The sequence below is a fragment of the Streptomyces sp. NPDC001920 genome, assembly GCF_053594495.1.
This window is the reverse complement of record NZ_JBSFEP010000029.1, coordinates 55,495-99,564: the sequence shown is the minus strand read 5'-3', so window position 1 is coordinate 99,564 and position 44,070 is coordinate 55,495. Positions and strand designations below refer to the sequence as shown.

46 protein-coding genes, 2 tRNA genes and 2 pseudogenes (1 of these 50 only partly in view) are annotated in these 44,070 nt (G+C 69.4%); 26 read left to right on the top strand and 24 right to left on the bottom strand.

The features are described from left to right. Positions 1 to 582 (top strand): ABC transporter permease (locus tag ACWCPI_RS35760; protein ID WP_451042121.1); only part of this gene is annotated, 582 nt, incomplete at its 5' end. Positions 583 to 618: 36 nt separating this feature from the next. Here the strand turns inward: ACWCPI_RS35760 and glpK are convergent. Together glpK and ACWCPI_RS35750 are read right to left on the bottom strand one after the other, a co-directional pair. Further along, complete coding sequence (gene glpK / locus ACWCPI_RS35755) at positions 619 to 2,133, bottom strand: glycerol kinase GlpK (RefSeq protein ID WP_451042120.1); 1,515 nt, start codon at positions 2,131 to 2,133, stop codon at positions 619 to 621. Positions 2,134 to 2,174: 41 nt separating this feature from the next. Beyond that, a complete protein-coding gene (locus ACWCPI_RS35750) occupies positions 2,175 to 2,942 on the bottom strand; it encodes an IclR family transcriptional regulator (RefSeq protein ID WP_388806067.1) in 768 nt (255 codons plus the stop codon). A gap of 145 nt (positions 2,943 to 3,087) precedes the next feature. Between ACWCPI_RS35750 and ACWCPI_RS35745 the strand changes: the two genes are divergently transcribed. Beyond that, complete coding sequence (locus ACWCPI_RS35745; protein WP_451042119.1) at positions 3,088 to 3,510, top strand: ATP-binding protein; 423 nt, start codon at positions 3,088 to 3,090, stop codon at positions 3,508 to 3,510. 406 nt (positions 3,511 to 3,916) lie between these two features. Here ACWCPI_RS35745 and ACWCPI_RS35740 read toward each other — a convergent pair whose 3' ends face one another. From ACWCPI_RS35740 to ACWCPI_RS35730, 3 genes are all read right to left on the bottom strand, one after another. Further along, on the bottom strand, positions 3,917 to 4,612 hold the full coding sequence (locus tag ACWCPI_RS35740) for a hypothetical protein (RefSeq protein ID WP_451042118.1): 696 nt from the start codon (positions 4,610 to 4,612) through the stop codon (positions 3,917 to 3,919). A gap of 5 nt (positions 4,613 to 4,617) precedes the next feature. Further along, complete coding sequence (locus ACWCPI_RS35735; RefSeq protein WP_451042117.1) at positions 4,618 to 6,144, bottom strand: hypothetical protein; 1,527 nt, start codon at positions 6,142 to 6,144, stop codon at positions 4,618 to 4,620. A gap of 506 nt (positions 6,145 to 6,650) precedes the next feature. Next, the gene (locus ACWCPI_RS35730; RefSeq protein WP_451042116.1) at positions 6,651 to 7,448 is read right to left on the bottom strand and encodes a transposase; all 798 of its coding nucleotides are present in this window, start codon (positions 7,446 to 7,448) and stop codon (positions 6,651 to 6,653) included. A gap of 178 nt (positions 7,449 to 7,626) precedes the next feature. Between ACWCPI_RS35730 and ACWCPI_RS35725 the strand changes: the two genes are divergently transcribed. The 3 genes and pseudogenes from ACWCPI_RS35725 to ACWCPI_RS35715 all read left to right on the top strand — a co-directional run. Then, positions 7,627 to 8,115, top strand: a complete 489-nt coding sequence (locus tag ACWCPI_RS35725) for a GNAT family N-acetyltransferase (protein WP_451042128.1) — start codon at positions 7,627 to 7,629, stop codon at positions 8,113 to 8,115. Between the two features lie 164 nt (positions 8,116 to 8,279). Beyond that, positions 8,280 to 8,768, top strand: coding sequence for a hypothetical protein (locus ACWCPI_RS35720; protein ID WP_240501441.1), 489 nt, complete (start codon positions 8,280 to 8,282; stop codon positions 8,766 to 8,768). Between the two features lie 37 nt (positions 8,769 to 8,805). Beyond that, positions 8,806 to 9,078: pseudogene (locus tag ACWCPI_RS35715) on the top strand (transposase family protein); the annotation flags it as partial. 49 nt (positions 9,079 to 9,127) lie between these two features. On the opposite strand, the gene ACWCPI_RS35710 reads toward ACWCPI_RS35715, so the two are convergent. Beyond that, a protein-coding gene (locus tag ACWCPI_RS35710; RefSeq protein ID WP_451042115.1) for an IS5 family transposase occupies positions 9,128 to 9,936 on the bottom strand; the annotation gives its coding sequence in 2 pieces (ribosomal slippage) (positions 9,128 to 9,586 and positions 9,589 to 9,936; 807 coding nt in all). Between the two features lie 95 nt (positions 9,937 to 10,031). Here ACWCPI_RS35710 and ACWCPI_RS35705 point away from each other — a divergent pair. After that, positions 10,032 to 11,282: pseudogene (locus ACWCPI_RS35705) on the top strand (IS701 family transposase). Between the two features lie 215 nt (positions 11,283 to 11,497). On the opposite strand, the gene ACWCPI_RS35700 reads toward ACWCPI_RS35705, so the two are convergent. Next, positions 11,498 to 11,571 (bottom strand) — tRNA-Pro (locus tag ACWCPI_RS35700). 81 nt (positions 11,572 to 11,652) lie between these two features. Beyond that, positions 11,653 to 11,931 (bottom strand): hypothetical protein, encoded by a 279-nt coding sequence (locus ACWCPI_RS35695; protein ID WP_451042114.1) that lies wholly within the window; start codon positions 11,929 to 11,931, stop codon positions 11,653 to 11,655. Positions 11,932 to 12,343: 412 nt separating this feature from the next. Between ACWCPI_RS35695 and ACWCPI_RS35690 the strand changes: the two genes are divergently transcribed. Beyond that, positions 12,344 to 12,688: a cupin domain-containing protein gene (locus ACWCPI_RS35690; RefSeq protein WP_451042113.1), complete on the top strand. Its 345-nt coding sequence runs from the start codon at positions 12,344 to 12,346 to the stop codon at positions 12,686 to 12,688. Here ACWCPI_RS35690 and ACWCPI_RS35685 read toward each other — a convergent pair. After that, a complete protein-coding gene (locus ACWCPI_RS35685; RefSeq protein WP_451042112.1) occupies positions 12,678 to 13,682 on the bottom strand; it encodes a LacI family DNA-binding transcriptional regulator in 1,005 nt (334 codons plus the stop codon). The genes ACWCPI_RS35690 and ACWCPI_RS35685 overlap by 11 nt on opposite strands. A gap of 111 nt (positions 13,683 to 13,793) precedes the next feature. Here ACWCPI_RS35685 and ACWCPI_RS35680 point away from each other — a divergent pair, with 111 nt between their 5' ends. Beyond that, the gene (locus ACWCPI_RS35680; protein ID WP_451042111.1) at positions 13,794 to 14,957 is read left to right on the top strand and encodes a Gfo/Idh/MocA family protein; all 1,164 of its coding nucleotides are present in this window, start codon (positions 13,794 to 13,796) and stop codon (positions 14,955 to 14,957) included. A 9-nt stretch (positions 14,958 to 14,966) separates the two neighbouring features. Here ACWCPI_RS35680 and ACWCPI_RS35675 read toward each other — a convergent pair whose 3' ends face one another. Continuing rightward, the gene (locus ACWCPI_RS35675) at positions 14,967 to 15,578 is read right to left on the bottom strand and encodes a TMEM175 family protein (RefSeq protein WP_451042110.1); all 612 of its coding nucleotides are present in this window, start codon (positions 15,576 to 15,578) and stop codon (positions 14,967 to 14,969) included. Between the two features lie 65 nt (positions 15,579 to 15,643). Beyond that, positions 15,644 to 16,672, bottom strand: a complete 1,029-nt coding sequence (locus ACWCPI_RS35670) for a LacI family DNA-binding transcriptional regulator (protein WP_451042109.1) — start codon at positions 16,670 to 16,672, stop codon at positions 15,644 to 15,646. A 117-nt stretch (positions 16,673 to 16,789) separates the two neighbouring features. On the opposite strand from ACWCPI_RS35670, the gene ACWCPI_RS35665 reads away from it, so the two are divergent. The 4 genes from ACWCPI_RS35665 (at position 16,790) to ACWCPI_RS35650 (ending at position 20,918) form a co-directional block, all read left to right on the top strand. After that, entirely contained in the window at positions 16,790 to 17,953 is a 1,164-nt protein-coding gene (locus ACWCPI_RS35665) for a phytanoyl-CoA dioxygenase family protein (protein ID WP_451042108.1), read from the top strand. A gap of 16 nt (positions 17,954 to 17,969) precedes the next feature. Next, entirely contained in the window at positions 17,970 to 18,746 is a 777-nt protein-coding gene (locus tag ACWCPI_RS35660; protein WP_451042107.1) for an SDR family oxidoreductase, read from the top strand. 109 nt (positions 18,747 to 18,855) lie between these two features. After that, complete coding sequence (locus ACWCPI_RS35655; RefSeq protein WP_451042106.1) at positions 18,856 to 19,860, top strand: Gfo/Idh/MocA family protein; 1,005 nt, start codon at positions 18,856 to 18,858, stop codon at positions 19,858 to 19,860. After that, complete coding sequence (locus ACWCPI_RS35650; protein ID WP_451042105.1) at positions 19,857 to 20,918, top strand: Gfo/Idh/MocA family protein; 1,062 nt, start codon at positions 19,857 to 19,859, stop codon at positions 20,916 to 20,918. The genes ACWCPI_RS35655 and ACWCPI_RS35650 overlap by 4 nt, the downstream gene beginning before the upstream one ends. A gap of 105 nt (positions 20,919 to 21,023) precedes the next feature. Here the strand turns inward: ACWCPI_RS35650 and ACWCPI_RS35645 are convergent, their stop codons facing one another. Genes ACWCPI_RS35645 through ACWCPI_RS35625 form a run of 5 tightly spaced genes read right to left on the bottom strand, consistent with a single transcriptional unit; the run spans position 21,024 to position 25,994 of the window. Next, on the bottom strand, positions 21,024 to 22,049 hold the full coding sequence (locus ACWCPI_RS35645; RefSeq protein WP_451042104.1) for a Gfo/Idh/MocA family protein: 1,026 nt from the start codon (positions 22,047 to 22,049) through the stop codon (positions 21,024 to 21,026). Positions 22,050 to 22,074: 25 nt separating this feature from the next. Next, positions 22,075 to 22,977 (bottom strand): sugar phosphate isomerase/epimerase family protein, encoded by a 903-nt coding sequence (locus ACWCPI_RS35640; protein WP_451042103.1) that lies wholly within the window; start codon positions 22,975 to 22,977, stop codon positions 22,075 to 22,077. A 1-nt stretch (position 22,978) separates the two neighbouring features. Then, on the bottom strand, positions 22,979 to 23,893 hold the full coding sequence (locus ACWCPI_RS35635) for an ATP-binding cassette domain-containing protein (protein WP_451042102.1): 915 nt from the start codon (positions 23,891 to 23,893) through the stop codon (positions 22,979 to 22,981). A gap of 5 nt (positions 23,894 to 23,898) precedes the next feature. After that, the gene (locus ACWCPI_RS35630; protein WP_451042101.1) at positions 23,899 to 24,978 is read right to left on the bottom strand and encodes an ABC transporter permease; all 1,080 of its coding nucleotides are present in this window, start codon (positions 24,976 to 24,978) and stop codon (positions 23,899 to 23,901) included. Next, positions 24,978 to 25,994, bottom strand: coding sequence for a sugar ABC transporter substrate-binding protein (locus ACWCPI_RS35625; protein ID WP_451042100.1), 1,017 nt, complete (start codon positions 25,992 to 25,994; stop codon positions 24,978 to 24,980). Before ACWCPI_RS35625 ends, ACWCPI_RS35630 begins: the two co-directional genes overlap by 1 nt. Positions 25,995 to 26,290: 296 nt before the next feature. On the opposite strand from ACWCPI_RS35625, the gene iolC reads away from it, so the two are divergent. From iolC to ACWCPI_RS35595, 6 genes are read left to right on the top strand one after another with little or no spacing between them, the layout of a single operon-like run. Then, a complete protein-coding gene (iolC, locus tag ACWCPI_RS35620; RefSeq protein WP_451042099.1) occupies positions 26,291 to 27,250 on the top strand; it encodes a 5-dehydro-2-deoxygluconokinase in 960 nt (319 codons plus the stop codon). A gap of 35 nt (positions 27,251 to 27,285) precedes the next feature. After that, entirely contained in the window at positions 27,286 to 28,173 is an 888-nt protein-coding gene (locus ACWCPI_RS35615) for a Cgl0159 family (beta/alpha)8-fold protein (protein WP_451042098.1), read from the top strand. A gap of 26 nt (positions 28,174 to 28,199) precedes the next feature. Beyond that, entirely contained in the window at positions 28,200 to 29,087 is an 888-nt protein-coding gene (iolB, locus tag ACWCPI_RS35610; RefSeq protein WP_451042097.1) for a 5-deoxy-glucuronate isomerase, read from the top strand. A gap of 8 nt (positions 29,088 to 29,095) precedes the next feature. Next, positions 29,096 to 30,973 (top strand): 3D-(3,5/4)-trihydroxycyclohexane-1,2-dione acylhydrolase (decyclizing), encoded by a 1,878-nt coding sequence (gene iolD, locus ACWCPI_RS35605; RefSeq protein ID WP_451042096.1) that lies wholly within the window; start codon positions 29,096 to 29,098, stop codon positions 30,971 to 30,973. A gap of 32 nt (positions 30,974 to 31,005) precedes the next feature. Beyond that, positions 31,006 to 32,499: a CoA-acylating methylmalonate-semialdehyde dehydrogenase gene (locus ACWCPI_RS35600; protein WP_451042095.1), complete on the top strand. Its 1,494-nt coding sequence runs from the start codon at positions 31,006 to 31,008 to the stop codon at positions 32,497 to 32,499. Positions 32,500 to 32,534: 35 nt separating this feature from the next. Beyond that, complete coding sequence (locus ACWCPI_RS35595) at positions 32,535 to 33,320, top strand: GntR family transcriptional regulator (protein WP_451042094.1); 786 nt, start codon at positions 32,535 to 32,537, stop codon at positions 33,318 to 33,320. Here the strand turns inward: ACWCPI_RS35595 and ACWCPI_RS35590 are convergent. The 5 genes from ACWCPI_RS35590 to ACWCPI_RS35570 all read right to left on the bottom strand — a co-directional run bounded on the left by ACWCPI_RS35590 (position 33,310) and on the right by ACWCPI_RS35570 (position 36,847). Beyond that, the gene (locus tag ACWCPI_RS35590) at positions 33,310 to 34,113 is read right to left on the bottom strand and encodes a DUF427 domain-containing protein (protein ID WP_451042093.1); all 804 of its coding nucleotides are present in this window, start codon (positions 34,111 to 34,113) and stop codon (positions 33,310 to 33,312) included. The two genes, ACWCPI_RS35595 and ACWCPI_RS35590, sit on opposite strands and share 11 nt — an antisense overlap. Before the next feature lie 46 nt (positions 34,114 to 34,159). Then, positions 34,160 to 35,143 (bottom strand): aldo/keto reductase, encoded by a 984-nt coding sequence (locus tag ACWCPI_RS35585; protein WP_451042092.1) that lies wholly within the window; start codon positions 35,141 to 35,143, stop codon positions 34,160 to 34,162. A 97-nt stretch (positions 35,144 to 35,240) separates the two neighbouring features. Beyond that, positions 35,241 to 35,909: an NUDIX domain-containing protein gene (locus tag ACWCPI_RS35580; protein ID WP_451042091.1), complete on the bottom strand. Its 669-nt coding sequence runs from the start codon at positions 35,907 to 35,909 to the stop codon at positions 35,241 to 35,243. Between the two features lie 234 nt (positions 35,910 to 36,143). Beyond that, positions 36,144 to 36,443 (bottom strand): hypothetical protein, encoded by a 300-nt coding sequence (locus ACWCPI_RS35575; protein WP_451042090.1) that lies wholly within the window; start codon positions 36,441 to 36,443, stop codon positions 36,144 to 36,146. A gap of 330 nt (positions 36,444 to 36,773) precedes the next feature. After that, positions 36,774 to 36,847, bottom strand: a tRNA-Pro gene (locus ACWCPI_RS35570). Between the two features lie 128 nt (positions 36,848 to 36,975). Between ACWCPI_RS35570 and ACWCPI_RS35565 the strand changes: the two genes are divergently transcribed. From ACWCPI_RS35565 to ACWCPI_RS35555, 3 genes are read left to right on the top strand one after another with little or no spacing between them, the layout of a single operon-like run. After that, positions 36,976 to 37,500: a DUF309 domain-containing protein gene (locus ACWCPI_RS35565; protein ID WP_451042089.1), complete on the top strand. Its 525-nt coding sequence runs from the start codon at positions 36,976 to 36,978 to the stop codon at positions 37,498 to 37,500. Positions 37,501 to 37,537: 37 nt separating this feature from the next. Further along, positions 37,538 to 38,311 carry a precorrin-6A synthase (deacetylating) gene (gene cobF / locus ACWCPI_RS35560; protein WP_451042088.1) on the top strand — a complete coding sequence of 258 codons (774 nt, stop codon included), beginning with the start codon at positions 37,538 to 37,540 and terminating at the stop codon, positions 38,309 to 38,311. A gap of 11 nt (positions 38,312 to 38,322) precedes the next feature. Beyond that, complete coding sequence (locus ACWCPI_RS35555; protein WP_451042087.1) at positions 38,323 to 38,451, top strand: HAD hydrolase-like protein; 129 nt, start codon at positions 38,323 to 38,325, stop codon at positions 38,449 to 38,451. A 92-nt stretch (positions 38,452 to 38,543) separates the two neighbouring features. On the opposite strand, the gene ACWCPI_RS35550 is transcribed toward ACWCPI_RS35555, so the two are convergent. Both ACWCPI_RS35550 and ACWCPI_RS35545 read right to left on the bottom strand, forming a co-directional pair. Then, the gene (locus tag ACWCPI_RS35550; RefSeq protein ID WP_451042086.1) at positions 38,544 to 39,314 is read right to left on the bottom strand and encodes a sulfite exporter TauE/SafE family protein; all 771 of its coding nucleotides are present in this window, start codon (positions 39,312 to 39,314) and stop codon (positions 38,544 to 38,546) included. A gap of 76 nt (positions 39,315 to 39,390) precedes the next feature. After that, on the bottom strand, positions 39,391 to 40,578 hold the full coding sequence (locus ACWCPI_RS35545; protein ID WP_451042085.1) for a thiolase family protein: 1,188 nt from the start codon (positions 40,576 to 40,578) through the stop codon (positions 39,391 to 39,393). Positions 40,579 to 40,718: 140 nt separating this feature from the next. Here ACWCPI_RS35545 and ACWCPI_RS35540 point away from each other — a divergent pair, with 140 nt between their 5' ends. The 5 genes from ACWCPI_RS35540 (at position 40,719) to ACWCPI_RS35520 (ending at position 44,000) form a co-directional block, all read left to right on the top strand. Beyond that, entirely contained in the window at positions 40,719 to 41,537 is an 819-nt protein-coding gene (locus ACWCPI_RS35540) for an alpha/beta hydrolase (RefSeq protein ID WP_451042084.1), read from the top strand. 65 nt (positions 41,538 to 41,602) lie between these two features. Next, positions 41,603 to 42,085 (top strand): Dps family protein, encoded by a 483-nt coding sequence (locus tag ACWCPI_RS35535; protein ID WP_451042083.1) that lies wholly within the window; start codon positions 41,603 to 41,605, stop codon positions 42,083 to 42,085. Positions 42,086 to 42,152: 67 nt separating this feature from the next. Further along, a complete protein-coding gene (locus ACWCPI_RS35530) occupies positions 42,153 to 42,485 on the top strand; it encodes a DUF3140 domain-containing protein (protein WP_451042082.1) in 333 nt (110 codons plus the stop codon). Beyond that, a complete protein-coding gene (locus tag ACWCPI_RS35525; protein WP_451042081.1) occupies positions 42,482 to 43,129 on the top strand; it encodes an endonuclease in 648 nt (215 codons plus the stop codon). Before ACWCPI_RS35530 ends, ACWCPI_RS35525 begins: the two co-directional genes overlap by 4 nt. A 49-nt stretch (positions 43,130 to 43,178) precedes the next feature. Continuing rightward, entirely contained in the window at positions 43,179 to 44,000 is an 822-nt protein-coding gene (locus ACWCPI_RS35520; protein ID WP_451042080.1) for an SAM-dependent methyltransferase, read from the top strand. 19 nt (positions 44,001 to 44,019) lie between these two features. On the opposite strand, the gene ACWCPI_RS35515 is transcribed toward ACWCPI_RS35520, so the two are convergent. After that, positions 44,020 to 44,070 carry the 3' portion of an SDR family oxidoreductase gene (locus tag ACWCPI_RS35515; RefSeq protein ID WP_451042079.1) on the bottom strand. Its footprint extends 642 nt past the window's final position, so 51 of the gene's 693 nt are visible here — the last part of the coding sequence; its start codon lies off the right edge, out of view — the gene reads right to left on this strand; its stop codon occupies positions 44,020 to 44,022.

The following is a 44,070-nucleotide window of genomic DNA, read 5'->3' as shown; positions in this document are numbered from 1 at the left end:
GGCTTCCTCATGGCCCTCGCCATCGGTACGCCGCTCGGACTGCTGGTCGCCCGGGTGAGGTTCGTCCGGGCAGCGCTCGGCCCCATCCTCTCCGGCCTGCAGTCGCTGCCGTCGGTGGCCTGGGTGCCGCCCGCCGTGCTCTGGCTGGGTCTGAACAACTCGATGATGTACGCCGTGATCCTGCTCGGCGCCGTCCCGTCCATCGCCAACGGCCTGGTCGCGGGCATCGACCAGATCCCCCCGCTCTTCCTGCGGGCCGGACGCACCCTCGGCGCCACCGGACTGCGCGAGGCCCGGCACATCGTGATGCCGGGAGCCCTCCCGGGGTACCTCGCGGGCCTGAAGCAGGGGTGGGCCTTCTCCTGGCGCTCGCTGATGGCGGCCGAGATCATCGCCTCCTCGCCCGATCTCGGCGTCGGACTCGGCCAGTTGCTGGAGAACGGCCGCAACAACAGCAGCATGCCGCAGGTCTTCCTGGCCATCTTCCTCATCCTGCTCGTCGGCATCGCCATCGACCTGCTGGTCTTCAGCCCGCTGGAACGGCGAGTGCTGCGCGGGCGGGGGCTGCTGGTCACCCGCTGAACTGCGGGACCGTGAGGGGCGGTTCGCGAGGGGTGGTCACTGGCGGCCCGGCGACTGGATCCACCCCAGGGACCGCTCGACGGCTCGCTTCCAGGAGGCGTACTCCCACTCCCGCCGTTCGGGGTCCATGTCCGGGAGCCACTGGGCGGCCATGTGCCAGTTGCGCCGCAGGACCTGCAGATCCGGCCAGTAACCGGCCGCGAGTCCGGCCGCGTACGCCGCGCCCAGTGACACCGTCTCGTGGACGAGCGGCCGTACCACGGGCACGTCGAGGACGTCGGCCAGGATCTGCATGAGGAGGTGGTCCGAGGTCATGCCGCCGTCCACCTTGAGCTGCTTCAGGGCGAGCGCGGAGTCGGCGTTCATGGCGTCGACGACCTCCCGGGTCTGCCAGCCGGTGGCCTCCAGGACGGCCCGGGCCAGGTGCCCCTTGGTGATGTACGAGGTGAGGCCGACGATGACGCCGCGGGCGTCACTGCGCCAGTGCGGGGCGAACAGCCCGGAGAACGCGGGGACGATGTAGCAGCCACCGTTGTCCTCGACGGTACGCGCGAGCGTCTCGATCTCGGGAGCGCTGTGGATCAGGCCGAGCCGGTCGCGGAACCACTGCACCAGCGAGCCGGTGACGGCGATCGGGCCTTCCAGGGCGTAGACGGTCGGCTGACCCGCGATCTTGTACGCGACCGTGGTGAGGAGCCCGTGCTCGGAGCGTACGAGGTCGTTTCCGGTGTTCATCACCAGGAAGCTGCCGGTGCCGTAGGTGCACTTCGCTTCGCCCGGCGAGAAGCACGTCTGACCGAACAGGGCCGCCTGCTGATCACCGAGGGCGGCCGTGATGGGCACGCCGTGCAGCAGTGCGCGGGCCTCGCCGTAGCTCTCCACGGAGGGGCGGATCTCCGGCAGCATCGAGCGCGGCACCCCGAAGAAGTCCATCAGCGCCTCGTCCCAGGTCAGCGTACGGATGTCCATCAGCATGGTGCGGCTGGCGTTGGTGGCGTCGGTGATGTGCAGGCCGCCGTCCGTACCTCCGGTGAGGTTCCAGATCAGCCAGCTCTCGATGGTGCCGAACAGCAGCTCACCGTCGCGGGCGCGGCGTTCGAGGCCGTCGACATGGTCGAACAGCCAGCGGATCCGCGGCGCGGAGAAGTAGGTCGACGGCGGCAGGCAGCAGTGGTCGAGGAAGAACGCGTCCCCCGGTTCCGTCCTCAGCTCGTCGACGAGCTGGGCGGTGCGCGTGTCCTGCCAGACGATCGCATGCCCGAGGGGGACCCCGGTCCGCGGGTCCCAGAGCACCGACGTCTCCCGCTGGTTGGCGATCCCGATGGCGGAGATCTGCCCGGCGTCGATCCCTGCGTTGGACAGCGCCTCGGGTACGACGCGCTGGAGGTTGCGCCAGATCTCGACGGCGTCGTGCTCGACCCAGCCCGGCCGGGGGAAGTACTGCTGGTGCTCGCGCTGGGCGACCGCCGCCAGTCGTCCGCCGTGGTCGAACAGGATGCATCGGGTGGAGGTGGTGCCCTGGTCGATGGACATCACATACCGCTCAACCATGATCGACCTGCCTTCCGATGTGTCGCGGAGGTCCCGGTGCCCTACCAGCGGGCCGCGCCCAGGTCTCTGGAGATCGCGCGTGCCGCCTCGCGCAGCACGGTGATCAGGGCCGGCAGGGGCCGGCCTTTGGTGTCGCAGATCCGTTCGACGGCGCCGGACACCCCGATCGAGCCGACCACCAGGCCGCCCTGTCCCCGGATCGGCGCGGCGATCCCCGCTTCGCCCATGCTCATCTCCTGCACCTCGGCGCCCCAGCCGAGGTCCCGTATCTCGCCGAGCGCCCGGGTGAGCTGCTCCGGGTGGACCAGGGTGTGCCGGGTGTACGCCTCCGGTTCGCCCTCCAGGAGGGGGTCGAGGGGGGTGGCTCCGTAGGCCAGCAGGACCTTGCCGAGCGAGGAGGCGTGCAGCGGCAGCAGCGCGCCGACGTCCAGGGTCTGGAGGGTGTCGTCCGGCCGGAAGACATGGTGGATGACGAGCACCTTGCCCTCCAGGGGCGTGCCCAGGCGGACCGCCTCCCCGCTGCGGGCGGCCAGGGCGTCGGCCCAGTTGATCGAGCGCGAACGCAGTTCGTTGACGTCCAGGTAGCTGGTACCGAGGTGCAGCAGAGCCGCCCCGAGCTGGTACTTTCCGGTCGTGGGGTCCTGCTCGACGAAGTCCACGTGCTGAAGCGTGCGCAGGATTCCGTGGGCGGTGCCCTTGGCGAGGCCCAGCGAGGAGGCCACCTCTCCCAGCCCGAGCCGACGGGATCCACCGGCGAGCAGGCGCAGGATCGCCGCCGCCCGCTCTATCGACTGGACTGGGCCGGCCATGAGGCGATGGTAGTCCGGGATCTTCCGGTTCGGGACTGTCGTTCGGTAATGCCGACCTATGTTCGTTGACCGCCCGCATTTTCGTCTTTAGCGTTCCTTGACGGCCCGGTCGGTGGCCGACAGGGCTTCCCCAGGAGGAGGAAACATGACAACTGCGCAGCTCGCCGCCGCGCCTCGCGGGGAAGCCGAGCACGTCTTTTCGCTGCCGCACGCACCGGGTGCCGTCTCGGGCGTACGTCGGCGTATACGTGCGGTCCTCGCCGACTGGAACCTCGCGGCGGACTTCGCCGACGACGTCCTGCTGGTGGTCTCGGAGCTGCTCACGAACGCGATCGTCCATGCCCTTCCCCCGGCGACGCTGAGGCTCTCGCGCGGCCCGCTCGACCTGGGCAGGGCGGTACGGGTCGAGGTGACCGACATGGGCCCCGCGGCCTCGACCGCGCTGTGCACTCCCGACCCCGACGAGCACGGCCGCGGCCTCGACATCGTCACCGCGCTGGCCGCCCGCTGCGGTGTGCATGTGCACTCCGGCAGGACCAGCCGGTGGGCGGAGCTGCGGTTCGGCTGAGCCGGTCACCGTACGGACGGCTGCTCACGGACGGCTGCGGCAGGCCTCCCCCGCCGCCGGCCCTGCGGGTGGTCGCACCGGATCACTCGCTCCCGGCACGAACGTCCCACCGGTACGCTCCAGCACCGGCTGCCTGCCGTGCGCCGGGACACCGCGCGGGCCAAGGCCCGGTCAGCCTCGCGGTCGTGTACGCGGCGCTCAGAGCGCCCAGGCCGGCGCACGACGCCGAAGCGGAACAGCGACGGCGTCTCGGCGACGCCTCAGTGATCGCCCGCCCGGATGATCACCCGCACCACGGCCACCGCGCGCCCGGCGTGACTCGGCATCGAGTATCTCGGCACGCCGGGCAGGGGGTTCCGGCTCTTTTGGCATCTCGTCGGCACACGCGAGGGCTGGAATACCTTTATCAACGAAGCGGCGGCAACATGATTGTTGCGCAACCAAGCTTGTCTGTTGCCTCACTTGGTTGACAGTCTGCGCCGTCGATCCCCTCGTGATCGGGACGCACCCGAATAGTGAGACGGTTTTCTTTTTCCCTGCGCTTATAAATGAAGTGCACTTTCTGGTTAACCTCTCCTGTATCGTCAGGCCGTAGCAGTGCGCGGTACTGCGGATCGACTCCGATGGGTTTCTTGTCTTCGAAACCTTCAACCTGGGCAATAATCATGTCTTTCTTTTTTACACCTACTGCATGGACTGTAAAAGACACTTCGACCATAGAATTGGGCTTGACGGAAAGGTCAGTAATGCTTGGGCGGCCATTACCTGTAGCTGTTGACGCCACTCCACAAATTGCGAGAAGTAGCGCAATGAGATACGCGATAAAGCCGACACTCAAGAGCCACGCCTGCTTCCGGTTTCCTTTCTTGTCACTGTTCTGAAACAACGACACGATACTGAGGGCGACCGCGAGGGTCGCGAATACCGCAATCCATACGTAGAGCCATCGGTGATTGTTTACTGCTGCGAGGAGTGCATCTTGCGATAGGCCTACCGACGTGCCGAGGCCAGCCACCGCTACGTAAGCACCAGCCAAGATTTTTGCTACGGTTGATAGGTCCCTGTCAACGCGTCGATCCTTTTGATCCGGAGTCTCAGCCATGGCATTCACCTCGTGGCGGTTGACGTAACTGATGGGCTTTGTGTGATGTGGTCAGGTAGCACCGGCGGCGATAGACCCCAGTCAATTTTGTTAAACGCGTACATTGTTAGCGTGAAAAACCAGAGACCTACTAGAATGAGAGACGTTACATAGTAAATCTCTTTATTAATTTCGGCACCAAGAGTCGACGACTCTCGCACAAGAAGTAGAGAAGCCGCGATAGCTGAGGGTACAAGAATGACTGCGACGTCTTGTCCTGTCATTTTGCTGTCTTCTGCCATGTCGAACCAGTGGTACACGAAGAAGATGAATGCTAGTAGCGCGCTTGCAGAGAGAACCACAACAACCCATCTTGTGATTGCAGCATGCCCACTGGGTCGCAGGGGGATATCCACCCAGATTCGATGCTTGCGACCCTCATCAGCGCTGTAAAAAGAGAGCAACTCTGGGCTGCTTTGTTGAAAGTCAGGCTCCTCTCCTACGGGCTCGTATCGTTCGTTAAGAACTCTGACTTTGTCAGGTACTAGCTCAACGTTCGTGTCATTTACGCGGACGTTAAGATGATTCGTCATAGCGTCATTAAATACAACAAGCTGGCTTGATGTTTTTTGTAGACTCAACTGAGACGGCTTGCTGTGGCTGTTTGCAACCTTGCCAGGCTCGCCGAGATGCAATCCTCGCTTTTCAGCCGTTTTAATCATGAAAGGCTCGTCTAGCGGAATAGTGCATTCTACGAACATATCCCAGTAGCGTCCATAGGCAGCATAGGCTTTGAGGAGTCTTCTAGTCTGGGCGACTTGCTGGTTGCGTGCCCACGAGAGAAGGCTATTCAGATCGCCTAGCAGGCTTGCGACTTGCAACTCATTCGCGAACATTTGCCCGATATCCGGCAACGCGAGAACTGGGTTTTCCGAGGCGCTGTCAATACTTGATGGGACACTCTTGCTCACCCATTTATGGATGGGATCAATGATGCTGAGCCAATCTTGGACCATCTCCTGCGATACTTGGAAGTTCCACGATGATGAGCTCATCAGGTATTGCCAGACCAGAAGCTCTAGTGTCGCTCGCTCGTACTGTTCGTACTCTTCATGCATGGATTGGTGTACGTTTTGCCATGGTCCAGCAGGGAAAGCAAAAATTGCTGTTAGCAATGAAGTGATACTCGAATCGATCGCCACGCCGACCTGAGAGGCCAAGAATGAAATATACCAAGTATGCAGCTTCGACTGTTCTTCTCTAGGCAACACGAAAGCTGGCTCTCCTGCGACCGTTACATCGAAGTCAAGCAGTGGGCTTTTGGGAAAGTTTCCGACGGGGAGATACAAAGTCACATGCGTATGCCATGGTTTAATTGAGGCATTATTCGACACCAGGTCCTTCAACTCAGTTGCCTGGGTCGACCTTCGCCGGTCTGACCAGCTTGCGCTTGTCACCTCAATACGTTCAACCGCACGTACACGCCATTCTCTACTTTCATAGAGAAGAGCTACTGCGATCTCCTTTTTTTCCGTTTCACTTGGATTTGCCACCCGTCGACACATGAACACCTCCGCAAGGTTCCCTTCTGATTGAAATATCCCCCCAAGTCTTAGTCTTTTCACGCTAGTTAGCCCCATTGGACTCCGCGGTTCCCCCAGGTGACCGAATGTCCCATTTGCCACCTTGCGTCATGTTATGGCATGGTTTATAATAGTGGCCTTAAAACAGGGCAGTCATATGCGAAGAGACGGGGGAATCCACATGAGCGGGAATCAGGAAATAGAGAGCGCCTCGCCTTGGAGGGTGCCGCCGTAGTGGTGGTGGTTTATATGGGGAAGAAATTCCGGAAGGTGAAAGAGCTGCGTTCGGAACAAGACGCTGCAGCTCAACGGGACATGCGCACATCCAATGCACCGGATCCTACCCTCGGACCTTATGGGGATGTCATGGAAGGATTTGATCCCCAAAAGATCAGGGCAATAACCGAGAAAAAAGTGTCGGGTGTCTGGGGGCGGAAGCCTGTGCAATCACATCGCAAGATAGACAATGGCGGCAATTACCTCAGGGGAATGCCCCATATACGATAAGCTAAGGCTTGTCCCGTAACTGATCTTCGAATGGGTATGGGGGGAGGTCGCTCGACACCGTCGCCCTTGAGGCGGCAGTCGCGCAGGATCTTCCAGGTCTTCATCCGGGCGAAGACGTGCTCGCCCCGAGCACGGACCTGCTTGTGGGACTTGTTGTGCGCCTGCTTCCAGTCGGGGAGGTCTTCGCCTTTGCGGCGTCGATGGGGCATCACGAGGCCGGTGCCCGGGTAGCCGCCGTCGGCGATCGTCATGGTGTTGCCGACGGCGGCCTTGGCCCCGGATTCCACCCATGCCTTGCAGTCGTTGCGGTTGCCGGGCACCGGTCGGCCGACCACGACGACCAGGCGGCTGTCGGCGTCGATGACGACCTGGTGGTTGGTGGAGTACCGGTAGTTTTTCGACTGCTCGGCGACCGTGTGGTCACGGGTGGGAACCAAGGTGCCGTCCACGATCAGCACGGTCTCCCTGCGGAATCGCTTGCGCTGCCGCAGTGCCAGTAACGGCCCGAGCTGATCGACGATCCGGTCCGCAGCCGACTTGGACACCCCGAACAGCGGAGCGAGTTGCCGCAGCGTCAGGTTCGTTCGCCAGTACGCGGTGACCAGCAGGACCCGGTCCTGCAGCGGCAGGCTCCACGGCCGACCCTTGCGGACCGGGTCCGCACCTTCGCGCCGCAGTGCGGTGACCAGCTTGCCGAACTGCCGCGGGCTCAGCCCAGTGAACGGGGCTATCCAGGACGGCTCGGACGCCGTGATCACACCAGACACAGCAAGATCATCTCAACTGCCGGCCATTCGCGGTGGCCTCTCCGGCTGGCTTCGTGCGCTATCAGTAGCAGCGTTCGTCTGCTTGCTTGAGCAGCGGTGGCCCGAGGAGTGGGGCCGAGGAAACGGCTTTGCGCCCTGTGTGATCGGCGTGGATGCTGGCTCGCCGGAGGTACTGAAGATGATCAACGTTGTGTTGAAGCTGTCAGCCCGTGATTTGGTGCGTGCGGACCTGGCGTCGTGCGGGTGGGCAGGGTCTGACCACCACCTGGCCAGCGTCGCCAAGCAGTTGGAACGTGTCCGGATCGGCGAGGTCGACTACCTTGCGGTCTGTTCTGCAACGGACATCCCTGTGGCGAAGGGCGGCGTCGACTACCAGATCAAGGAGGGTGTCGGCACTTTGTGGCAGCTGGCAGTCCACCCCGCATTGCAGTCGTGCGGGATCGGCACGTTCCTTGTTGAAGCGGCAGAACAGCGGATCAGGAACCGCGGTCTGCGGCAGGCCGAGCTTGGTGTGGAGGAAAGCAACCCCCGGGCACGCGCGCTATACGAAAGGCTGGGTTATGCGGCGTACGACCGTCAGCCGGACTCGTGGGACGTGCAAGCCCCTGATGGATCGTTGCGCCGCTACGAAACGATGTGCACGTTGATGCGGAAGGAACTCACGTAGGCTCATGTCACCTTCGCGGGATCTGTCAGCGGACGCGTCGTTCTTCGCCCTGCCCGCGCATGCCGCGGGCGCGTGCGTACTCGATGGAACGCAACCGGACGCTGTGGGGCGGCTTGCGCATAGGTAGCTCGGCTCTCTCCGCAGCGAGTTGAGAAACTCACGTCATGGGATCTTGGGGAACCTTGGGGCCGGCGCTGTTGTCTCTGGCCGGTGTTGCGCTCGGCGCTGGCGGGTCGTTGTTCGGCCAGTACCTGGTGTCACGGGCGAGCACCCGGCAGTTGGAGATACAGGAGTCAGCCGCGCACCGTGCGGAGCTGAAGAACGTGATCCTGAAGTTCCTGAGCATTGCGTCGCAGGTGGAGAAGGCGGTGCTCACGTCCCCACATGTCGGCGTCAGCGCGGCCGATCCGGTGATCGACCGACTCGTCGACGACTTGTGGCTCGCGCACGCGGAGATCGACCTTTCGGCCAGAAGCGAGCCCCTGCGGGGTGCTGCCTACCGCTATGCCGCCCGCCTTGCAGAGGTGGCCCGAGGAGAGCTGGCCGACGCGTCCGCGCTGCGCGGGCCGCAGGTGCAGTTCTTTGACGCCGCGTATGACGACATGTGGCCCGGTCAGCGACGGGCAGCCGGGGATTCCCTCACGCCCCGGTGAGACGTGACAGGGATGAGACGATCTTGCCGCGGTTGGTGTGATCACGGCGCCGGAGTCCTCCTGGATAATCCCGTTCCCCGGGCTGAGTCCACGCTGCTTCCGCAAGCTGATCGCCGCGCTACGCCACGGCGGCGCGGATCCGGTACGCAAGGGCCGTCCCTGGAGCCTGGCACTGGAGGACCGCGTGCTGCTGCTGATCGCCTACTGGCGCACGAACTTTACGCTGCGTGCCCCGCTGTTCGGCATCTCGAAATCCTCGGCCGACCGCAGCATCGACCACCTCGGGCTCTCGCTCGCCCTCCGGCCCCGCATCAGCCCGACCCAGAGATCAATTGCGGGACAGCGCTTAAGACGTCATTTCACTTGGCCAGTCGGCGGTGACATATGAGGGTTGCGGCGATGGCTGTGAAGGCAAGGAAGTGTTCCGGCTTGCGCTCGTAGCGGCGGTGCAGGCGGCGGCAGCCAGACAGCCAGGACACGGTCCGCTCGACCACCCAGCGGTGCCGGCCCAGCCGCTGGGACGACTCGATGCCCTTGCGGGCAAGGCGGTGCCGGATGCCGCGGGAAGCGAGCCATCGCCGCAGGTGGTGGTAGTCGTATCCCTTGTCACCGTGCAGCTTGGCGGGCCGTCGGCGTCGCGGGCCGCGACGCGAGCGGATGGGTGGGATGCCGCGGACCAGCGGGATGAGGGCCTGGCTGTCGTGGAGGTTGGCGGCGGAGATGCCGACAGACAGGGGAAGGCCCTGGCGGTCGACGATCAGGTGGATATTCGATCCGTTCTTGCCGCGGTCGGTCGGATTCGGTCCCGTCAGCTGCCCCCTTTGAGGGCACGGACGCTGACGGAGTCGATCGCGCACCGCGACCAGTCCAGATCGCCGCGGGCACCAAGTTCGTCGAGGACCAGGCGGTGAAGCTTGGCCCACACCTGGGCCTCCGTCCACTCGGTGAACCGGCGGAAGGCCGTCACGCCCGACAGTCCGAAGCCTGGTGGCAGTTGGTTCCAGGTGCAGACTGAGGTGGCCACGAAGATGATGGCAGCCAGCACCTCGCGGTCCCCTCGCCGCCGGTGCCCTCCACCCTGGGGGCGGATCGGCGCCGGCGGGACCACTCGCTGGAACAACGTCCACAGCTCTTCCGGCGCCATCCGCTCGACAAGCGCAGCAGTCATCACCCCAGACTGCCGCAAGATCACACCAACTGAAATGGCGTCTAATACTCCAGTGAGATTTCGTGTCCTGAGCTGCTGGTTGTCGTTGTCCGTGTATGGAGGCGATAGCGGAAGTCGACCAGTGGCAGGGTGAGTTGGAGTCGGTGTTCGCTCGGGTGGCAGGTCGGTTCGCCCGGGCGGATTTACGGCGGCGGATACGGGACTACGTGCTGGTCTGCTGGCGCCGGTCGAGCGAAAGAACGGCTGGCAGCTGGCAGAATGGGCCGGCCACCGCGACCCGGCGGGCCTGCAGCACCTGCTCAACGGCGCCCGGTGGGACGCCGACGCGGTCCGGGATGATGTGCGCAACTACGTCGCCGAACAGCTTGGCCCCGGCGGGGTGCTGATCATCGACGACACCGGGTTCATCAAGAAGGGCACCACCTCGGCCGGGGTCGGCCGGCAGTACACCGGCACCTCAGGAAAGATCGACAACTGCCAGATCGGGGTGTTCGCCGCCTACGCCACCAGCTCCGGCCGAGCCCTGGTGGACCGGGGAGCTCTACCTGCCGAAAGCCTGGACGTCCGACCGTGACCGCTGCCGGGCGGCCAAGATCCCGGACGAGCGGAAGTTTGCGACCAAGGGCGAACTGGCCCGGGACATCATCCGCCGCTGCCTCACGGCCGGCCTGCCCGCCCAGTGGGTCACCGCGGATGAGGCTTACGGGCAGGACTGGCACTTCCGCCGCCTTCTCGAGCAACTCGGCGTCGGCTACGTGGTGGCGGTGCCGAAATCCCAGCAGATCAAGTCCCTGGCCGGGATCTGGCGCATTGATCAGCTCATCAAAGAAGCACCCTGTGATGCCTGGCAGCAGCTGTCCTGCGGCGACGGGGCAAAGGGGCCGCGAATCTACGACTGGGCCGCGGCCAAGCTGCCTGCCAACCTGATCTTCGACCCCGACCCGCCGACCTACCACCGGTGGGTGATGGCCCGCCGCAGCCTGTCCGACCCCGGTGAGATCGCCTACTACCTGGCCTACGCACCCGTCGGCATCGAGATCGCCGAACTGGCCCGGATCGCCGGCTCCCGCTGGGCGATCGAGGAGTGCTTCCAGGCTGCGAAGAACGAGTGCGGCCTCGACCAGTACGAGGTCCGCCGCTATTACGGCTGGTATCGGCACATCACCCTGGCCATGCTCGCCCACGCCGTCCTCACCGTTCTTGCCGCCCAGACCGGCGACGATGCAAAGGGGGCCGCAGAAACGGATCAGCCCTCGTCCCGCTCACCGTGGCAGAGATCCGGCGCCTGCTGGACTCTCTCCTGCCGCACCCCCGACCCCATCAGGACAGACGCCTGCATGCCCTGAAGTGGTCCCACTGGCGCAGACACCACCAAGCCATCGCCCGACGATGCCACTACCAAAGAAGAGCCAGCTCAGAACACGAAATCTCACTGGAGTACTAAGCACCGCCGCTCTGGCACCTGTGAGAAATTGTGAGACGAGACCCCAGAAACGATCAAGGGCCTCGTCTCACCTAAGTGATTCAAGGCCCTGACCTGCGACTACGAAGAAGACTCCAGTCGGGACGACAGGATTTGAACCTGCGACCCCTTGACCCCCAGTCAAGTGCGCTACCAAGCTGCGCCACGTCCCGTTGCACGCCCCGCGGCGGGCCGCGTGATCATGCAGGTCAACCCTACCTCATAGGCGGCACGCGCCACCCGTGGGCCAGCGGCTACCGGCCGCTGCGGACCTTCTCCGCATGCTCCTCCGGGCGCGGGACCCGCACCTGCACCGGGACCGTCCGAACGGTGGAGCCCTTGTCGGCCGAGAACCAGACGGGCTGAGCCGCCGGGCCGGACGCCGAGGTGTTCTTCGCGCACCGGCCCGGGCTCCAGCCCCTGCCCGCGGCGAACCCCGCGATCAGCAGGGTCACGGTCGCGACCACCCACCACGGCAGGCCGGCTGTGGCCGTGAACGCGATGACCGCCACCACCGAAAGAAATGCGGACACGCCCTGCTCCCCCTTCACCCGTCAACTCCCCTGCCCCCGGCATACCGAGAGCCGCCTGCGTCACAGCAGGCATATGACGCAACAATACGCGAGACCGTCGTATAACCCAGTTCGGCTCATCCGTACATATGAAGGGCGATTAGATATGAATGACGGAAGAGCAGATATGACGTGTGGTCAGGGAGCCCCGAGCGGCTGCTGTTCGCTGCCGGGGCGGGCAGGCTCACGGCGAGCGACCGGCAGCCCGAGGAGGGTGCCGTACCCGGTCCGTGCCGAAGGTTCGGCCGACGGCGGTAGGGCGTTGCCCGGGGCGCCGGTGATGTCGGGCGGCGACGAAGTGTCGGTTCGCCCGCACCCACACCTCACACTGTGTCCAGGTCTTCGGCCCGTCCCCCGCGGCTAGGGTCACCGCATGACGCACAGCTTCGTAGTCCACATCCCCGACGCCGAACTCGAACCCGAGCCCCTGGCACCCGAGCAGATCGTCTCCGGCGCACCCGAGGTGACCGGGAAGGTGGTCTGGGAGTCGGAGGACGGGCGCCGGATCCGCGGGATCTGGCAGATCACTCCCGGCGTGGTCACCGACACCGAGGCCGACGAACTGTTCGTCGTGATCAGCGGGTCGGCCACCATCGAGGTCGAGGGCGGGCCGACGCTGACCGTCGGGCCCGGCGACCTGGCCGTCCTGCGCGAGGGCGACCGTACGACGTGGACGGTGCACGAGACCTTGCGCAAGGCGTACGCGATCAACCTGTGAGCGGTGGCGCCGTCGACCCGCGGATCTCCAGGGCGGGCGTGGCGAGTTGCACCCGGCCCGCTCCCCCGGCGCCCTCGAAGCGCTCCAGGAGGCAGCGGGCCGCGCGGCGCCCGACCTCGTGGCTGGTGTTGTCGACCGTGGTGAGCCAGACGTGCCGCAGCCGGGCGATGCTCGTGTTGTCGCAGCCCACCACCGACAGGTCGCGCGGGACGTCCAACCCCAGTTCCCCGGCCGCCGACAGCGCGCCGATGGCGGCCATGTCGTTGACGGCGAAGACGGCCGTGGGCCGGTCCGCGCGGCTGAGCAGCCGGACGGCCGTGCGGTAGCCGCCCTCCTCGGTCATGTCACTGGGCTCGACCACCGCCCGGTCCGCGAGGCCCCGCTCGCGCATCGTCGCCTCGAAACTGCGGCGTCGCAGCTCGCCCACCGCGCCGTATCCCGCGATGTGCGCGATGCGGCGGTGCCCGAGGCCGATGAGGTGCTCGGCTACCAGCCGGGCACCGTGTTCGTCGTTGCCCGCCACGACGTCGACGCCGGGCGGCGCCGGCTCGCGGGAGCCCGCCAGCACGACCGGGATCCGCTCGGCCACCGCTCCGAGCGCGGCCGGGTCGGGCAGTGTGCCGACCACGACCAGCCCGTCGACCCCGAGGTCGAGGAAGGGGCCGGCGGGGTCCTGGCCGGTACGGCGGTTCAGGCGGGCGTCGGCGAGCAGCATGTGCAGGCCGTTGTCGTGCAGGAGCGAGTTGAGGCCGTCGAGCATGTCGACGAACCAGGGGTTGCGCAGGTCGTTCAGCAGAACGCCGACCGTGCGGCTGCGCTGCTCGCTGAGACTGCGGGCGGCGGCGTTGGGCCGGTAGCCGAGCTCGCGAACGGCCCGCAGGACGGCCTCCCGTTTCTCCGGGCGTACCTGGTCGGAGCCGCGCAGTACCAGCGAGACCAGGGACTTGGAGACACCGGCCCGGTCGGCCACGTCACGGATCGTCGGCGCTCTCATGCTCTGGACCGTTCCATGGGCGGGTGCGGGTTGTCAAAGGGTTGACATCCAGGGCAGACGGAACCCAAGGTGGGCGGGACAGGAAATGGACCGGTCCAAAGAAGGGCTGTCATGGTGGATTCACTCGGTGTCGCCGTCGTCGGTTTCGGCTGGATGGGCCGGGTGCACACCCAGGCGTACGCACGCGTCCCGCACCATTACCCGCAGCTGGCGGTACGGCCGGAGCTGGTCACCGTCGCCGAGGAGGTCCCGGGCCGGGCCGAGGAGGCCGCCGCGCAGTTCGGGTTCGCCTCGACGACCCGTGACTGGCGCGAGGTGGCCGCCGACCCGCGGGTGCGGGCGGTGAGCATCACCGCGCCGAACTTCCTGCATCGCGAGATCGGCGTGGCGATGGCCGAGGCCGGCAAGCACATCTGGATCGAGAAGCCGGTGGGCCTGACGGCCGCGGACGCCCAAGCGGTCGCCGACGCCGTCTCCGAGGCCGGTGTCCGCAGCGCGGTCGGCTTCAACTACCGCAACGCGCCCGCCGTCGAGGCCGCCCGCGACCTCATCGCCTCCGGCGAGATCGGCGCCGTCACACACGTCCGCATCCGGCTCTTCAGCGACTACGCGGCGCATCCGGACGGCGCCCTGACCTGGCGGTACGAGAAGGAGCGCGGCGGCAGCGGCGTCCTGGGCGACCTCGCCTCGCACGGCGCCGACCTCGCCCGCCACCTGCTCGGCGACATCACCTCCCTCACCGCCGACACGGCCGTGTTCATCCCGAGTCGTGCCCGCCCCACCGGCGCCACCGCGGGCCACACCCTGGCCGGCGGCGGTGAGCCCGGCCCCGTGGAGAACGAGGACTACGTCAACTGCCTGCTGCGCTTCGCCTCCGGCGCGCGTGGCGTCCTGGAGGCCTGCCGGGTCTCCGTCGGCGAGCAGAACAACTACGGCTTCGAGGTGCACGGCACCAAGGGCGCGGTCTTCTGGGACTTCCGCCGGATGAACGAGCTGGGCGTCAGCCGTGGCACGACGTACCAGGACCAGCCGGTCAGCACGGTGTACGTCGGCCCGGGAGCCGGTGAGTTCGGCGCCTTCCAGCCGGGTGCGGCGAACGCCATGGGCTATGACGACCTCAAGGTCATCGAGGCGTACCGCTTCCTGCGCTCGATCGCCGAGGGCACACCGCACGGGGCCACCCTCCAGGACGCCGTGCACAGCGCCGCCGTACTGGACGCGATGGTGCGGTCGGCGCAGAGCGGCGCGTGGGTGGAGGTGGAAGCGGGGGCGTGACGGCCGGTGTCAGCGGGCCCGGTCGGCCCGTCGGCCGAGGGCCACCTTGACCGGGACCATGGCCAGCCAGAGCCACACGGCCGCGGAGCCGACGGCGAGGGCGAGCGGGACGCTGGCCGCGAAAACCCCCACCGTCGCCGCGAGGTCGAGCGCGAAGAGCCGGAAGCCCCCCGGCGGCCTCGCCGCGCCGCGCAGCCAGGGGCGCCGGACCAGCAGCAGGAGCAGTGCGAGGTGGGCCGCGCCGAGGGCGGCGACCGCCGCCGCGTAGATGGCCACCGACTCGGGGTGTGTGCCGTACTCGGAGATCAGCTTGGTCGGGAAGGGCACCAGGGCGGCCACGCTCAGGCCGACGAGGGAGAGCGTGATCACCTGTCCGTCGACCTGCCGTACGAAGCCGAAGATCCAGCGGTGTTGACGCCAGTAGGCGCCGAGCACCAGCACGCTGAGCGCGTAGGCCCCGAGGACGGGGATCAGTTCGTGCAGGGCGTCGTCATACTTGTCCGCGCCCAGTCCCCGGGGCACGTAGAAGTCCAGGACGAGCAGGGTGATGGCGATGGCGAACACGCCGTCGGCGAGCGCCACCAGTCGTTCGGGGCTGCCGTCCGGCTTCGATTTCCACATGCGCACGACGGTAGGGAGCCGAGCCGGTCCTGCGGGCGTACACGCCAGGTGGACGCCCCCGACACTCACCCGATGGGCGTGGGCATGTTGTACGGCGTCACCACCTGGATCGCCGACGGCAGGGTGGGCCCGGCGGGCGGCAGCGCGCCGTGGGCCCGCATGACGATGTGGCAGGCCTCCCGCATGTCCTGACGCAGGTCGTGGTGGAGCACGGCGGACAGGCGGTGCTCGCGCAGCAGCCGGGTGTTGTCGTGGTCGAGGTCGTGCGCGACGAACACGGCGCACGGCCGGCCCAGTTCCTCGAAGGCTCGCAGCGTCGCTATGTTGCCGCCGCCGATCGAGTAGACCGCGCGGATCTCCGGGTCCCGCTGCAGGGCGGCCCGGACGAGGTCGTACTGGGTGGCGTCCAGTCCCTGTCCCTCGGTCAGTTCGACCAGGGTGCGCTCGGGATGACGGGCGCGCATGGCGCTGCGGAAGCCCATCTCGCGCTCCTCCTCGTTGCGGAAGAAGCCGCTGCTGAGGCTGGTCAGGACATGGCCGGGGCGGTCGCCGAGCCACTGGCCCACGAGGTACGCGGCCGTCGCGCCGGCGGCCCGGTTGTCGATGCCGACGTAGGCCAGGCGCGGCGTGGACGGCAGGTCGGTCACCAGGGTCACCACCGGTATGCCCGCGTCGGCGAGCCCGGCGACGGCGGCGGTGACCTCGGGGACGTCCGGGGCCTTGAGGATCACGCCCTGCGAACCGCGCCGGGCTATCCGCTCCAGCGTCCTGGTCAGCTCCTGCACCGGTCCCGTCTCCCGGAAGTGGAAGCGCGAGCGCACCACGGCGGGGTGCAGGGCGGGCAGCTCGGCCTCCAGGGCGGCCCGCACGGCGGTGGAGAACCGCTCCGGCGTCTGCATCACGATGTCGATCATGAAGGTGCGGCCCACCAGCCGGACCTGGGTGCGCTGCCGGTCCAGGTCGGCGATGGCCTGGTGGACCTCTCGCGCGGTGCTCTCGCGCACCCCTCCCCTGCCGTTGAGCACCCGGTCGACGGTGGCCTCGCTCAGACCTGCCTGACGTGCGATCTCCCGGATCGGGAAGGGGTGGCCCATGCGGATGCTCCTGGCGCGGCCCTGAGGGGTTTTTGATGGCCGCCTGCTGGTTGTTCGAGGGGTTTGTACTGACAAGAATGACAGCACTGAGTCGCCCCTGTCACCGAGAGGACGCCGATGTCCTTCACCCCCGTACATCGCCGTGCGTGGCTGTCCGAGCAGGACTGCGACCTCGCCGCCTTCGGTGCGCTGGTCGAGCGGACCACCGACCTCGCCGACCACCCGTACGCCTGCGCCGTACAGGAAGGCGTCCTCGTCTACGACAGCGACCGGCTGCGGGCGGCCGACCCCCGGGCGGTACGGGCCGAACTGGTCCGCGCGCTGACGGACGGCCCGGGCGTCGTCGTCTTCCGGGGCGCCTTCTGCGACTCGGAGGTGGTCGACCGGCTCAGCGCCGTGTTCGACGCCCTGATCGCCGAGCAGCGCGCCTCGGGCGTGAACGCCGGTGACCACTTCGCCCGGCCGGGCGCCAACGACCGGGTGTGGAACGCGCTGGAGAAGGCGGCGCTCCACGACGCCGAGGCGTTCGCCGACTACTACGCCAACGACATCCTGGCTCTGGTCTCGACCGCCTGGCTCGGGCCCGGCTACCAGGTGACCTCGCAGGTGAACGTGGTCAACCCGGGCGGCGCCGCGCAGACCGCGCACCGCGACTACCACCTGGGTTTCCTGACCGCCGAGGCCGCGGCGGCCTACCCGGCCCATGTCCACGCCCTCTCCCCCGCGCTCACCCTCCAGGGGGCCGTCGCGCACTGCGACATGCCGGTGGAGACCGGGCCGACGATGTACCTGCCGTACTCGCAGACGTACGAGCCCGGTTACCTGGCCTGGCGCCTGCCCGAGTTCCAGGCGTACTTCGACGCCCACCACGTGCAGCTGCCGCTCGCCAAGGGTGACGCGGCCTTCTTCAACCCGGCGCTGTTCCACGCCGCCGGCACCAACCGTTCCGCGCACGTCCGGCGCATGGCGAACCTGCTCCAGGTGTCGTCCGCGTTCGGGCGGGCCATGGAGACGGTGGACCGCGAGGCGGTCGTGAACGCCGTCTACCCGGTGCTGCTCGGGCGCCGAGGCGCCGGCGCGGACGAGGCGTGGCTGGGGAACGTGATCGCCGCGAGCGCCGAGGGCTACCCCTTCCCCACGAACCTCGACAGCGATCCGCCGGTCGACGGGTCGGCCCCGTCCTCGCAGGCGGACGTCGTACGGCGTGCGCTGCGCGAGTCGTGGACCCCCGAGGCGCTGCGCGCGGAGCTGCGGGCCGGTGCCGAGCGGCGCCAGAGCTGAAAGGACCCGGAAAGACATGGCACTACTCGACGACAAGGTCGTCCTCGTCAACGGCGGCAGCCAGGGCGTCGGCGCGGCGATCGCACGTGCGGCGGTCCGCGAGGGGGCGGTCGTGGCCGTCACCGGGCGGCGCGCCGAGCCCGGGGAGGCGCTGGTGGCCGAACTCGCCTCCGAAGGGGGCAAGGCCCTGTTCGTGCGGGCCGACCTGTCGGACGCCGAGCAGGCCAAGGCGGCCGTGGCCGAGGTCGTCGACGCGTACGGCCGGATCGACTGCCTGGTCAACTCGGCGGGGCTGACGTCGCGGGGCACCCTGCTGGACACCACGCCCGAGCTGTTCGACCAGCACATCGCGATCAACCTCAAGGCGCCGTTCTTCGCCATGCAGGCCGCCGTCCAGGACATGGTCACGCGAGGCGCGCCCGGCACGGTCGTCAACATCATCACGTCCTCGGCGCACGGCGGGCAGCCGTTCCTCGCGCCGTACGTCTCCGCCAAGGCCGGCCTCATCGGGCTGACCCGCAACGCCGCGCACGCGCACCGCTGGGACCGGATCCGGATCAACGGCCTGAACATCGGCTGGACGGCGACGGAGGGCGAGGACGCGACGCAGCGGACCTTCCACGGCGCCGGGGAGGACTGGCGCGAGGAGGCCGCCGCCCGGTTGCCGATGGGCAAGCTGGGGCAACCCGACGAGATCGCCGACTTCGTGGTCTTCCTGCTGTCGGACCGGTCCGGCGTGGTGACGGGATCGGTGATCGACTGGGACCAGAACGTCCTGGGCGGTCTGGACTGAGGACGTGGGCTCGTCCGGCGATCGGGGACGGGCCCCGAAGGGCGACCGGAGTCCGGGGCGCGGCCCCGGCGGCGAACAGCAACCACACACAAGGAAAGCAGCGGAGCACATGCGTATCGGAATCCTCGGCCTCGGCCGCATCGGCGCCTTCCACGCCGAGACCCTGTCCGGCCTCGACGCGGTCGACTCGCTCGTCGTCACCGACCCGTTCGCGGACGCCGCCAAGGCCGCCGCCGAGCGCTTCGGCGCCGAGGTCGTGGACTCGCCGGAGGCCCTGCTGGCGGCCGGCGTGGACGGCGTCGTCGTCGCAGCCGCGACGGACGCCCACCCCGCCCTGATCCTGGCCGGGGTCGAGGCCGGCATCCCGGTGTTCTGCGAGAAGCCCGTCGCCAGGACCATGGGCGAGGGCGTCGAGGTGCTCAAGGCCGTCCAGGGCAGCGACGTGCCGATCCAGATCGGCTACAACCGCCGCTTCGACGCCGGTTTCGTCGCGGCGCGGGCCGCCGTGCACGCCGGTGAGCTGGGCAAGCTGCACACCGTACGGTCGACCACGCTGGACCCGGCGCCGCCGCCCGCCGCGTACGTGGCCGCCTCCGGGGGAATCTTCCGGGACTGCTCGGTGCACGACTTCGACATCATCCGCTGGGTGACCGGCCGCGAGGTGACCGAGGTGTACGCCGTCGGCGGCAACCGCGGCGCCGACTACATCAGGGAGGCGGGTGACGCCGACACCACCGGCGCGCTCCTGACCCTGGACGACGCAACGATCGCGGTGGTCTCCAACTCCCGCCACAACGCCCGTGGTTACGACGTGCGCATGGAGATCCACGGCTTGAAGGACTCCATCGCCGTGGGCCTGGAGGACAAGCTGCCGCTGCGCTCGGTCGAGCCCGGCGTGACCTTCCCGGCCGGCACCCCGCACGACTTCTTCATGGACCGCTTCACCGAGGCCTACCGTGTCGAACTCACCGCGTTCACCGAGGTCGTGGCGGGTACCCGGCCCTCCCCCTGCACGATCGAGGACGCCCTGGAGGCGGGCTGGATCGCGGAGGCGTGCACGCTGTCGCTGCACGAGCACCGCCCGGTGACGATCGAGGAGGTACGGCGGGGATGAACGACTCGGGCCAGGAACCGCTGCGCATCGGGGTGCTGGGCGCCGCACGCATCACCGAGAGCTCCCTCGTCGGCCCGGCCCGCACGAGCGGCCACCGCCTCGTCGCGGTGGCCGCGCGTGACCGGGCCCGTGCCGAGGCGTTCGCCGACGAGCACGACGTGGAGCGCGTGGTGGACTCCTACGCCGACCTGGTCGCCGACCCCGAGGTGGAGGTCGTCTACAACCCGCTCGCCAACGGTCTGCACGGGCCGTGGAACCTCGCCGCGCTCGCGGCCGGCAAGCACGTCCTGACGGAGAAGCCGTCGGCGAGCAACAGCGAGGAGGCGGCCGAGGTGCGGGAGGCGGCCGCCAAGTCCGGGACCGTCTTCATGGAGGGGTTCCACTACCTGTTCCACCCGGTGACCCGGCGGCTGCACGAGATCCTGGCGAGCGGGGAGATCGGCGAACTGCAGCGGGTGGAGACGCTGGTCGCCATCCCCGCGCCCGGTGACACCGACCCGCGCTGGTCGCTTCCGCTCGCCGGTGGCGCCCTGATGGACCTCGGCTGCTACAGCCTGCACGCGGTGCGGATGCTCGCGCCCTGGGCGGGCGGTGCGCCGCGCCTGGCCTCCGCGCGGGGCGGCGAGCGCAGCGGGACTGCAGTCCACCCGGACGGGCTCCGGGGCAGCACCGGCGCCGGCGGCGTCGACGAGTGGCTGGACGCGGAGCTGGCGTTCCCCGGTGGGGCGAGTGCGTCCGCGCGCTGCCACATGGGGTACGGCGAGGTGGAGATGAGCTGCCGGATCGTCGGCTCCCGGGGCGAGGCGCTGGCCCCGAACTTCGTGCTGCCGCACCTGGACGACCGGGTCGTGGTGCGCACGGCGCGGGGCGAGCGGACGGAGCGGCTGGGTACGCGCTCGTCGTACACGTACCAACTTGAGGCGTTCGCCGCGCACATACGCCGGGGCGCGCCCCTTCCCCTGGACGCGGACGACGCGCTGGCGACGATGTCGCTGATCGACGAGTCCTACCGGGCGGCGGGCTTCGAGCCGCGGCCGCGTACCGCGCTCGCGGGCTGAGGACCGGACCGCACGACGGACACGGCTGAGGGCCGGGGACCGGGTGCCCCGGCCCTCAGCCGTCACCGCACCGCGGGCCCTCGGTCAGGTCGGGCCGGCGGTCCGTCACACCGCGTACAGCGCCGGTCGTTCGACCAGGTCCACGGTGACCCGGCCGCCGTCCTCCAACGCCCGTACGCCCGCCTCGCACACCGCCGCCACGGCGTACCCGTCCCATGCGCTGGGCCCGGTGACCTCGCCGCGCCGGGTGGCGTCCACCCATGCCTGCACCTCACGGTCGTAGGCGTCGGCGAACCGCTCGATGTAGTCCTGGGCGATGATGCCGCCCCAACGGCCGGCGGCGTGGGTGACCATGGCGTGGCCGTCGCCGACGCGGGCGGTGCCGCGTTCGCAGACGACCTCGGCCTGGACCTGGTAGCCGAAGCCGCAGTTGACGAAGATCTCGACGTCGACGACGGCTCCTCCGTCGGTCTCGAAGACCACGAACTGCGGATCGCGGATGCCGTCCGGCGCGTTCCCCGACGGGGCCGGGGCCAGCACGGTGACGGCCGTGATCTCGTGGCCGAGCAGCCAGCGGGTCACGTCCATCTCGTGGGTCACCGAGTCGTTGATGAGCATCGCGCTGGTCCAGCCGGGTGGGCTGGCGACGTTGCGGTGCTTGTTGTGGAGCATCAGGGGGCGGCCCAGCTGGCCCGTCTCCAGGAGGGCCTTGAGCTTCATGTACTCCGCGTCGTAGCGCCGCATGAAGCCGACCTGGACCCGGCGGTGCCCGAGCCGCTGCTCGGCCGCCAGGACGCGCAGGGCGGACGCGGCGTCAGGGGTGAGGGGTTTCTCGCACAGCACCGGCAGATCGTGCTCGAAGGCCGTGAGGAGGGCCGCCTCGTGGGCGGGTCCCGGTGAGGCGATGATCACCGCGTCCACGTCGGCCGCCGCCATGGCCGCGACGGGGTCGGTGTGGGCGGCGCAGCCGTCGACGCGGGCGGCGACCGCTTTGGCCCGCTCCGCGTCGACGTCCACGACGGCCGTCACCCGTGCTCCGCTGATGACCTCGTCGATACGGCGCACATGGTCCGCGCCCATCTTTCCGGCACCGATGACTGCGACTTTGAGCGTCCGCGTCCGCTGGGTCATGGCGATCGGCCGTCCTCTCGGGTCGTCAGGCGCCGCAGGACTTGAGGAACTTGCGGGTACGGACGGCGATCGGCAGGGGCTTGTCCGGCTCGCACGGGTACATGTCCTGCTCGACGATCGCGAACAGGTCCACGTTCAGCTTCTGCGCGGCCTGAAGGACCGGCCCCAACTCCGGCACACCGGCCGGCGGTTCGCACATCACGCCGCGCTGGACGGCGGGCCCGAACGGGATCTCGTTCCGGACGACGTCCGCGAGGATCTCCGGGTCCACCTGCTTGAGGTGCAGATAGCCGATGCGCTCGCCGTAGGTCTCGATCAGCTTGACGCTGTCGCCGCCGCAGTAGGCGTAGTGCCCCGTGTCCAGGCACAGGTTGACCAGGTCGGAGTCGGTGGAGTCGAGGAAGCGCTCGACGTGGGCCTCGGTGTCGATGTGGGTGTCGGCGTGCGGGTGGACGACGATGTCGAGTCCGTACGCCTCCCGCACCTCGTGCCCGAGCCGCTCCATGCCCTTGGTCAGGTGCGCCCACTGCTCGCCGGTGAGCTCCGGCGGCTCCAGGATCTCGGCGGTCTTGTCGTCCCGCCAGAAGGAGGGGATCACGACCAGGTGCTTCGCGCCCATCGCCTGGGTGAGCGCGGCGACCTGGCCGACGTGCTCCCAGGTGGACTCCCAGACGGAGGGGCCGCGGTGCAGTCCGGTGAAGACGGTACCCGCGGACACCTTCAGGTTCCGCTTGTTCACCTCGTCGGTGAGGCGGGCCGGGTCGGTCGGCAGATAGCCGTACGGGCCCAGCTCGATCCAGGAGTAGCCGGCCTCGGCGACCTCGTCCAGGAAGCGTTCCCAGGGCACCTGCACGGGGTCGTCGGGGAACCAGACGCCCCAGGAGTCCGGGGCCGAGCCGACCCGGATGCGGTCCAGCACAGGGGGCATGTCAGGCCTTCCCTTCGGGCGCGGTGGCCACGGGGGCGGTGAGGTCCGCCTCTTCCGGGAGCTCCTCGACGTCGACGCCGCGGACCTGCGCCAACTCGTGCTTGAGCGCGGCGAGTTCGGTACCACCCGCCATGTGGTTGGTGAGCTCTTCGAGGCTGACCTCGTCACGGGAGGCGTTGAGCTCCATGGTGCCCAGGCGCAGGACGCTGAAGTGGTCGCCGACCATGTAGGCGTGGTGCGGGTTGTGGGTGATGAAGATGACGCCGAGGCCGCGGTCGCGTGCGGCGGCGATGTACTTCAGCACCACACCGGACTGCTTGACGCCGAGGGCGGCGGTGGGCTCGTCCAGGATGAGGACGCGGGCGCCGAAGTGGACGGCGCGGGCGATGGCCACGCACTGGCGCTGGCCGCCGGACAGGGTGCCGATGGGCTGCTCCATGTCGTCCAGGACGATGCCCATGTTGCGCAGTTCCTCGTCGGCGGTCTTCTTCATCTTCTCGATGTCGAGCCGGCGGACGGGCCAGGGGCCCTTGGTGATCTCGGAGCCGAGGAAGAAGTTGCGCCACACCGGCATCAGGGGGACGACGGCGAGGTCCTGGTAGACCGTGGCGATGCCCTTGTCGAGAGCCTCGCGCGGGGTGGAGAAGCGCACCGGTTCGCCGTCGACGAGGAACTCGCCCTCGGTGTGCTGGTGCAGACCCGAGATGATCTTGATGAGGGTGGACTTGCCCGCGCCGTTGTCGCCGAGCACGCAGGTGACCTGGCTGGGGAACACCTTCAGGTCGACGCCGTGCAGGGCGCGGATGTTGCCGTACGACTTGCCCGCGGCGCGCAGTTCGACGACGGGGCCGTCCTTCTCAGGGGCCTTGTCGGCGAGGACGGCGCCGTGGGTGCCGGTTCCGTTGGTGGGTGTCATCGCGGTCACCTCCGGGTCGCCGTGCGCTGCACGTACAGATTGATCAGGACGGCGCCGAGGAGCATCACGCCGAGGAACGCCTTGAACCAGTCGGGGTTCCAGCCGGCGTAGACGATGCCCTGCTGCACCATGCCGAACATGAAGGCGCCGAAGACCGGGCCGATCGCCGAACCGGCGCCGCCGGTCAGCAGACAGCCGCCGATGACGGCCGCGGCGATGTAGATGAGCTCCTGGCCCACGCCCTCGCCGGACTGCACGGTGTTGAACGAGAACAGCTGGTGCATGCCGACGAACCAGGCACCGAAACCGACCAGCATGAACAGTGAGATCTTGGTGAACGTCACCGGCACACCGACCGCCCGCGCGGACTGCTGGTTGCCGCCGACCGCGAAGACCCAGTTGCCGTACTTGGTGCGCAGCAGCACCCAGGTGGCCAGGGCCGCGAAGACCAGCCACCACACCACCGTGATCTTGACGTTCACCCCGCCGACCTCGAAGGACGAGGCGAAGACCGCCTTGGCCTGGTCGAATCCGTCCATGTCGCTGATGTCGTCGGTGGCGACGTTGCCGGTGATCAGCTTGGTCACCGCGAGGTTGACGCCCTGCAGGATCAGGAAGGTGCCCAGCGTGACCAGGAAGCTCGGCAGGCCCGTCTTGACGAGCATCCAGCCGTTGAACAGGCCGACCGCCAGTGACGCGATCAGGGCGACGATCACGCCGACCCATACGTTCATCGTCAGCTGGTAGCTGATCATACTCGCGGTCAGTGCGGAGGTGACCACCGCGACGCCGGCCGACAGGTCGAACTCTCCGCCGATCATCAGGAGGGCCACGGGAAGGGCCATGATCCCGATCGTCGACGACTGGTAGAGGATGTTGGCCATCGAGCTGCCGTCGCGCACCGGCGGCGCCGTGATCAGGAAGAAGACCAGCACCGCCACGGCGCCGAGGAAGACGCCCACCTCGGGGCGGGCCAGCAGCCTCAGCGCCAGCGGGCGTTCGGCCGTCCGCCCGTCCTTCTCCTTGCCGGGGCCGGGGGCCGGCGGTGTGGTCACCGCCGGCTCAGCCTGTTGGGTCATGCTCATCACCGAGTGCCCTTCGCGGCGAACTTGTCGATCGTCTCGACGTTCGTCTTGTCGACGAAGGCAGGTCCGGTCAGCACCGGCTGCTCCCCGCCGCCCATGTAGTTGCCGTTGTTCTTGTAGAGCCACAGGGAGTCGATCGCCAGGTAGCCCTGCAGGTAGGGCTGCTGGTCGACGGCGAACTCGATGTCACCCTTGCTGATCGCTCCGGTCAGCTCCTTGTTCAGGTCGAAGGTGGCGACCTTCGCCTCGCTGCCGGCGTCGCCGATCGACTGCACCGCGGTCAGCGCGAACGGGGCGCCGAGGGCGACGACGTAGTCGATGTCGCTGTCCTGCTTGAGCTTGGCCGTGATCGTCGACTTCACCGACGGCATGTCGGTGCCGTTGACGTTCAGGTTCTCGACCTTGCCCTCGAAGGTCTTCTTCACGCCCGCGCAGCGCTGCTCCAGGCCGATGTTGCCCTGCTCCTGGATGACACAGACGGCGTTCTTGGCACCGGCCTCGTTGAGCCGCTTGCCGAGCGCCTCGCCCGCCACGGTCTCGTCCTGGCCGAAGAACTCCATCAGGCCGAGCTTCTGCCACTCGCTGACACCGGAGTTGAGGCCGACCACCGGTATGCCGGCGGCCTTCGCCTTGTTCACGACGTCCTTCATCGCGTCGGGCTTGGCGAGGGTGATGGCGATGCCGTCGACCTTCTGGTCGATCGCGTTCTGGACCAGGTTGGCCTGGTTGCCGGCGTTCGGGTCGTTGGAGTAGATCAGCTTGATGTTGTCCTTGGCGGCGGCGGCCTCGGCACCCTTGCGGACGATGTCCCAGAAGGTGTCACCGGCCGACTGGTGGGTGACCAGGGCGACCGTCATGCGGGGCGTGGTGGCCTTGCCCGCCGAGGCGTCCGCGGCGCCTTCCTCGGACTTCTTGCCGCCGGAACTGCTGGAGCATCCTGCGAGCGTCAGCGCTGCCGCTGCGGCCACGGCCACCACGGGGGCCAACTTGCGGGAGCGAGAGTAAGAGCGGTCCATCTTTCCAGCACCTCACTGTGCGACGGGGTGTGCGACGGGGGGAAAGGGTGTGATCACCGGGATCCACGGCCCGGGCCCGGAGGTCCGGTCGTGTGCCGTGGAACACGGCGGTTGCGCTGGGACGGGATCCAATCGCTGGATCCGGCCGCTGTCAATACTTTGTTAAGACATCATTTCACAAGCAGGTCCGAATGTAAGTACAAAGTATTGACAGCGTCGGCCTCCACGCCCTACATCTGGGAGGCGGCAGGCCCCCTGGGGGCCGTACCCCCAGCCCAGCTCTAGGAGCGTCGCGCATGGCCGAGTCAGCCAAGCCCTTCGACTTGATCACAATGGGAAGAATAGGAGTCGACCTCTACCCCCTGCAGTCCGGCCTGTCTCTTGCGCAGGTGGAGACGTTCGGCAAGTTCCTCGGAGGTTCGGCCGCGAACGTCGCCGTCGCCGCCGCCCGGCTCGGCCGTACCACCGCCGTGATCACCCGGACCGGCGACGACCCCTTCGGCGCCTACCTGCACGAGGCCCTGAAGGGCTTCGGCGTGGACGACCGCTGGGTGACGCCCGTCGCGACCCACCCGACGCCGGTGACCTTCTGCGAGATCTTCCCGCCGGACGACTTCCCGCTGTACTTCTACCGGCAGCCTAAGGCGCCTGACCTGGAGATACATTCCGACGACCTGGACTACTGGGCCATCCGCTCGGCCCGGGTCTTCTGGATCACCGGCACCGGCCTGAGCGAGGAGCCGAGCCGCTCCGCCACCCTCGCCGCCCTCAAGGCACGCGACAAGGCGGCAACCACGGTCTTCGACCTGGACTGGCGGCCCATGTTCTGGCGCGACCCGCAGGAGGCCCGCCCCTACTACGCCGAGGCGCTGCGGCACTCCACGGTCGCCGTCGGCAACCTCGACGAGTGCGAGATCGCCACCGGTGTCCGCGAGCCCCGCGCCTGCGCCGAGGCGCTGCTGGCGGCCGGGGTGGAGCTGGCGGTCGTCAAGCAGGGCCCCAAGGGGGTGCTGGCCGTGCACCGCGACGGCACGGAGGCCGAGGTGCCGCCGGTGCCGGTCGAGGTGGCCAACGGCCTCGGCGCCGGCGACGCCTTCGGCGGCTCACTGGTCCACGGGCTGCTGGCCGGCTGGGACCTCGCCACCACCATGCGGTACGCCAACGCCGCCGGCGCGCTCGTCGCCTCCCGACTCGCCTGCTCCTCGGCGATGCCCACCGAGTCCGAGGTCGAGGACCTCCTCGCACAGGCGTCGTGACGGCCTGCCGAGCCACCTTCGAACGGAGCCTTCCTTTGAGCATCACCATCCCCGACCTCACCGCGATCAGAGCCCGCAACCCCGAGGCGATCGCCGAGGCCGCCGCCCGCCGGACGCGTCGCCCGCTGATCGGCGACAGCGGCCGCCTGATGATCGTGGCCGCCGACCATCCGGCCCGCGGCGCCCTGGGCGTCGGCGACCGCCGCCTGGCCATGGCCGACCGCGCCGACCTCCTGGAGCGCCTCTGCGTGGCGCTGTCCCGGCCCGGTGTCGACGGGGTGCTGGCCACCGCCGACATCCTGGAGGACCTGCTGCTGCTCGGTGTCCTCGACGACAAGGTCGTCATGGGCTCGATGAACCGCGGGGGGCTGGCCGGCGCGTCCTTCGAGATGGACGACCGCTTCACCGGTCACCGCGCCGAGGACATCGCCCGGCTGCGCTTCGACGCGGGCAAGCTGCTGGTCCGGATCGACTACGGCGACCGGGGTTCGCTCGACACCCTGGAGTCCACGGCCCGCGCCGTCGACGCCATGGCCGCGCTGCGGCTCCCGCTGTTCGTCGAGCCGTTCATGTCCCGGCGCGTCGACGGCAAGGTGCGCAACGACCTGTCCGCCGAGGCCGTCACCAAGTCCATCGCCATCGCCTCGGGGCTGGGCGGCACCTCCGCGTACACCTGGCTGAAACTGCCCGTCACCCATGACCCCGACGACATGGCGGAGGTTCTGGAGACGTCCACGCTGCCCGTCGTCCTGCTCGGCGGTGAGGTCGGGGGCACCGCCGAGGACCAGGCGGGCGCCTACGAGCGCTGGCGCAAGGCGCTCCAGCACCCCACCGTCCAGGGCCTGGTCGTCGGCCGCTCCCTGCTCTACCCGGCCGAGGGCAGTGTGGAGACGGCCGTGGACACGGCCGTCGGCCTGTTGTGACACGGATTGCGACCCGGAGGAACACGATGACGTATCACCTTCCCGCGGGAAAGGCGCTCGGCGGCCCCTACGTCGTGGACGTCACGCCCGAGAAGGCCGGCTGGGGCCACTCCAGCCTGAGGGTCCTGGAGCTGCCGCCCGGCGGCTCGCACACCTTCGACACCGGTGACAGCGAGTGGATCGTCCTGCCGCTGACCGGCGGCTGCACGGTCGAGGCCACCGACGATTTCAGCCACGACACCTTTCGGCTCACCGGGCGTGACAGCGTGTTCAGCGCCGTCAGCGACTTCGCGTACGTGCCACGGGACGCCCGCACGACCGTCTCCTCCACCGACGGCGGACGGTTCGCGCTGACCGGCGCGCGCTGCACCCGGCGGCTGCCCGCCCGCTATGGTCCGGCGTCGTCGGTTCCGGTGGAGCTGCGCGGCACCGGCAACAGCAGCCGTCAGGTGAACAACTTCGGCGCGGCCGGCGTCTTCGAGTGCGACAAGCTCATCACGGTCGAGGTCATCACGCCGGGCGGCAACTGGTCGTCGTTCCCGCCGCACAAGCACGACGAGCACCGCCCCGGCGAGGAGTCGGTGCTGGAGGAGATCTACTACTTCGAGTTCGCCGGCCACGACGGCACCCCCGGCCTCGGCTACCAGCGTGTCTCCCCGTCCGGCCACGGGCGCAACACGGACGTCCTGGCCGAGGTGCGCGGTGGCGACGTCGTGCTGATCCCCGACGGCTGGCACGGGCCCTCCATGGCGGTGCCCGGTCACCACATGTACTACCTCAACGTCATGGCGGGCCCCGAGGCCGAGCGCGCCTGGCTGATCTGCGACCACCCCGATCACGCCTGGGTCCGCGGCACCTGGCCCGACCAGCCGGTCGATCCCCGTCTGCCCCTCTACACCGCCCCGTCCCAGTGAGGTCCCCGATGAGCCAGTCCACCGTCCGCCTGACCGTCGCCCAGGCGCTGGTGCGGTTCCTGTCCGTGCAGTACACCGAACGCGACGGCGTTCGGCACCGGCTGGTCGCCGGTACCTGGGGCATCTTCGGCCACGGCAACGTGGCGGGTATCGGTCAGGCCCTGCTCCAGGCGGGCGAGGACGTGATGCCGTACCACCAGGGCCGCAACGAGCAGTCCATGGTGCACGCGGCCGTCGGCTACGCCCGCCAGCTGGGCCGGCTCTCCGCGCAGGCCGTGACCACGTCGATCGGTCCGGGCGCCACGAACCTCGTCACCGGTGCCGCCCTGGCCACCATCAACCGCCTGCCGGTCCTGCTGCTGCCCGGCGACTACTTCGCCTCGCACGCACCCGACCCGCTGCTCCAGCAGCTGGAGCACCCGACCGAGGCGGACGTGTCGGTCAACGACACCCTGCGCCCGGTGTCGAGGTACTTCGACCGGATCACCCGCCCCGAGGCCCTCGTCCCGTCCGCGCTGAACGCCATGCGGGTGCTCGCCGACCCGGCCGAGACCGGCGCGGTGACCCTCGCCCTCCCGCAGGACGTACAGGCGGAGGCGTTCGACTGGCCCGAGGAGTTCTTCGCCGAGCGGGTCTGGTACGTACGGCGCCCCGCGCCCGACCCGGTCGAGCTGGCGGCGGCCGTCGAGGCGATCCGGGCCGCCGAGCGACCCCTGATCGTCGCGGGCGGCGGCGTCCACCACAGCGAGGCCGAGGCGGCACTGAAGGCGTTCGTCGAGGCGACCGGCATCCCGGTCGCCTCCACCCAGGCGGGCAAGGGCTCGCTCCGGTACGACCACCCCGCCGACCTCGGCGGCATCGGCCACACCGGTACCTCGGTCAGCGACGACCTCGCCCGCGCCGCGGACCTGGTGATCGGCGTCGGCACCAGGTACACCGACTTCACCACCGCCTCCGGCACCCTCTTCCAGAACCCCGACGTGCGCTTCCTGAACCTCAACATCACCGGGTTCGACGCGCACAAGCTTGCTGCGCGGACCCTGGTCTGCGACGCCAGGACCGGTCTGGAGAAGCTGCTGGACGAACTGGCCGGGCACCGGGTGAGCGAGGCGTACGAGGCCGAGTACCGCGCCGGCAAGGAGCGTTGGGACGCGGTCGTCGAGGCCGCCTACCGCGCCGACGACGAGACGGCCGTACCCACGCAGACCCAGGTCCTGGGCGCGCTGGACGCGGTCGTCGGCGACGACGACGTGGTGATCAACGCGGCCGGTTCGCTCCCGGGCGACCTGCACAAGCTGTGGCGGTCCCGCTCGCCGCGCCAGTACCACCTGGAGTACGGCTACTCCTGCATGGGCTACGAGATCCCGGCCGGTATCGGCGTCCAGCAGGCCGCCCCGGACACGGCCGTGTGGTCGCTGGTCGGTGACGGCACCTACCTGATGATGCCGACGGAGATCGTCACCGCGGTCCAGGAGGGCCTGCCGGTCAACGTCGTCCTCGTCCAGAACCACGGCTACGCCTCCATCGGCGGCCTGTCCGCCGAGACCGGCGGCGAGCGCTTCGGCACCGACTACCGCTACCGCGCCGCCGACGGCACCTTCACCGGCGCCCCGCTCCCCGTCGACCTCGCGGCCAACGCGGCCAGCCTCGGCATGGAGGTCCTGCGTGCCAAGACGGTCGGCGAGCTGCGCGCGGCGCTCGCGACGGCCCGCGCCTGCGACCGGCCGACCTGCGTGTACGTCGAGACGGACGTCGTGAACCCCGCCTCGCCCGGCGCCGAGGCCTGGTGGGACGTGCCCGTCGCCGAGGTCGCCTCCCGCGAGGCCGCCGTCGAGGCCCGTGAGCGCTACGAGCGCAGCGTCGCCGGACGCCGCCACCACCTGTGAACTCCCCGCACCCGAAAGGCCCTTCGCACACCATGAAGACCATCAACCACTGGATCGACGGCAAGCCCGTCGAGGGCACCTCCGGCCGCTTCGGCCCCGTCTACGACCCGGCGACCGGCGCCCAGGAGAAGCAGGTCGCCCTGGCGACCGTCGACGAGGTGGACGCCGCCGTCGCCTCCGCCAGGGCCGCGTTCGAGAGCTGGGGCGAGTCCTCCCTGGCCAAGCGCACCGCGATCCTCTTCAAGTACCGCGAGCTGCTGGACGCGCACCGCGACGAGATCGCCGAGTTGATCACCGCCGAGCACGGCAAGGTGCACTCCGACGCGCTCGGCGAGGTGGCGCGCGGCATGGAGATCGTGGAGCTGGCCTGCGGGATCAGCGTGCAGCTCAAGGGCGAGCTGTCCACGCAGGTGTCGACCCGGGTGGACGTGGCCTCGATCCGGCAGCCGCTGGGCGTGGTCGCCGGCATCACGCCGTTCAACTTCCCGGCCATGGTGCCGATGTGGATGTTCCCGCTGGCCATCGCGTGCGGCAACACCTTCGTGCTCAAGCCGAGCGAGAAGGACCCGTCGGCGTCGTACCGGCTGGCCGAGCTGGCCGCCGAGGCCGGGCTGCCGCAGGGTGTGCTGAACATCGTGCAGGGCGACAAGGTGGCCGTGGACCGGCTCCTGGAGCACCCGGACATCGAGGCGGTCTCCTTCGTCGGCTCCACACCGATCGCCAAGTACATCCAGCTCAAGGCCGTCGAGCACGGCAAGCGCGTACAGGCCCTGGGCGGCGCCAAGAACCACATGCTGGTCCTGCCCGACGCCGACCTGGACTTCGCCGCCGACCAGGCGATCAACGCCGCCTACGGCTCGGCGGGTGAACGCTGCATGGCCGTGTCGGTCGTGGTCGCGGTCGGCGACACCGGTGACGAGCTGGTGGCCAAGATCGCCGAGCGCGCCAAGAACCTGAGGATCGGTCCCGGCGACGACCCGGCCTCCGAGATGGGCCCGCTGATCACGCGCGAACACCGTGACAAGGTGGCGTCGTACGTGTCATCGGCGGCCGCGCAGGGCGCCGAGGTCGTCGTCGACGGCACGGGCTACAGCGTCGAGGGGCACGAGGACGGCTTCTTCATCGGTGTCTCGCTGCTGGACCGGGTGCCGCTGACCGCGGACGCCTACCGCGACGAGATCTTCGGTCCGGTACTGGCCGTGGTGCGCGCGGAGACGTACGAGGAGGCCATCAGGCTGATCAACGACTCCCGCTGGGGCAACGGCACCGCGATCTTCACCCGGGACGGCGGCGCCGCCCGCCGCTTCCAGCTGGAGGTCAAGGCCGGCATGGTCGGCGTGAACGTGCCGATCCCGGTCCCCGTCGGCTACCACTCCTTCGGCGGCTGGAAGGACTCGCTCTTCGGCGACCTGCACATCTACGGCAATGACGGCATCGCCTTCTACACCCAGGGCAAGGTGATCACCACACGCTGGCCGGACCCGGCCGACGCCGGTATCAACCTCGGTTTCCCCAGCAACACCTGACACCCGCTCACAGGACCGATCGCAGGGAGGGCCCCATGGCGAAGACCCGCGGCTCCGCACGTGCCGTGTCCGCCTCCGCGCTGGACTCGCTGACCTTCGCCCTGGACCGGGGCAGTCCCGTGCCGCTCTACTACCAGCTCGCCCAGCAGCTGGAGGAGGCGATCGAGCACGGGATCCTGGCCCCGGGCAACCTCCTGGGCAACGAGGTGGACCTGTCGGTGCGGCTGGGCCTGTCCCGGCCCACCGTCCGGCAGGCCATCCAGTCGCTCGTCGACAAGGGGCTGCTGGTCCGGCGGCGCGGGGTGGGCACCCAGGTGGTGCACAGCCAGGTGAAGCGCCCACTGGAGCTCAGCAGCCTCTACGACGACCTGGAGGCGGCCGGGCAGGGCCCGACCACGCAGGTCGTCCGCAACGAGCAGGTCCCCGCGACCGCCGCGGTCGCCGCCGCGCTCGGCATCGCGGAGGGCGCGGAGGTCACGCTCCTGGAGCGGCTGCGCTGCACCCACGGCCAGCCCGTGGCCGTCCTGTGCAACTACCTGCCGGCGAGCCTGCTCGACCTCGGCACCGCACGGCTGGAGTCGACGGGCCTGTACCGGATGATGCGCGCCGCCGGCATCACCCTGCACAGCGCCCGCCAGACCGTCGGCGCCCGCTGCGCCACCGCGGAGGAGGCCGCGCGCCTGGACGAGAAGGAGGGTGCCGCGCTGCTGACCATGCAGCGCACGGCGTACGACGACACGGGGCGGCCGGTGGAGTACGGGACGCACATCTACCGCGCGTCCCGGTACGCCTTCGACTTCCAGCTGCTGGTCAGGGCTTGAGGCCCGCGGTGAAGGGGGTGACGGGCCGCTCGAGGCGTTCGCCGTCCACGGTGAGGTCGACCGCCTCGTTGTAGAAGGCCACCATCCCCTTGACGGGGGCCACGGCCGGCAGTGGCTCGGCATAGCTCCACAGGATGTTGCGCGGGACCTCGCCCGTGCCGCGCCAGGTCCAGTACCGCGCCCTGCCCTTGTAGGGGCAGCTCGTGCGGTGGTCGGTGGGCTCGAACAGGTCGAGGCGGACGTCCTCGGGCGGCAGGTAGTACCGCGTCGGCAGCCCCGTCTCGAACAGCAGCACAGGGCGGCGGGAGTCCCCGACGACCGTGCCGCCGATCTCGACCCGGACATGACGGCTGCTGGGCATGGCGTCCACCCGTTTGTGCGGGTCGCGCGGGTGGACGAAGATCTCTTCCTCCTCCTCGTACCAGTGGTCCAGGCCGCTGCCCCAGCGGTGGAACCACTCGAAGGCGATGTGGTCGGCCAGGTCGGCGGCCGGGAAGGTCCACGCCGCGTTGTCCACCTGCTGTCCGTCGGTGCGCAGGTCGTAGAAGATCTGCGATCCGGTGTGCGAGCCCGGCTCGGGGTGGGCCGCCGGGCGCAGGAGGTCCGTGCGGACCTCCGCCCGCGGGAACGCGTAGCACGGCACCGGCAGACCGGGCTCCCAGACCAGGACGGGGTGCCGGCTGTCGACGACGGTCACGTCACCCTTGACTCCCCGCACCCAGCGCTCGCTGGGCTCCCACAGGAGGCCCTCAGGGGTCGTACGGACGGACCGCTCGCTGGGGAACAGAGGCATGGCCCACTCTCCTTCGGCTCCTCCTCGGAGCGTACTCCGGCAGGGGTCAGTGGGCCGCGTCGAGCCGGGCCCGCTGCTCCGCCGACAGCTCCAGGTCCACGGCGGCCAGGCTCTCCTCCAGCTGCGCGACGGACGAGGCTCCGACCAGCGGGACGATCGGCAGCTCGGCACCGATCTGCCAGGCCAGCACGACCTGGTTGACGGTGGCCCCGGTCTCCCGGGCGACCTCGCGCAGCACCTTCAGGCGGGCCGGGTTGCCCGGGTGGTCGAAGTCGGCGGGCAGCCGGTCGGGGTGGGTGTAGGCACCCTTGAGCAGCGGTGAGTAGGCGACGAGGGTGAGGGCGGGCTCCTCCCGCAGGTAGCTGAGCAGGTCGGGGCCGGCGTGGCCGAGGCTGCCGTCGGGGAAGAGGCCGTCGGGTACGTCGAAGCGCGGCCGCAGATGGCTGTGGGCGTACTGGAGCACCTCGTAGCCGGGCAGTCCGGCCGCGGCGGCGAGGGCGCGGGCCCGCTCCACCCGCCAGGTCGCGTGGTTGCTGACGCCGAGGAGACCGACGGTGCCCTCGGCGACCAGCTCGGCGAACCCCTCGACGGTCTCCCGCAGCGGGACCGACCGGTCCTCGATGTGGGCGTAGAGCAGGTCGAGTTTCGCCACGCCGAGCCGGTCGCGGCTGCGCTCGGCCGACTCGCGGATCACCTTGGCGGAGAGTCCCTCCGCGTTGTCGACGTAGCCGGTGCCGGGGGCCAGCGGTCGCGCCCCGAGCTTGGTGGCGATGAGGATCTCGTCACCGACGCCACGGCTGCGGCGCCACCGGCCGAGCAGTTCCTCGCTCTGGCCGCCCTGGCCGCCGTCGATCCAGAAGGCGTAGTTGTCCGAGGTGTCGATGAACGTGCCGCCGGCCTCGACGTAGCGGTCCAGGACGGCGAAGGAGGTCTCCTCGTCGGTGCGGGAGCCGAAGAGCATCGCACCGAGGGCGAGGACGCTGACCTCGCGGCGGGTGGCCGGGTCGGTGCCGATCGTGCGGTACTTCATGGATGGATCTCCTCCCGTTCGTGCGCCCGTGGTTCGGGGCACGAACGGGAGTCTTCATCTTGAAGCGCGCTTCAAGTCAAGTCCGTCGGCGCCGGGTTCACACGCGAGGGGCGAACGGCCCCTCCAGCGCCGCCCATTGCAGCAGCATGATGGTCTTGGCGTCGGCGATCTGCCCCGTGCGGATCATCTCCAGGGCTCTGCGGAAGGGAAGTTCGAGGATCTCGATGTCCTCGCCCTCCTCGTCGAGGCCGCCGCCCTCGTGGGTGCGGGTCGCGGGGCCGTAGGCGGCGGCGTAGAAGCTGACACGTTCGGTGACGGAGCCCGGACTCATGTAGACGTCGAAGACGTGCTGGACCTCGCCGATGGTGTGTCCTGTCTCCTCCACGACCTCCCGGCGTACGGCGATCTCCGGGTGCTCGTCCTCGTCGTCGAGGAGCCCGCCCGGTGTCTCGACGAGCATCCCGTCAGGATGGCCGTTGACGTACACCGGGAAGCGGAACTGCCTGGTCAGCAGGACGGTTTCGCGTTCGGTGTCGTAGAGCAGCATGGTGGCCCCGTTGCCCCGGTCGTGCGTCTCGCGCTGCTGGGTGCTCCAGGTGCCGTCGGCGTGCTGGAAGTCGAAGGTGGTGGCGCGCTCCACGTACCAGTGGCTGGACAGGAGCCGCACGTCCCGCACCTTGACCCGGGGGTTGCCTGTCAGGTCCCGGCCGGCCCGGTCGAGTCCGGTGCGGCCGCGGCGGTCGGGGGTGTCGATACCGGCGGTCATCGGGAACCGGCCGGGAGGATCAGCGAGTTGGTCATGGCCCGCTTCTACCATCCCGGCCCGTCGGCGTCCTCCGCGGCGCCCCTCGCCGGGGGCCGCCGGTCACCGTACGCAACGCCGGGAGGCCGGGTGGTCTTCGCCGCGCACGGGTCCTTCGGGCCGCGCACATGAGGGTCGGCCGCCCGTGACTGTCACGAACGGCCGACCCGGAGCAGCGGTCGCCTGTCAGCTCACGCTTCAGAACGCCTTGTTGCTGCAGCCCATCGTCGAGCCCAGGTGCTTGTCCTGCCCACCGGCGTTGCCCTCGCCGTTGAGCGCGTTGCCCAGCAGGCCGTTGAGGATGCCGACCTGGCCGAGGACGTCGAGGTTCAGGTCGTGCGACTTGCAGCTGGAGCTCTGCAGGACGCTGACCTTGCCGCCGTCCTTGCCCTTGTCACCGTGGCCGTCGTTGCCGTGGGCGGTGGCGGTGCCGGCGCCCATGAGTCCGACGCTGCCGAGGGCGACCACCACGACGGCGGCCTTGCGAAGCTTGTGCATGCGTATCTCCGATGGAGTGAGGGGTTACGATCCGCGAGAGATCGACTCCGTTCAGTGATCGGAGGCTAATATGACCATGCCCGGCATGTCCGAGCGACGCGCCGAGACGATCCCGCGCCACTCGCTCTGATGGAGCCCCTGCTGCCGGCCGCCCCTGAGCGACCCGCGCAGCTGAAGGCCGACTCCCGAAAGGCCCGGCGAGCCGTTCGGCCAGGAAAGATCATCGCGCTGAGGAGAAACCGCTGGACGAGACCCCGGAAACGATCGAGGGCCTCGGCTCACATCATGTGATCCAAGGCCCTCACCTGCGATGACAGTCGCATCGAACTGTCGGGACGACAGGATTTGAACCTGCGACCCCTTGACCCCCAGTCAAGTGCGCTACCAAGCTGCGCCACGTCCCGGTGCGCGTCGTGCGGTGGACCGCGTGATCGCGCGAACAGCACTTTACCCCACGTCGGCGCTCACGCCGAAGACGGCATCCGGCAGGGCGCGATGCGGGGGCCCGGAGCGGGCGATGGACAATCGGGGCATGGGCAGCACATCGACGGGACGACAGGACGGCGGACGGGACCGGGACAGCGAGGGCCGGGCACGCAGCGCCCGGCCCCGAGACGGTCTGGGGCGGCCGCTCCCCTATGGCGCGGACGGCGTCGATCGTCAGCCCGAGGGTGTCGTACGCACCCCGGAGCAGACCGTCGCCGAGGCACAGCAGTTGCTGGACGCGGGGAAGCCGTTCCATGCGCACGAGGTGTTCGAGGACGCGTGGAAGACGGGTCCGCCGGACGAGCGCGCCCTGTGGCGCGGGCTGGCCCAGCTCGCGGTGGGGCTCACCCACGCGGCCCGGGGCAATGTGACGGGCGGGGCGCGGCTGCTGCGCCGGGGTGCCGGCGCGGTGGAGGACTGGGCGGCCTCGGACGCGGGTGAGGCGCGGCCGTACGGGATCGACCTCGCGGGGGTCGCCGCCTGGGGGCGGGGGCTGGCCGGCGAGGTGGAGCAGGGCGGCGGGGCCGTGGAGGCGCGGGGGCGGGCGCCGAGGCTGCGCGGAAGGGCGTGAGGGGCGCGTCGTCGGTGGTGTGCGGCAGACTCGGGGCGTGCGAAGGATTCATGTCATCGGGATCGGGGCGGGCGACCCCGAGCAGCTGACGCTGCAGGCGGTCAGGGCGTTGCGGAACACCGACGTGTTCTTCGTCCTCGACAAGGGCGAGGTGAAGTCCGACCTCACGCAGCTGCGCCGCGACCTGCTGGAGGCGCACGTACCGGAGGGGACCTACCGGATCGTGACGGCGCTCGACCCGGAACGGGACCGGTCCGCCGAGGGGGCTGCCTACCCCGGCGCCGTCGAGGACTGGCGCAGCGCCCGCGCCGGGGTCTTCGAACGACTGATCGCCGATGAGCTGGGCGAGGACGACGTCGGTGCCTTCCTGGTGTGGGGTGACCCCGCGTGGTACGACAGCACGCTCGGGATCCTCCAGGAGGTACTGGTCCGGGGCGCGGTGGAGTTCGCGTACGACGTCGTGCCGGGCATCAGCAGCGTGTCCGCGCTCGCCGCCCGGCATCGCACGGGCCTCAACCGGGTCGCGCGCCCCGTGCAGATCACCACCGGGCGGCGGCTGGCCGAGGGCTTCCCGGACGGCGTGGACGACGTGGTCGTGATGCTCGACGCCCATTTGGCCTTCCGGCGGTACGCCGACCAGGACATCGACATCTACTGGGGCGCGTACCTGGGCACTCCGGACGAGATCCTCGTCTCGGGGCCGATCGCCGAGGCCGCCCCGCGGATCGAGCGGCTGCGCGCGGAGGCACGGGAGCGCAAGGGCTGGATCATGGACACGTATCTGCTGCGCCGCGGGCCGAACGACCGGTAGGGGCACCGGAGGTGGGGCAGGAACGACCGGGGTCCGGCACGGCCGAGGACGCGGTGACGGTCGGGGACGACGCCGAGTCCGGTGTGCCGGCGGCGCAGCGGGCCGGTGCCGCGGGTGTCCTGGTCAGGGCCGGGACGTAGCCGCCGCGGACGTGTCGGACGGCCGGCGGCACGCCCGACCATGTGCTCGGCTCCTTCGCCGATGGGCCCGCCTCGGTGCGGCGGCTGCGGGGTCAGAGCAGCAGCTGGACGCCGCCCACGACCGTCGCCGCGATCACGAGTTGCTCGAACAGCCGCTGGTTGATCCGGTTCACCGCCCACTTGCCGAGCAGCGCGCCGGGGACGACGAAGAGCACGAGCGCCGCGTCGAGCAGCAGGGAAGGGCCGTCGATGAGACCGAGGCCGACGCTGAAGGGCACCTTGGAGACGTTGACGATCAGGAAGAAGAAGGCCGAGGTCCCGAGGAAGCCGAGCTTGCGGAAGCCGGCCGAGAGCAGGTACATCGACATCACCGGGCCCCCCGCGTTGGCGACCATGGTGGTGAAGCCGCCCAGGATGCCGTAGGAGCGGGCCTTGATCCGGCCGGCCCGGGTGGTGACGGCGTCCGGCTCCTGCTCTTTGTCCGCGGTGCGTCGACGCCACACGGTCACCGCCGCCATCATCAGCAGGATCGCGCCGATCGATGCACGGACGACCTCGTCGTCCGCCCGCACCAGGAACAGCGTGCCGAGGACGACGCCCGCGGCGACGGCCGGGAACAGCCGCCACAGGGTGGGCCAGTGGGCATGCCGACGGTAGGTGAGGACGGCCAGGACGTCCCCGGCGATCAGGATCGGCAGCAGGATGCCGGTGGAGGCGCGGGCGGGCAGTACGGCGGCGAAGATCGCGAGGCTGACCGTGTTGGCCCCGCTCACGGCTGTCTTGGAGAAGCCGACGAGCAGGGCCGCGAAGGCCAGCGCGGCGAACTGCCCGCCGGTGAGGTGCCACAGAGTCATCGTGTCCATGCGGAGGCCGATGCTATGTGCAGACATCAGGTCCAGGTAAGGACCGTCTCGTCAGACGGGAGGCGTCGCGGGTCCGTCAGTGCCGCTCGACCAGGACCGCGCTGCCCTGCCCCACACCCACGCACATGGTCGCCAGCCCTCGCTCCGCTCCCGTCCGGCGCATACGGTGCAGGAGCGTGGTGAGGATGCGGGCTCCGGAGCAGCCGAGGGGGTGACCGAGGGCGATCGCGCCGCCGCTGGGGTTGACGAGGTCGGGGTCGATGCCGAGTTCGTCGACGCATGCGAGTGCCTGGGCCGCGAACGCCTCGTTGAACTCGGCCTCCTGGACGTCGCCGATCGACCACTCGGCCCGGGCCAGTGCCTTGCGGGTGGCGGGGACCGGCCCGATACCCATCACGTCGGGATGGACACCGGCGGAGGCACCGGCGACATAGCGGCCCAGGGATTCCAGCCCCAGGTCGTTCAGGGCCTCCTCGCTGACCAGCAGCAGTCCCGCGGCGCCGTCGTTCATCGGTGAGGCGTTGCCCGCCGTGACGGTGCCGCCCTCGCGGAAGACCGGCTTCAGCCGGGCCAGCTTCTCGTACGACGTGTCCTCGCGTACGCATTCGTCGCTGTCGACCAGCACGCCGTCGGGGCGCTCGACCGGCAGGAGTTCGTCGTCGAAGTGGCCGTTCTTGCGGGCGTCGGCGGCCCGTTGGTGGCTGCGCAGCGCGAACTCGTCCTGCCGCTCGCGCGGGATGCCGTGGCGCCGGGCGACCTCCTCGGCGGTCTCTCCCATGGAGAGCAGGCCGTGCAGCTCCTTCATCGCCGGGTTGACCAGGCGCCAGCCGAGCCGGGTGTCGACGGTCTCGATGCGGTGGGGCAGCGCCTCGTCGGGGCGGGGCAGCACGAAGGGCGCGCGGCTCATGGACTCGGAGCCGCCGGCGAGCACGATGTCGGCCTCGCCCGCCGCGATGGTGCGGGCGGCGGTGGTGACGGCTTCGAGGCCGGAGGCGCACAGCCGGTTGACCGTGGCGCCGGGCACCGAATCGGGCAGGCCGGCGAGGAGGGCGGCCATGCGGGCGACGTTGCGGTTGTCCTCGCCGGCCTGGTTGGCGGCGCCCCAGTAGACGTCGTCGACGCGGGCCGGATCCAGTGCGGGCACGTCGGCGACTAGGCCCCGGATCACGGCCGCGGCGAGGTCGTCGGGCCGTACCGGCGACAGCGCTCCGCGCAGCTTGCCGATGGGGGTGCGGCGGGCGGCCGCGAAGTGGACGGGACGCACGACGGATCTCCTGACCGGGCGGTATGGATCGGTATGGATCGGCACCCTCTTAATTAGCACCGCTAGTTTCGGACTATAGACCGCCTCGCCGGACCCTGGGAAGATCCCGGGGACCTTTCACCGACCCAGCCGGAGGAGCCATGGCCGAGCCCCGCGAGCACCTGCTCGACGGAAGCCGGGGAAGCGTCGTCGTACGCGAGTGGCCGCACCACCGGCCCCGCTACGTGGCGCTCGTGGTCCACGGCTACGCGGAGCACGCCGGCCGGTATGCGGAGGTGGCGGAGGCCCTGGTCGCGCACGGCGCGGCCGTGTTCGGGCCCGATCACATGGGGCACGGCCGGTCGTCGGGCGAGCGGGCGCTGATCGAGGACTTCGAGGAGGTCGTCGCCGACGCGAACGCGTGCCTGGAACTGGCCCGGACCGCGCATCCGGGTCTGCCGGTCGTCGTGGTCGGGCACTCCATGGGCGGTCTGGTCGCGTCCCGCCTCGCACAGCTCCACGGCGACGGGCTCGGCGCCCTGGTGCTGTCCGGGCCGGTGATCGGCGACTGGGAGCTGCCCCGGCGGCTGCTCGCCCTGGACGAGATCCCCGGCACCCCGATCAGCCCGGCCGCGCTCTCCCGGGACCCGGGGGTCGGTGCGGCCTACGCGGCGGATCCGCTGGTCTGGCACGGCCCGATGAAGCGGCCGACCGTGGAGGCGTTCGCGCGGATGCTGGAGACGGTGTCCGAGGGCGGGGACATCGGGCCCGTGCCGCTGCTGTGGCTGCACGGCGACGACGACCGGCTGGTCCCGCTCGCCGGCAGCCGCGTCGGGGTCGAGCAGTTGCGCGGGGAGGAGCTGACCGAGCACGTCTACCCAGGGGCCCGGCACGAGGTGTTCCACGAGACGAACCGGGCGGAGGTACGTGCGGACTTGGTCCGCTTCCTGGACAGAGTGTTCGCACTCCGAGACGTGTGACGTTTGCACCCGTTTCCCGTGGGCACCCGCGCCGACACCGACCCAGCCACAAGGAGGAGCTCGCCATGACCGTGGTCAAGAGCACGCTCCCCGAACCGGCTCGCCGAGTCGCCGGGGACGCCTTGCAGAGCACTCTCGTCGATCTTCTCGGGCTCTCACTGATCGGGAAGCAGGCGCACTGGAACATCGTGGGCCCGCGGTTCCGCTCGATCCATCTGCAGCTCGACGAGGTCGTGTCACTGGCCCGTACCCACGCCGACACCGTCGCGGAGCGCTCCTCGGCGCTCGGCGTACCGCCGGACGGGCGCCCGGAGACCATCGCCGCAGCCTACACGCTGCCCGGCCCGAAGGACGGGTGGGTGCGCGACAACGAGGTCGTCCAGGTGATCGTGGACGCCTTGGCGGCGGCCGTCGAGCGGCTGCGCGAACGGATCGAAGCGACCGCCGAGGCGGACCCGGTGACGCAGGACCTGCTGATCGGCATCACCGCCGACCTGGAGAAGCAACGCTGGATGTTCGACGCCGAGAACTGGCCGCCCGGCGAGTGAGGCAGCCGCGAGCGCCGCACGCACACGCCGTACACGCAGAGCAGTACCCGGAGAGAAGGGGCACACCATGGCCGACGCCCTCGAACTCGACGCGCTGTGGGAGGACTTCCACCGCGCGGTCAACATGACCTCGCAGGAGCTGGCAGCCTGGCTGCGGGTCAGTGACGCCGACGAGGCCACCGAGCCGCTGCCGGACCAGGCCGGTTCACCTGCCGGGCAGCGCGTCCTCGCGATCCTCCAGAAGCGGCGGACGGACCTCACGGACGACGACATCCAGGTGATGTACGACGTCGTGGACACCGTCACCGCCGAGGCGGACGTGGAGAACGAGCCGGAGCCCGAACAGACCCGCCGTCGGCACCAGCTGATGACGATCGGCCACGATCCGCTGAAGCCGTGAGCGACGACAGACGCCTGGTGCGGGAACTCGTGCGCGCGCACGGGAAGACCTTCGCCGAGGAGGCGGGCATCCCGTTGAAGGACACTCCGCAGCCGCTGTACCGGCTGCTGGTGCTGGCGCATCTGCTCAGCGCGCGGATCCGCGGCTCCGTCGCCGTGGACAGCGCTCGCGCCCTGTACGAGGCGGGGCTGCGTGACCCGCGCCGTATGGCGGGCGCCGACTGGCAGGAGCGGGTGGACGCCCTGGTCCGGGGCGGATACCGGCGTTATGACGAGCGCACCGCGACCCAACTGGGCGACGCGGCAAAGCTGCTGATCGACCGGTGGGGCGGCGACCTGCGGCGGCTGCACAGGGAGGCGGACGGCGATGTCCGTGAAATGCGGCGGCTGCTGCGGGAGTTCCCCGGCATGGGTCCGGCGGGCGCCGGCATCTTCCTGCGCGAGGCCCAGCTCGTGTGGCCGGAAGTGGCCCCCTACCTCGACGACAAGGCGCTCTCGGGTGCACGGCGGCTCGGCCTGCCCGAGGACCCGGACCGGCTGACCGAGCTGGCCGGGAGCACCGAACCGGCCGTACTGGCCGCCGGGTTGGTACGGGCCTCGCTCGACAAGGAGGTGGCCGAGGACAGCCTCCGCCGCGCCGCATGATCGTGACAGACTGCTCGCACAACCGCCCTTGCGAGCAGAGGAGACCTGTGTGACCGGGACCGAGCCGGCCGTACCGCGGATCGACACGAGCAGGCCGCATCCTGCCCGGGTGTACGACTGGTTCCTCGGCGGCAAGGACAACTACCCCGTCGACGAGGAGCTCGGCCGGCAGATCGCCGCGATGCAGGGCGACGCCCCGCGGCACGCTCGGGCCAACCGCGGGTTCATGCGGCGGGCCACCAGGGCGGTCGTCGAGGAGACGGGCATCCGCCAGTTCCTCGACATCGGTTCCGGCATCCCGACCGAACCCAATCTGCACCAGGTCGCCCAGTCCGTCGTCCCGGACGCGCGCGTGGTGTACGTCGACAACGACCCGATCGTGCTCGCCCACGCGGCGGCCCTGCTGCGCGGCACCCCGCAGGGGAGGACCGAGTACGTGCAGGCCGACGCCCGTGAGCCCGAGCGGATCCTGGAGCAGGCGGCGGCCGTCCTCGACCTCGACCGGCCGGTCGCCCTCTCGCTGATCGCACTCCTGCACTTCATCGCGGACGACGACGGCGCTCATGAGCTGGTGGACACGCTGGTCGGCGCGCTGGCGCCGGGCAGCTGCCTTCTGCTCTCGGCGTTGACGGCGGACTTCGATCCGGAGAACGTGAACCGGGGCATCGCGGCCTACACCGCGAGCGGGGTCACGCTCGTGGCCCGCTCGCGCGCCGAGACGGGACGGTTCTTCGAGGGACTTGAGCTGATGGAGCCGGGGATCGTGTCGCTGTCGCACTGGCGTCCCGCGATGGACGGCGAGGAGGACACGGGCGGCGGGAGCACGAAGGAGCCCGTCTCGTTGTACGGCGCGGTCGGCTTCAAGCGCTGACCCACGGCTCGCGTCCCCGTCAGCCCAGCAGCCACCCTCCGTCCACGGCGAGTTCGACGGCGTTGACCGA

Bases quoted from the DNA above. Each gene is read 5' to 3' on its own strand.
- ACWCPI_RS35670 (WP_451042109.1), bottom strand. From the start codon at position 16,672: ATGGGCCACCCCTTCCCGATCCGGGAGATCGCACGTCAGGCAGGTCTG.
- ACWCPI_RS35550 (WP_451042086.1), bottom strand. From the start codon at position 39,314: ATGGACACGATGACTCTGTGGCACCTCACCGGCGGGCAGTTCGCCGCG.
- ACWCPI_RS35660 (WP_451042107.1), top strand. From the start codon at position 17,970: ATGGCACTACTCGACGACAAGGTCGTCCTCGTCAACGGCGGCAGCCAG.
- ACWCPI_RS35740 (WP_451042118.1), bottom strand. From the start codon at position 4,612: ATGGCTGAGACTCCGGATCAAAAGGATCGACGCGTTGACAGGGACCTA.
- ACWCPI_RS35635 (WP_451042102.1), bottom strand. From the start codon at position 23,893: ATGACACCCACCAACGGAACCGGCACCCACGGCGCCGTCCTCGCCGAC.
- ACWCPI_RS35665 (WP_451042108.1), top strand. From the start codon at position 16,790: ATGTCCTTCACCCCCGTACATCGCCGTGCGTGGCTGTCCGAGCAGGAC.
- ACWCPI_RS35690 (WP_451042113.1), top strand. From the start codon at position 12,344: ATGACGCACAGCTTCGTAGTCCACATCCCCGACGCCGAACTCGAACCC.
- ACWCPI_RS35685 (WP_451042112.1), bottom strand. From the start codon at position 13,682: ATGAGAGCGCCGACGATCCGTGACGTGGCCGACCGGGCCGGTGTCTCC.
- ACWCPI_RS35540 (WP_451042084.1), top strand. From the start codon at position 40,719: ATGGCCGAGCCCCGCGAGCACCTGCTCGACGGAAGCCGGGGAAGCGTC.
- ACWCPI_RS35595 (WP_451042094.1), top strand. From the start codon at position 32,535: ATGGCGAAGACCCGCGGCTCCGCACGTGCCGTGTCCGCCTCCGCGCTG.
- ACWCPI_RS35645 (WP_451042104.1), bottom strand. From the start codon at position 22,049: ATGACCCAGCGGACGCGGACGCTCAAAGTCGCAGTCATCGGTGCCGGA.
- ACWCPI_RS35535 (WP_451042083.1), top strand. From the start codon at position 41,603: ATGACCGTGGTCAAGAGCACGCTCCCCGAACCGGCTCGCCGAGTCGCC.
- ACWCPI_RS35630 (WP_451042101.1), bottom strand. From the start codon at position 24,978: ATGAGCATGACCCAACAGGCTGAGCCGGCGGTGACCACACCGCCGGCC.
- ACWCPI_RS35725 (WP_451042128.1), top strand. From the start codon at position 7,627: ATGATCAACGTTGTGTTGAAGCTGTCAGCCCGTGATTTGGTGCGTGCG.
- ACWCPI_RS35585 (WP_451042092.1), bottom strand. From the start codon at position 35,143: ATGAAGTACCGCACGATCGGCACCGACCCGGCCACCCGCCGCGAGGTC.
- ACWCPI_RS35565 (WP_451042089.1), top strand. From the start codon at position 36,976: ATGGGCAGCACATCGACGGGACGACAGGACGGCGGACGGGACCGGGAC.
- ACWCPI_RS35590 (WP_451042093.1), bottom strand. From the start codon at position 34,113: ATGCCTCTGTTCCCCAGCGAGCGGTCCGTCCGTACGACCCCTGAGGGC.
- iolD (WP_451042096.1), top strand. From the start codon at position 29,096: ATGAGCCAGTCCACCGTCCGCCTGACCGTCGCCCAGGCGCTGGTGCGG.
- ACWCPI_RS35580 (WP_451042091.1), bottom strand. From the start codon at position 35,909: ATGACCGCCGGTATCGACACCCCCGACCGCCGCGGCCGCACCGGACTC.
- ACWCPI_RS35600 (WP_451042095.1), top strand. From the start codon at position 31,006: ATGAAGACCATCAACCACTGGATCGACGGCAAGCCCGTCGAGGGCACC.
- ACWCPI_RS35650 (WP_451042105.1), top strand. From the start codon at position 19,857: ATGAACGACTCGGGCCAGGAACCGCTGCGCATCGGGGTGCTGGGCGCC.
- ACWCPI_RS35745 (WP_451042119.1), top strand. From the start codon at position 3,088: ATGACAACTGCGCAGCTCGCCGCCGCGCCTCGCGGGGAAGCCGAGCAC.
- iolB (WP_451042097.1), top strand. From the start codon at position 28,200: ATGACGTATCACCTTCCCGCGGGAAAGGCGCTCGGCGGCCCCTACGTC.
- iolC (WP_451042099.1), top strand. From the start codon at position 26,291: ATGGCCGAGTCAGCCAAGCCCTTCGACTTGATCACAATGGGAAGAATA.
- ACWCPI_RS35675 (WP_451042110.1), bottom strand. From the start codon at position 15,578: ATGTGGAAATCGAAGCCGGACGGCAGCCCCGAACGACTGGTGGCGCTC.
- ACWCPI_RS35750 (WP_388806067.1), bottom strand. From the start codon at position 2,942: ATGGCCGGCCCAGTCCAGTCGATAGAGCGGGCGGCGGCGATCCTGCGC.
- ACWCPI_RS35655 (WP_451042106.1), top strand. From the start codon at position 18,856: ATGCGTATCGGAATCCTCGGCCTCGGCCGCATCGGCGCCTTCCACGCC.
- ACWCPI_RS35720 (WP_240501441.1), top strand. From the start codon at position 8,280: ATGGGATCTTGGGGAACCTTGGGGCCGGCGCTGTTGTCTCTGGCCGGT.
- ACWCPI_RS35680 (WP_451042111.1), top strand. From the start codon at position 13,794: ATGGTGGATTCACTCGGTGTCGCCGTCGTCGGTTTCGGCTGGATGGGC.
- ACWCPI_RS35625 (WP_451042100.1), bottom strand. From the start codon at position 25,994: ATGGACCGCTCTTACTCTCGCTCCCGCAAGTTGGCCCCCGTGGTGGCC.
- ACWCPI_RS35575 (WP_451042090.1), bottom strand. From the start codon at position 36,443: ATGCACAAGCTTCGCAAGGCCGCCGTCGTGGTGGTCGCCCTCGGCAGC.
- glpK (WP_451042120.1), bottom strand. From the start codon at position 2,133: ATGGTTGAGCGGTATGTGATGTCCATCGACCAGGGCACCACCTCCACC.
- ACWCPI_RS35640 (WP_451042103.1), bottom strand. From the start codon at position 22,977: ATGCCCCCTGTGCTGGACCGCATCCGGGTCGGCTCGGCCCCGGACTCC.
- ACWCPI_RS35530 (WP_451042082.1), top strand. From the start codon at position 42,153: ATGGCCGACGCCCTCGAACTCGACGCGCTGTGGGAGGACTTCCACCGC.